56 protein-coding genes, 1 pseudogene and 2 riboswitches (1 of these 59 only partly in view) are annotated in these 55,422 nt (G+C 70.3%); of the genes and pseudogenes, 41 read left to right on the plus strand and 16 right to left on the minus strand.

Features of this window, described 5'->3' with window-relative positions:
• From ACI3ET_RS13230 to ACI3ET_RS13255, 6 genes and pseudogenes are all read left to right on the plus strand, one after another.
• A pseudogene (locus ACI3ET_RS13230) lies at window positions 1–209 on the plus strand (nucleotide sugar dehydrogenase); the annotation flags it as partial.
• Between the two features lie 545 nt (window positions 210–754).
• A complete protein-coding gene (wzy, locus tag ACI3ET_RS13235; RefSeq protein WP_405033530.1) occupies window positions 755–1,639 on the plus strand; it encodes an O-antigen polysaccharide polymerase Wzy in 885 nt (294 codons plus the stop codon).
• A gap of 129 nt (window positions 1,640–1,768) precedes the next feature.
• A complete protein-coding gene (locus ACI3ET_RS13240) occupies window positions 1,769–3,022 on the plus strand; it encodes a lipopolysaccharide biosynthesis protein (RefSeq protein ID WP_405033531.1) in 1,254 nt (417 codons plus the stop codon).
• A gap of 685 nt (window positions 3,023–3,707) precedes the next feature.
• Window positions 3,708–4,298 (plus strand): glycosyltransferase family 4 protein, encoded by a 591-nt coding sequence (locus ACI3ET_RS13245; RefSeq protein ID WP_405033532.1) that lies wholly within the window; start codon window positions 3,708–3,710, stop codon window positions 4,296–4,298.
• A gap of 291 nt (window positions 4,299–4,589) precedes the next feature.
• On the plus strand, window positions 4,590–4,967 hold the full coding sequence (locus ACI3ET_RS13250) for an acyltransferase (protein WP_405033533.1): 378 nt from the start codon (window positions 4,590–4,592) through the stop codon (window positions 4,965–4,967).
• Between the two features lie 478 nt (window positions 4,968–5,445).
• The gene (locus ACI3ET_RS13255; protein WP_405033658.1) at window positions 5,446–6,300 is read left to right on the plus strand and encodes a glycosyltransferase family 4 protein; all 855 of its coding nucleotides are present in this window, start codon (window positions 5,446–5,448) and stop codon (window positions 6,298–6,300) included.
• 135 nt (window positions 6,301–6,435) lie between these two features.
• Here the strand turns inward: ACI3ET_RS13255 and ACI3ET_RS13260 are convergent, their stop codons facing one another.
• The 7 genes from ACI3ET_RS13260 to ACI3ET_RS13290 all read right to left on the minus strand — a co-directional run bounded on the left by ACI3ET_RS13260 (window position 6,436) and on the right by ACI3ET_RS13290 (window position 13,544).
• Window positions 6,436–7,776: a phenylacetate--CoA ligase family protein gene (locus tag ACI3ET_RS13260; protein ID WP_405033534.1), complete on the minus strand. Its 1,341-nt coding sequence runs from the start codon at window positions 7,774–7,776 to the stop codon at window positions 6,436–6,438.
• Window positions 7,773–8,981 carry a glycosyltransferase family 4 protein gene (locus ACI3ET_RS13265; RefSeq protein ID WP_405033535.1) on the minus strand — a complete coding sequence of 403 codons (1,209 nt, stop codon included), beginning with the start codon at window positions 8,979–8,981 and terminating at the stop codon, window positions 7,773–7,775. The genes ACI3ET_RS13260 and ACI3ET_RS13265 overlap by 4 nt, the downstream gene beginning before the upstream one ends.
• Window positions 8,978–9,604, minus strand: a complete 627-nt coding sequence (locus tag ACI3ET_RS13270; RefSeq protein WP_405033536.1) for an acetyltransferase — start codon at window positions 9,602–9,604, stop codon at window positions 8,978–8,980. The genes ACI3ET_RS13265 and ACI3ET_RS13270 overlap by 4 nt, the downstream gene beginning before the upstream one ends.
• Window positions 9,601–10,206: a sugar transferase gene (locus ACI3ET_RS13275; protein ID WP_405033659.1), complete on the minus strand. Its 606-nt coding sequence runs from the start codon at window positions 10,204–10,206 to the stop codon at window positions 9,601–9,603. The genes ACI3ET_RS13270 and ACI3ET_RS13275 overlap by 4 nt, the downstream gene beginning before the upstream one ends.
• The gene (locus tag ACI3ET_RS13280; RefSeq protein ID WP_405033537.1) at window positions 10,206–11,345 is read right to left on the minus strand and encodes a DegT/DnrJ/EryC1/StrS family aminotransferase; all 1,140 of its coding nucleotides are present in this window, start codon (window positions 11,343–11,345) and stop codon (window positions 10,206–10,208) included. Before ACI3ET_RS13280 ends, ACI3ET_RS13275 begins: the two co-directional genes overlap by 1 nt.
• 3 nt (window positions 11,346–11,348) lie before the next feature.
• Complete coding sequence (locus ACI3ET_RS13285) at window positions 11,349–13,154, minus strand: polysaccharide biosynthesis protein (RefSeq protein WP_405033538.1); 1,806 nt, start codon at window positions 13,152–13,154, stop codon at window positions 11,349–11,351.
• Between the two features lie 105 nt (window positions 13,155–13,259).
• On the minus strand, window positions 13,260–13,544 hold the full coding sequence (locus ACI3ET_RS13290; RefSeq protein WP_405033539.1) for a DUF4235 domain-containing protein: 285 nt from the start codon (window positions 13,542–13,544) through the stop codon (window positions 13,260–13,262).
• Between the two features lie 37 nt (window positions 13,545–13,581).
• Window positions 13,582–13,688: riboswitch (TPP riboswitch) on the plus strand.
• On the opposite strand from ACI3ET_RS13290, the gene ACI3ET_RS13295 reads away from it, so the two are divergent.
• Entirely contained in the window at window positions 13,689–14,840 is a 1,152-nt protein-coding gene (locus tag ACI3ET_RS13295; protein ID WP_405033540.1) for a thiamine ABC transporter substrate-binding protein, read from the plus strand. It begins immediately after the preceding riboswitch.
• A gap of 42 nt (window positions 14,841–14,882) precedes the next feature.
• Here the strand turns inward: ACI3ET_RS13295 and ACI3ET_RS13300 are convergent, their stop codons facing one another.
• Complete coding sequence (locus ACI3ET_RS13300) at window positions 14,883–15,104, minus strand: hypothetical protein (protein WP_405033541.1); 222 nt, start codon at window positions 15,102–15,104, stop codon at window positions 14,883–14,885.
• Window positions 15,105–15,294: 190 nt separating this feature from the next.
• Here ACI3ET_RS13300 and ACI3ET_RS13305 point away from each other — a divergent pair, with 190 nt between their 5' ends.
• Genes ACI3ET_RS13305 through ACI3ET_RS13325 form a run of 5 tightly spaced genes read left to right on the plus strand, consistent with a single transcriptional unit; the run spans window position 15,295 to window position 20,430 of the window.
• Window positions 15,295–15,528 (plus strand): hypothetical protein, encoded by a 234-nt coding sequence (locus ACI3ET_RS13305; protein WP_405033542.1) that lies wholly within the window; start codon window positions 15,295–15,297, stop codon window positions 15,526–15,528.
• A 31-nt stretch (window positions 15,529–15,559) separates the two neighbouring features.
• The gene (locus ACI3ET_RS13310; protein WP_405033543.1) at window positions 15,560–16,702 is read left to right on the plus strand and encodes a glycosyltransferase; all 1,143 of its coding nucleotides are present in this window, start codon (window positions 15,560–15,562) and stop codon (window positions 16,700–16,702) included.
• Between the two features lie 4 nt (window positions 16,703–16,706).
• Window positions 16,707–17,873: a glycosyltransferase gene (locus tag ACI3ET_RS13315; RefSeq protein ID WP_405033544.1), complete on the plus strand. Its 1,167-nt coding sequence runs from the start codon at window positions 16,707–16,709 to the stop codon at window positions 17,871–17,873.
• A gap of 2 nt (window positions 17,874–17,875) precedes the next feature.
• Window positions 17,876–19,309, plus strand: coding sequence for a lipopolysaccharide biosynthesis protein (locus ACI3ET_RS13320; RefSeq protein ID WP_405033545.1), 1,434 nt, complete (start codon window positions 17,876–17,878; stop codon window positions 19,307–19,309).
• Entirely contained in the window at window positions 19,306–20,430 is a 1,125-nt protein-coding gene (locus tag ACI3ET_RS13325) for a glycosyltransferase family protein (protein WP_405033546.1), read from the plus strand. Before ACI3ET_RS13320 ends, ACI3ET_RS13325 begins: the two co-directional genes overlap by 4 nt.
• Here the strand turns inward: ACI3ET_RS13325 and ACI3ET_RS13330 are convergent.
• Window positions 20,418–21,527 carry an EpsG family protein gene (locus ACI3ET_RS13330; protein ID WP_405033547.1) on the minus strand — a complete coding sequence of 370 codons (1,110 nt, stop codon included), beginning with the start codon at window positions 21,525–21,527 and terminating at the stop codon, window positions 20,418–20,420. The two genes, ACI3ET_RS13325 and ACI3ET_RS13330, sit on opposite strands and share 13 nt — an antisense overlap.
• Window positions 21,528–21,585: 58 nt before the next feature.
• Between ACI3ET_RS13330 and ACI3ET_RS13335 the strand changes: the two genes are divergently transcribed.
• On the plus strand, window positions 21,586–22,422 hold the full coding sequence (locus ACI3ET_RS13335; RefSeq protein WP_405033549.1) for a glycosyltransferase: 837 nt from the start codon (window positions 21,586–21,588) through the stop codon (window positions 22,420–22,422).
• Here the strand turns inward: ACI3ET_RS13335 and ACI3ET_RS13340 are convergent.
• Complete coding sequence (locus ACI3ET_RS13340) at window positions 22,380–23,846, minus strand: tyrosine-protein kinase domain-containing protein (protein WP_405033550.1); 1,467 nt, start codon at window positions 23,844–23,846, stop codon at window positions 22,380–22,382. The two genes, ACI3ET_RS13335 and ACI3ET_RS13340, sit on opposite strands and share 43 nt — an antisense overlap.
• A gap of 82 nt (window positions 23,847–23,928) precedes the next feature.
• Complete coding sequence (locus ACI3ET_RS13345; RefSeq protein ID WP_405033551.1) at window positions 23,929–24,582, minus strand: sugar transferase; 654 nt, start codon at window positions 24,580–24,582, stop codon at window positions 23,929–23,931.
• A 583-nt stretch (window positions 24,583–25,165) separates the two neighbouring features.
• On the opposite strand from ACI3ET_RS13345, the gene ACI3ET_RS13350 reads away from it, so the two are divergent.
• The 7 genes from ACI3ET_RS13350 (at window position 25,166) to ACI3ET_RS13380 (ending at window position 31,495) form a co-directional block, all read left to right on the plus strand.
• Window positions 25,166–26,140 carry a type IV toxin-antitoxin system AbiEi family antitoxin gene (locus tag ACI3ET_RS13350; RefSeq protein ID WP_405033552.1) on the plus strand — a complete coding sequence of 325 codons (975 nt, stop codon included), beginning with the start codon at window positions 25,166–25,168 and terminating at the stop codon, window positions 26,138–26,140.
• Between the two features lie 10 nt (window positions 26,141–26,150).
• Window positions 26,151–26,705, plus strand: a complete 555-nt coding sequence (locus ACI3ET_RS13355; protein WP_405033553.1) for a hypothetical protein — start codon at window positions 26,151–26,153, stop codon at window positions 26,703–26,705.
• 380 nt (window positions 26,706–27,085) lie between these two features.
• Complete coding sequence (locus tag ACI3ET_RS13360; protein ID WP_405033554.1) at window positions 27,086–27,544, plus strand: type II toxin-antitoxin system Phd/YefM family antitoxin; 459 nt, start codon at window positions 27,086–27,088, stop codon at window positions 27,542–27,544.
• A complete protein-coding gene (locus tag ACI3ET_RS13365; protein WP_405033555.1) occupies window positions 27,541–27,780 on the plus strand; it encodes a protein kinase family protein in 240 nt (79 codons plus the stop codon). Before ACI3ET_RS13360 ends, ACI3ET_RS13365 begins: the two co-directional genes overlap by 4 nt.
• A 152-nt stretch (window positions 27,781–27,932) precedes the next feature.
• A riboswitch (TPP riboswitch) is annotated at window positions 27,933–28,037 on the plus strand.
• Window positions 28,027–29,685 carry an ABC transporter permease gene (locus ACI3ET_RS13370; protein ID WP_405033556.1) on the plus strand — a complete coding sequence of 553 codons (1,659 nt, stop codon included), beginning with the start codon at window positions 28,027–28,029 and terminating at the stop codon, window positions 29,683–29,685. (Overlaps the previous riboswitch by 11 nt.)
• Before the next feature lie 11 nt (window positions 29,686–29,696).
• Window positions 29,697–30,785, plus strand: coding sequence for an ABC transporter ATP-binding protein (locus ACI3ET_RS13375; protein ID WP_405033557.1), 1,089 nt, complete (start codon window positions 29,697–29,699; stop codon window positions 30,783–30,785).
• 83 nt (window positions 30,786–30,868) lie between these two features.
• Complete coding sequence (locus ACI3ET_RS13380) at window positions 30,869–31,495, plus strand: hypothetical protein (protein WP_405033558.1); 627 nt, start codon at window positions 30,869–30,871, stop codon at window positions 31,493–31,495.
• A 160-nt stretch (window positions 31,496–31,655) separates the two neighbouring features.
• Here the strand turns inward: ACI3ET_RS13380 and ACI3ET_RS13385 are convergent, their stop codons facing one another.
• The 3 genes from ACI3ET_RS13385 to ACI3ET_RS13395 form a co-directional block, all read right to left on the minus strand.
• Entirely contained in the window at window positions 31,656–32,189 is a 534-nt protein-coding gene (locus ACI3ET_RS13385; RefSeq protein WP_405033559.1) for a hypothetical protein, read from the minus strand.
• A 283-nt stretch (window positions 32,190–32,472) separates the two neighbouring features.
• On the minus strand, window positions 32,473–33,255 hold the full coding sequence (locus ACI3ET_RS13390) for a thioesterase family protein (protein WP_405033560.1): 783 nt from the start codon (window positions 33,253–33,255) through the stop codon (window positions 32,473–32,475).
• 49 nt (window positions 33,256–33,304) lie between these two features.
• A complete protein-coding gene (locus ACI3ET_RS13395; protein WP_405033561.1) occupies window positions 33,305–33,811 on the minus strand; it encodes a hypothetical protein in 507 nt (168 codons plus the stop codon).
• Window positions 33,812–33,946: 135 nt separating this feature from the next.
• Here ACI3ET_RS13395 and ACI3ET_RS13400 point away from each other — a divergent pair, with 135 nt between their 5' ends.
• Window positions 33,947–35,005 (plus strand): DUF2891 family protein, encoded by a 1,059-nt coding sequence (locus tag ACI3ET_RS13400; RefSeq protein ID WP_405033562.1) that lies wholly within the window; start codon window positions 33,947–33,949, stop codon window positions 35,003–35,005.
• Window positions 35,002–36,480, plus strand: a complete 1,479-nt coding sequence (locus tag ACI3ET_RS13405; protein WP_405033563.1) for a sensor histidine kinase — start codon at window positions 35,002–35,004, stop codon at window positions 36,478–36,480. Before ACI3ET_RS13400 ends, ACI3ET_RS13405 begins: the two co-directional genes overlap by 4 nt.
• Before the next feature lie 15 nt (window positions 36,481–36,495).
• Here the strand turns inward: ACI3ET_RS13405 and ACI3ET_RS13410 are convergent, their stop codons facing one another.
• Window positions 36,496–36,717, minus strand: coding sequence for a hypothetical protein (locus ACI3ET_RS13410; RefSeq protein ID WP_405033564.1), 222 nt, complete (start codon window positions 36,715–36,717; stop codon window positions 36,496–36,498).
• Window positions 36,718–36,815: 98 nt separating this feature from the next.
• Between ACI3ET_RS13410 and ACI3ET_RS13415 the strand changes: the two genes are divergently transcribed.
• The 15 genes from ACI3ET_RS13415 to ACI3ET_RS13485 all read left to right on the plus strand — a co-directional run bounded on the left by ACI3ET_RS13415 (window position 36,816) and on the right by ACI3ET_RS13485 (window position 51,186).
• Entirely contained in the window at window positions 36,816–37,433 is a 618-nt protein-coding gene (locus ACI3ET_RS13415) for a class I SAM-dependent methyltransferase (RefSeq protein ID WP_405033565.1), read from the plus strand.
• Between the two features lie 78 nt (window positions 37,434–37,511).
• Window positions 37,512–38,183, plus strand: coding sequence for a response regulator transcription factor (locus tag ACI3ET_RS13420; RefSeq protein ID WP_405033566.1), 672 nt, complete (start codon window positions 37,512–37,514; stop codon window positions 38,181–38,183).
• A gap of 129 nt (window positions 38,184–38,312) precedes the next feature.
• Window positions 38,313–39,554: a glycosyltransferase family protein gene (locus tag ACI3ET_RS13425; protein ID WP_405033567.1), complete on the plus strand. Its 1,242-nt coding sequence runs from the start codon at window positions 38,313–38,315 to the stop codon at window positions 39,552–39,554.
• Window positions 39,544–40,845, plus strand: a complete 1,302-nt coding sequence (locus ACI3ET_RS13430) for a glycosyltransferase family 4 protein (RefSeq protein WP_405033568.1) — start codon at window positions 39,544–39,546, stop codon at window positions 40,843–40,845. Before ACI3ET_RS13425 ends, ACI3ET_RS13430 begins: the two co-directional genes overlap by 11 nt.
• Entirely contained in the window at window positions 40,842–42,032 is a 1,191-nt protein-coding gene (locus ACI3ET_RS13435) for a glycosyltransferase family 4 protein (RefSeq protein WP_405033569.1), read from the plus strand. Before ACI3ET_RS13430 ends, ACI3ET_RS13435 begins: the two co-directional genes overlap by 4 nt.
• 102 nt (window positions 42,033–42,134) lie before the next feature.
• Complete coding sequence (locus tag ACI3ET_RS13440) at window positions 42,135–43,949, plus strand: ABC transporter ATP-binding protein (RefSeq protein WP_405033570.1); 1,815 nt, start codon at window positions 42,135–42,137, stop codon at window positions 43,947–43,949.
• On the plus strand, window positions 43,946–45,145 hold the full coding sequence (locus tag ACI3ET_RS13445) for an aminoglycoside phosphotransferase/kinase family protein (protein WP_405033571.1): 1,200 nt from the start codon (window positions 43,946–43,948) through the stop codon (window positions 45,143–45,145). Before ACI3ET_RS13440 ends, ACI3ET_RS13445 begins: the two co-directional genes overlap by 4 nt.
• Window positions 45,142–46,170 (plus strand): aminoglycoside phosphotransferase family protein, encoded by a 1,029-nt coding sequence (locus ACI3ET_RS13450; RefSeq protein WP_405033572.1) that lies wholly within the window; start codon window positions 45,142–45,144, stop codon window positions 46,168–46,170. Before ACI3ET_RS13445 ends, ACI3ET_RS13450 begins: the two co-directional genes overlap by 4 nt.
• Window positions 46,171–46,213: 43 nt before the next feature.
• Window positions 46,214–46,813: a hypothetical protein gene (locus ACI3ET_RS13455; protein WP_405033573.1), complete on the plus strand. Its 600-nt coding sequence runs from the start codon at window positions 46,214–46,216 to the stop codon at window positions 46,811–46,813.
• Window positions 46,814–46,851: 38 nt separating this feature from the next.
• Window positions 46,852–47,646, plus strand: a complete 795-nt coding sequence (locus ACI3ET_RS13460) for a CPBP family intramembrane glutamic endopeptidase (protein WP_405033574.1) — start codon at window positions 46,852–46,854, stop codon at window positions 47,644–47,646.
• A gap of 55 nt (window positions 47,647–47,701) precedes the next feature.
• The gene (locus tag ACI3ET_RS13465; RefSeq protein ID WP_405033575.1) at window positions 47,702–48,010 is read left to right on the plus strand and encodes a GNAT family N-acetyltransferase; all 309 of its coding nucleotides are present in this window, start codon (window positions 47,702–47,704) and stop codon (window positions 48,008–48,010) included.
• A gap of 17 nt (window positions 48,011–48,027) precedes the next feature.
• Entirely contained in the window at window positions 48,028–48,234 is a 207-nt protein-coding gene (locus ACI3ET_RS13470) for an RNA-binding S4 domain-containing protein (protein ID WP_405033576.1), read from the plus strand.
• A 43-nt stretch (window positions 48,235–48,277) separates the two neighbouring features.
• The gene (locus tag ACI3ET_RS13475; protein ID WP_405033577.1) at window positions 48,278–49,087 is read left to right on the plus strand and encodes a bifunctional hydroxymethylpyrimidine kinase/phosphomethylpyrimidine kinase; all 810 of its coding nucleotides are present in this window, start codon (window positions 48,278–48,280) and stop codon (window positions 49,085–49,087) included.
• 40 nt (window positions 49,088–49,127) lie between these two features.
• On the plus strand, window positions 49,128–50,711 hold the full coding sequence (locus ACI3ET_RS13480) for an aspartate:alanine exchanger family transporter (protein ID WP_405033578.1): 1,584 nt from the start codon (window positions 49,128–49,130) through the stop codon (window positions 50,709–50,711).
• Between the two features lie 79 nt (window positions 50,712–50,790).
• Window positions 50,791–51,186 (plus strand): hypothetical protein, encoded by a 396-nt coding sequence (locus ACI3ET_RS13485; protein WP_405033579.1) that lies wholly within the window; start codon window positions 50,791–50,793, stop codon window positions 51,184–51,186.
• Here ACI3ET_RS13485 and ACI3ET_RS13490 read toward each other — a convergent pair.
• Window positions 51,167–52,264, minus strand: a complete 1,098-nt coding sequence (locus ACI3ET_RS13490) for a pyridoxal phosphate-dependent aminotransferase (protein WP_405033581.1) — start codon at window positions 52,262–52,264, stop codon at window positions 51,167–51,169. The two genes, ACI3ET_RS13485 and ACI3ET_RS13490, sit on opposite strands and share 20 nt — an antisense overlap.
• Before the next feature lie 44 nt (window positions 52,265–52,308).
• On the opposite strand from ACI3ET_RS13490, the gene ACI3ET_RS13495 reads away from it, so the two are divergent.
• The 4 genes in view from ACI3ET_RS13495 to ACI3ET_RS13510 are tightly spaced (at most 58 nt apart) and all read left to right on the plus strand, a layout consistent with a single transcriptional unit that may run on beyond the window.
• Complete coding sequence (locus ACI3ET_RS13495) at window positions 52,309–52,695, plus strand: phage holin family protein (RefSeq protein ID WP_405033582.1); 387 nt, start codon at window positions 52,309–52,311, stop codon at window positions 52,693–52,695.
• Window positions 52,692–53,453, plus strand: coding sequence for a dienelactone hydrolase family protein (locus tag ACI3ET_RS13500; protein WP_405033583.1), 762 nt, complete (start codon window positions 52,692–52,694; stop codon window positions 53,451–53,453). The genes ACI3ET_RS13495 and ACI3ET_RS13500 overlap by 4 nt, the downstream gene beginning before the upstream one ends.
• Window positions 53,454–53,511: 58 nt before the next feature.
• Window positions 53,512–54,723, plus strand: a complete 1,212-nt coding sequence (pdhA, locus tag ACI3ET_RS13505) for a pyruvate dehydrogenase (acetyl-transferring) E1 component subunit alpha (protein WP_405033584.1) — start codon at window positions 53,512–53,514, stop codon at window positions 54,721–54,723.
• A 10-nt stretch (window positions 54,724–54,733) separates the two neighbouring features.
• Window positions 54,734–55,422, plus strand: the 5' portion of a protein-coding gene (locus tag ACI3ET_RS13510) for an alpha-ketoacid dehydrogenase subunit beta (RefSeq protein WP_405033585.1). It continues 361 nt past the right edge of the window; only the first 689 of its 1,050 coding nucleotides appear in the window; the start codon lies at window positions 54,734–54,736; the stop codon falls past the right edge of the window.

Here is a 55,422-nt window from a genome sequence, read left to right on the forward strand (position 1 = left end):
AGTTCCACGACCCGCACGTGCAGGACTGGCGCTCCGTGCCGGAGGCGACCAAGGTGGCGGACGCCGCCGCCGCGGTCGGCGAGGCGGACCTGACGATCCTGGTGCAGAACCACCGCGAGTACGACGTGCAGGCCCTCGCCTCCGCGTCCCAGGTGTTCTTCGACACCCGCGGCAAGGCCACCGACGGGGAGAAGGTCTACCGCCTGTGACCCGGAGGGTCTCCGCAGGTACGGGCCACGGCGCGAACGGTATGGGCGGCAGCGTGAATCAGGTGGACAGGCTACGCCGCACGAACCGACATGCCGCGTCACCATTGGCGGCTGGGGGCTTCTTGGCAATCCTGCTCTTAACTGGCCCGGACTCATGGAGTCACGCTGGCCTCGCCCTGGGCGCCATCGGTCTATTTGCGCTTGGCCTCTTAGCCCTTGCGCATCGAGCAGGAGCAGGACCGTGGTCCCTACGCTTCCTATTCTTCGTAGTGTATGGACTGTTCCATTTCGGACTCACACCCTACTGGTCTGTAAACGCTCTCCCGGACCTAGCCAGAAATTCGGATTACGAGTGGTTCGCGGGGCCGGTGGGTAAGTACGCCCTTTGGGTCGCCATGATGGGTGCCGCAAGTTACCTGGTGGGGGCGACTCTAATAGGGCCAGGCAGGCACTCCGATCGCATTGATTCACCCTACTCCGGATTTGCTCGGGCATCGTCATTTGTGGGATCACTGGTACTTACATTCGCGGTCGGCTCCTGGTCTATGGCCGTCACGGCAGCAGGGGGCGCAAGCGTCTTGTGGGGAACCTATGGAGAGTTTCTAAATAGCACGCAAGGTCTAGGTCTCGGCACTCAATACACATTGATGGCAATCGGGTTGAGCCTAACGCTGAATGGTTCTGCCGGCGCGTTCCGCCGTGCTTCACTGGCGCTGTTCGCCTTGTGGGCATTAATAGCCCTGAGCCTTGGACTTCGTGGGGAAGTGTTGTTTGCTGGCGCGGTGGGACTTGCGACACTGGCGCGACACGTTCGCTTGCCTAGAGGCCCCAAATTACTTGCCTTGTATGCTGGCGCGCTTGCCGTGGTCGCACTCATCAAGCAGTACCGTAGCGTGGGGGCGACTGGGGTAGATGCCTTAAGAGACATGAATCCGTTTGACGCCCTTACTGAACTAGGAAGCACTCTGCGCGTGTTAGCTACCGTTGTCGTTTGGCAACACAATGGTGAGCCCCCGCGGAACGGCGAAACGTATTTTGTTGCGCTCTCCCGCCTAAAGGAGGGGTTGCTTGCGCCTGGTCTGCGCCCGCCAGCGCAAGCTGACTACCGACTCTTCAACGTTGAGATTGGCGACAGGGCTGGTCAGATTGGTGGATCCATTGCAGCCGAGGCGTATCATAACTTCGGCCTCGGCGGTGTTGTCATTGTCATGTTGTTATGCGGCATGCTGATGGGCCAACTAGACGCGTTTGGGGTCAACAGGGCACGTATTGCACTGGCTGCTGTCATCGCCGCACCACTATTCGTTCATATTAGGAATTCGTTCGTGCCAGTCATTCCCGCAATCGCCCTGGGGGTTGCCTTGCTTATTGCTTGCTACTTCCTTGGTCAGGTAATCGAGCGAAGGCAAGGGATACATTCGCATGAGTGAGACGCACGCAGCCCGCAGAGTGAAAAATCGTAGGCTCTACGCTCCGCGGGACACTTGGTCGGCATGTGTCCCCTCGGGAGAAAAGATCACCATTCTGGAGCATGCCTCGAAAACATTCTCGATGCGCCGATGAATCGCGTGCGCAATCTTCTCATCAGGGTAACTGGAGGACGGGTGGGTCGTGCTACCGCGTGGAGCTACGCTTCAGTGGGACTATCGACCTTCGTTGGAGTTTTCAGTGCCCGCATCTTGTTGCCGGAAGGTAGGGGCCACCTGGCGTTGATACTGACGATGGCGGGAATGGCCGCGCTGATTAGTGCGCTAGGAACGAATATTTCGATTAGACGTCTTCTTCCTCAAGACCCGGACGTCAGCATCGCTGGCTACTGGCGAACGTCTCGATACCTCCTCCTCGTCCTGCTTCCCTTACTGTGTGGGTCTTTCATCGTCTTAGCCGCGTTAACCGAGGTCCCATCGCGGCCGGTGATATTCGCGATGTTTCTGAGCTACGGAATCATGATCTACTGGTCGAACCAATCGCTCGACCTAATGTACGCTTTGGGCCTTCCCGTCCAGGCCACCCGCACAAACGCTATTGGCACTGCGGTCACCCTCTGCTCGATCGTGACGTGTGCACTGATCGATGCGGGCCTGATGGGGGTCGGGCTCGCGTATGCGCTGGGGGCCGCAACTAACGTGTGCGTGAGCCGAATGACGGTGGGCCGTGCCGCAGTATCGGACTCCCGCCCAGCGCAAGGAGAGCGTCGCCTAGTTGCACAGGGAAGCCGCCTCATGGGAATGACCCTCGGACAAGTACTAGCCACTCGAGCGGATACCGTGATCCTTGGAGCTATGGCTCCGCCAGCACAGGTGGGGTACTATGCGGTTTCGGTATCTCCAGCTGGATTGCTACGGCTCCCTGCCGCAGCGCTAGGGCAAGTCATTATGCACGACGCCGCAAGTGGGCAAGTGAGTCGCAAGGTTGCCTTCAAGCGCACGGGGGTCATCTGGGTCGCGTCCGTGGTTCCAGCAGCGGTCGGCGTCGCCGGCGCTCCATGGATTCTTCCGTTCATATATGGCCCTTCGTTCGCCGGTGCCGTGCCGGCGTTTCAAGTCTTGCTTATAGCAGAGATGTGCTTCATCCCCTTCTTGGTGTTGTCACGTGTGGTGGCGGCCAGAGGAGACTCACTTGGTGCAAGTGCGGCCGGCTTGATCGGAGTGGTAGTCCTTGTGGTAGCAGCCATCGCACTCATCCCCGGCCGGGGGGCGCTCGGTGCCGCCTGGGCCAGCGCTCTCGCGTATTTTTCCATGTCATTGACCGCCTGCTACTTCGCCGCTCGAAACCCAGGATCTGAGAATCGCGGGATTGGGCCGCCAAAGTGATCCGTTCGTGCGCCAGCTGGGTGGTGTTCCGGGGGCCTCATCCCCGAAGCGGCGTTTGCGCCGGCCGTGCCGCAGGCCGCATACTGGTCTCTGCTCCAAGCCCTTCCCCGGCCCCCCTGCGTAGCCGGGATGCTTCCGTAAGTCTAGCCGACAACTGGGGAAATTGCATTGTTCGACAACCGAGCCGAGGAAAGTCATGCGCCCTAAAATCTGCTTCCTCATGACTAGTATGGCCGTCGGCGGGGCGGAAATTCGCACGCTCGAGCTGGCGAAGAGCTTTCCGGATATCAGTTTTACGTTCGCGACACTGAGTCGCGCCCCCGCGACCCTTGACTCCTCCGTACGCGATGCCGGCCACGGTCTGGAGTCCCTTGGGCACACACTCCTTGGTTTAGTCCGGTTCGCCCGCCTCATACGACGGGAGCAGTTTGACGTTGTGCACTCGAACTTGGGCTTGGCGTCTGGTCCATACCTCGGTATCGCCGCATTTATGAGGGTGCCAGTGAGAATTGCCCATTTTCGTAGCGACGGCATCGGAGGCCAGGCGAGTCTCAAGCGCAGCATCGCACTCTTGATTTCGCGCCGGTTGATCGACTTATGTGGGACGTTGATCGCAGGGGTATCCCCCGGCAGTTTGCAGGCGGGATGGAGCGAGCGATGGGAACAGGACCGCAGGTGTGCAATCATGGTCAACCGGATTGACGTCGCGCAGTTGGAAGGACCCCCAGGTCTCCAATCGGATGTATCCCCCAAACAACGGGCGGTCCTGCGGCTCTGTAACATTGGCCGCGGTGAGCCATCCAAGCGTCAAGACTTGGCGATTCGGGTGTGGCACGCTCTTCACGATCTGACCCCCTCGCAGTTACTCCTGATCGGATCCCTTTCCGATGCTGCCACCGAGGCGCTCGACTCTTTACCGGCGTCCGTGCGCGAGGACGTCATCGTGCGCGGGTACATACCGCAAGCGGGGCGGCTTCTTTCGGATGTATCGGTTACCCTGGCTACGTCGAGCCGTGAGGGGCTGCCCGGTGTCGTGCTGGAGTCACTGGCGCTAGGTACGCCCGTAGTGTGCAGTGATATACCCGGGAATGCGTGGATTGCGTCGCAGGTCTCGGGAGTTATACTAGTACCAGTGAACGCCAGTGTCAATGTGTGGGTCGCGGCGATAATGGCGGGGATTGCAGAGGACCGCGGATCCATCAGAAGGTCGTTCGCGCAAAGCGTTTTTGCCAGCGACAACGTCTTAGAGTCGTATAGGGTTGCGTGGACTGCCTAGCGGTCGTGCCCTGCGCGATTCGGTTATACGTGGAGTGTCCGTCCGACAGGGGGAAGCCGAAGTCGGTCGAAGCTCTTCGGCGTGTGCGTGCAGATAAGAAGATCGGCGAGCCATGACAAAAGGCGAAAGGATGTGCGTGTGAGCGTTGGTCCAGTGAGGCAGGCGGTAAGGCGGCTGCTGCAGCCATCGGCAGTCGAGCGCGTCAGGCGGTGGGGTGTCGTATGTGGTGATGATTGCCGCTTTATCGCGCCTACGAGGGCTACGTTTGGCTCGGAGCCGTACCTCGTGAGGATGGGGAACCACGTAACGGTAAGTTCTGAGGTCCAGTTTATCACCCACGATGGCGGAGTGTGGGTGTTCCGTGCCGGAGAGCCAGACCTGGACGTCGTGGCGCCTATCGTGGTGCACGACAATGTCTTCATTGGCTCGCGGGTTACTATTCTGCCGGGCGTGACCATAGGTGCACATAGCGTCATCGGAGCGGGCAGCGTTGTAACGAAGGACGTACCGACCGGCGTGGTTGTAGCGGGGTGCCCCGCGAGGGTGCGCTCCACAATTGATGCCTACAAGGCACGGTGCATTGCGAACGGTGTACGGACGAAGGGTCTAGCGCCAGAGGCGAAACGTGAGGTGCTGCTGGCGATGTTCGCTTCGCAGTTGGAGCAGTGAGGGTGCAAGTGAGCGACACAGGCGGGGGTGACGCCGCGGCGTCCGACTCAAAGGCCCGTTTATGGCTCTCGTTCAGTAGTGACCGCAACTGGCGGCTCGCGGAGCGCGCCGTCGACTACAAATCCAAGGAATGTGGAGAGTTGGCGAAGTGAACTTGCTGCTGGCGGTGGAAGCGCGCTTCGTGAAGGATGAGGCGGGAAGGTTCTGGGTAAAGAGTCCGACGAATTATGAGTTTTTTCGCCGGTACCTATCCGCTTTTGATTGCGTGTCTGTTGTTGCGCGAACGTCCACCATGGAGGGAGACACTGTTGGATATGTCCGGGTGGACGGACCAGGAGTCCAGGTGATTGAAATTCCGGATTTTCGAGGTCTCGTAGGGTCAGTTAGGTCGGGATACAAAGTTCTGCGTCGAGTTCGTAGGGCCGGACGCCGCTCCGACGCAATGTTGCTGCGAGTCCCCGGTGTGCTTGCGAACGTCATGTGGGTAGCCGCTCCTCGAAGGTTGAGGGAAAACTATGGCGTTGAGGTGGTGGGTGATCCTTGGGACGTATTCGCGAAGGGTGTTGTTGGCCACCCCCTGCGACCGCTGTTGCGATTTTGGTTTGCCTCCTCTCAATGGGCGATTGTTAGAGGGGCGTGCTGCGTGGCATATGTAACGGACGAGTATCTTCAGAAGCGGTATCCACCTGAGCGGGGCGCCTATTCGACTACGTATTCCAGCGTCTCATTGCCAAAGGATCTTTTCAAGGGTCCGAGCGGGGGAGTCCGGAGCAGCGAGACCTTGTCTATTATTGTGGTTGGGTCCATTGCGCAGCACTACAAGGGAGTGGAAACGGTTCTAGAAGCTGTTGCAAGACTACGTCGTGCCGGCCATAAGGCAACCTTGACCGTTGTGGGCGGTGGGCCGTTGCAGGGGCATTATTCTGCGCTTGCCGAGAGCTTGGGCATTGCTGATTTGGTTTCGTTTGTGGGCCAAGTGCCCCCGGCTGATGTCCGAAACTATTTGGACCGTTCGGATGTTTTCGTTTCCGCGTCCCGAACGGAGGGCGTGGCCCGTGCCGCAGTTGAGGCGATGGCTCGGTCAAAACCCGTGATCTCAACACCAGTTGGGGGTATGCGGGAGATTGTGGCGCCCGACGGTAAGTTCGCAGTCGACGATGTGGATGCTCTTATTCGTTGCTTACAGCGCCTGGCCCGGGATCCGGAGTACTATGCGGCCCTAGTCGACCACAGCACGCGAACGGCTGAACGCTTCAGGGAGGAGATTTTAGCGCCCAGGCGCGCTCGTCTATACGCCGAGTTGGCGGACAGAGCGCTGATGGGGGCAACTTGAAAGGCCCGTGCTGGGGGTCGATGGCGTGCTGCGTTGCGCTCGGCGCCCCCAGCACTTACTGACCAGCTGCGACCTGCTCTCGTGGGATCGGACTGACTATAACCGCATCTGGAAGATGCCTCAAGCACGGGAGGATCAAGGCTCCTCAACACTAAAATCCACCACGACCGCCTTTAATTTGCCGCCTTTTGTTCTCTCGACGGGTTGATCCAGGTACTCGAACGTTACGTGTGCAGAGTATGCCAATCTACGCTCCAGTTGCTCCCTCACGTGCCGTTCAATATTAGGAATATCAGCACCGGGCTCACAGCGTATCCTGTAAACGAACTGATCATATCCTCTCTGCACAATTTGCGACTCCGCCACGCCGCTGACATCTTTGAGTGTCGAGTGCGCAAGCAGGCCTATTCTCCGGCCATCTTTGGTCCGTACGAGATCCTCGGTGCGACCGTGCACGGTGCCGACGGTGGGCCAGCCTAGCCCGCAAGGGCAATCCGAGGCGTAGCCCGTGGAGACAGCGGTATCGCCAATGTCATACCGAAAGAGGGGAAATTCGCGAGCCAACAACCCGGTAACCACCACGCGCCCCAGTGTGCCAACCGTCGCTGGCTCGTCGTTGTGCAAGTTCAGTATTTCGACGATTCCGCGTGCGGGGTGAATGTGCATGCAGCGTTGCGCACATTCAAGAATCAGGTGTTGTCCCTCCTGCGAACCATACTCATTGTAGACTCGAATACCCAAAGAATCTTCTATCTGGTCTCGATCGCTCGGAGATAATGTTTCAGAGGTGGAAATCGCCGCCACGGCACCCAAGTCTACCGGTTTGGGGCCCATGAGTCGAGCGAGTTGTGTGAGCGCCGAAGCGTAACCGTGGAATAGTCGTGGTCTGAAGTCCTGGAGGAATCGGGTAACCTGTTCCCGATGCATTTCTGATAGGGAGTAGATCGAAAGGTACGCAATATTCGTACCGGGCAGAGTTTCGCTTACGGCGCCGGTGGGTGCAGCCAGAAAACCGGAGAGGCGAACCGTGCGAGGGTTTCGCACCCCGGCAACCACCACATTGCGTTGCTCCAAAATGGCGTTAGTCCAGCCACGTTCGAAGAGTCCCGCCCGAACGATCAATGGAGTCCCGGTTGTCCCGCCAGTAGAATGAGTGGCCGACAGAGGATTTTGTGGCGCTCGAACGAATTCATTCGTATTCTGCTTGACCGTCTCCTTCGACAGCAAAGGAAGGTGACGAACCGCCTCTATCACGCCGCCTTCCCATGGTAGGGATTGAGGGTAAAGGCCAGACGTCTGGTAGTAAGGCACGTGATTCAGTGCGTCGACGTATCGGCGGCGAAACGCGACGCGCTGGTAGTCCCAGAAAGTGCTCTCGGTGAAACTCGACATTTCTGCTGCCGCCCGGCGCCACGGCAGGCCACCCGTGTACTTCACGCCTTCGATAGCGGTCTTCTTCAGTGAACTCGACTTCACGGCGCTGCTCCTTGGGTCTCACTACAGTTCCAAAGGGATCGGTTTCTCCTTCTAGAGTCTTGGCCCAGCACGACTTCGCGACGGTAGAACTCCTCCGTCAAACGCCAAATATGCTCACGAGAGAACTCTTGGACTGCACGCTCTCGTGCGTTTCGGCCCATGCGACGTTGGAGACTCTGCTCATGAATAAACGTCCCGAGGGCATGGGCTAGGTCTTTGGTGTCGTCCACGGAAAAGAGAAGTCCTGTGGTATGTTCCACGACTGCATCGACGCAACCGGTCACTCGCGACGCTACAGTCGGTACGCCGTGTGCGGCCGCCTCAAGAATGACATTAGGAAAACCCTCACGTCTCGATGGAAGACACAGCACCTCCATTGCCCGATAATACGGTGCGGGCTCCGAGACTGAACCTACCCACGTCACGTCTTCAGGGTGGAGACCTTCCTGCACGATGAGAGTTTTCAAGTATCCGGGCACCTCTTCGGGGCCGATAATCAGCAGGTGAACTGTGGCACCCGTGCGTTTCAGCATAGAATAAGCTCTGACAAGGGTTTCGATGCCTTTATCGGCAGTGATGCGGCCCACGAACCCTATAGTGGGCCGCTCTACTAATCCCAGTTGCGCCCGGCGCTCGCCGGGTGGAATTTCTGCCTCAGCCAATGGCGGGATGGCAACGCCGTTCGAGGATCCTGGGCCAACCACCACGATACTCTCAAGGTCACTGATCTTCATGGCGACCGCCTCGCGTGCGAGACTATGGCTGACGATCTGAGTCTTGGTGGCCATGCGCACGGCGGTCTTCTCTAGAACGCGCAGTAGGCGTCGGCGTGACCCTGACTCTGTTGTCAAGCGGAGGCCGCGAAGTAGGTAGATTCGGGTTGGGCGGGCCGTTACGAACGAGGCCACCATGCCAAGTAGCCCCGCCTTGGGGGTCCCTGCCACGACGACACTCGGCCGAAGCCGTGCCATGAGAACGACCCAACGCAGGAGAGCGAAAGCGTCCTGGAAGATAGAGGGCTGGCGGTGCATGGGCAGGGAGTGAAGGGTGTAGGAGCCCTCGGCGCTCCCAGGAGCGTCGGCGCACACGACGTGGACATCCCAACCTCTGGCTGCAAGGTACTCTGGAAAGCCTCTCAGGAGCCGCAGCGACTGGCTGGAAGTGACAGCTAGGATGATCCGGTCGCCGCCTGGAGGGGCCGTCATTTGGCCGGTACTCCCTTGACTGTCGTCGTTGGTGGGACGTCTCGCGTCACACAAGCGCCCGCACCAATGATGCTATGCCGGCCTATCCTCAGGTCCTGCAAGATCACACTAGCGGCACCGACGAGGGTGTTTTCTTGAATGCGAACCCCCCCCGAGACGGTCGCGTTCGGATTAATGCTTACAAAGTCGTTGAGTTCTGCGTCATGCCCTATGACGGAGTGAGCGTTGAGGTGGACATGATCGCCGACCGTGACGTTAGTCCCGACGGACACGCCCGCCAGGGTGATGAGCCCGTTGCCGTGGACGAACGAGCTGCCGATCGTGGTCGACGGGTGGATGAGCGTCGGGAAGTCGAGACCCTGATCCGACATGGCATTGGCGAGACGTTCCCTTGCGGTGGGGTCACCGACGCAGAGGGCCACAGAGGTACGGGCCGGAATAGCGTCCATGCCCCCGAGGTGTCTGAGGTCGAGAGCCCTGAGCCGGGCGAGGTTGCCGGTGGAGGGGGCGTCATCGACCACCCCCACGACGCGCCATGTGCGTCTCTGCCCATTGATGGCTCTGACGGTGTCGACCGTCTCGCGCCCGAAGCCTCCGGCCCCGATGATCACAAGGTCCTTCACGCGGTGCCTCCAATGAACTCCGGCATGGTGACGGAGTCTTCCGCCGAGATCCCGTCGCGTCGCAGGACCTGTCGCGCCGTCAACGCAACAATCTTCAGGTCGCCAACGAGCGAGTGGTTGTCCACGTACTCGATGTCGCGCGCAAACTTCTCTTCCCAGGTGATGGAGTTGCGCCCGTTGACTTGCGCCAGTCCCGTGAGTCCCGGTCGCACCTCGTGACGGCGAGCCTGTGCGGGTGTGTAGCGGTCGAGGTAGGACATGAGCAACGGGCGCGGGCCTACGAGGCTCATGGTGCCGCCTACGACGTTCCAGAGGGTCGGCAACTCGTCCAGGCTCGTGCTTCGCAGGAAGGACCCAAGGGGAGTGAGCCGATCCGCATCGTGGATGAGACCGCGCTCGGGGCTGGGCGCCTTCATGGTGCGGAACTTGACCATCTCGAAGGGTTCACCGTGGAGCCCGGGTCGTTGCTGCCGGAAGAGGACCGGTCGACCCATCCGCGCCCAGACGACCAGCGCGGTGATGGCTTGGAGCGGCGCGCTGAGTGCAACCGCAGGGACAGCGATCGAAAGGTCAAGTGCGCGCTTGCCGCGGTATGCCACCATCACGCTCGCTCGAGGGTGTCTCGCAGCGACGCCGTCACACGGTGGATATCATCATCGGTAAGGCCCGCGCCGCTGGGCAGGGTCACGCCGGTGTGGAACAGGCGCTCAGAGGCACCCGTCGTGAAGGCGCGATGACCGGCATACATGGGCTGCAGGTGCATGGGCTTCCAGACGTGCCGCGCCTCGATGTTCCCCGACCCGAGCGCATCGACCAGAGCGTCCACGTCAGTGCCCGCCTGCTCGTTCAGCGTGAGGACTGTCAGCCAACTGTTGTCCTCGCTGTCGTCGCGCTCATGGTCGTCACCGAGGAAGCTCAGCCCTGGCACGTCAGAGAGACCGTCTCGATACAACAGCCGGATCTGTTTCCGGCGGGCGATCATCTCGTCGAGGCGCGACAACTGACCGCGGCCGAGCGCGGCCAATAGGTTCGACATCCGGTAGTTGTAGCCAACCTCCGTGTGCTCGTACCAAGGCGCCGGCTGACGTGCCTGGGTCGCGAGGTATCGAGCGCGGTCGATGACAGCCGCATCGTCGCTGAGGAGCATTCCCCCGCCGGATGTCGTCATGATCTTGTTGCCGTTGAAGGAGAGCGCGGCGGCGACCCCGAAGGAGCCGGCCGGTCGCCCCCGGTATGCCGCGCCGAGGGCCTCGGCCGCATCTTCCACGAGGGGCACGTCCCGCTCGACCAGTTCCCGAACGAACCGGTCGTAGTCGACGCACCGGCCGAAGAGGTCCACTGCCATCACTGCCGCGACTTCTGTGCCCTCGGCGCGGAGCGTGTCGACGGCGTCAAGGAGCAGATCTGGATCGACGTTGCCGTCAGAGAGTTGTGAGTCGACGAAGACCGGTTCCGCGCCTGTGTACACGACGGCGTTCGCGGACGCGGCGAACGTCATGGTCGGCAACACCACGACGGTCCCCGGGCGGGCCCCAGCATGCAGCAGGGCTAGGTGCAGGGCGGCGGTGCCTGAGGACAGCGCCAGGGCGTGGTTCACACCGACCCGATCAGCGACCTCACGCTCGAAGGCATCGACGTCCGGTCCAAGGGGGGCTACCCAGCCTGAACGCATCGCGCTCAGCACGTACTCCTCTTCGACCTCGGTCACATCCGCCTTGGAGAGGTAGATCCAATCGCTCACCTGCTACGCCCTCGCCATGCCTGCGGCCCCGTGACCGTGCTGATCGAGAAGGCCACGGACCGCCTCGATGACTGACGAGCCGGCCTGGGGGAGGGTGGCGGGCAACAGTGGGGGTACATCCACCGCGGTCATGAGAGCGTGATCCGTCGGCTGGTGCTCCTCGCCATCGGTGAAGAGCACCTCCGAGAGCTTTTCGCCCGGACGCAGTCCCGTGAACTGGATGTCGATCTCTTTCCCAGACAGTGCGATGAGCTCATTGGCCACGTCGACGATCTTGACGGGTGTTCCCATGTCCAGCACCATCGCTTGACCGTCCCGACCGATCGCGCCAGCCTGCATGACCAACTGACATGCCTCGGGGATCAGCATGAAGTAGCGCTCAACGTCGACATGGGTCACGGTCACTGGTCCGCCCCGACGGATCTGTTCGGTGAAGGCCGGAATGACGGATCCGCGAGAGCCGAGCACGTTTCCGAAACGCACGGAGACGTAGCGTCCAGGCTGGTGCTGCGCGAAGTGGGCCGTCAAACGCTCAGCGATGCGCTTCGAGCAGCCCAGCACCGACGTGGGACTGGCGGCCTTGTCCGTCGAGATGTTGACGAAGGTGCCAACGCCAGCCGCAGCCGCTGCCTCGAGCACGTTGAGGGTGCCCAACACGTTGGTCTTCCATGCCTCGACGGGGTAGCGCTCTAGGAGACTGAGGTGCTTCAAAGCAGCGGCGTGAAAGACGATGTCGGGTTTGGACTGTGCAAACGCACTTTGCAGCGTGTCCTCGTCCCGGATGTCGGCCAGCAAGAGGTCATCCCCGTGCAGCAAGGCCCTGCCAGAGATGCTGAGCTGCGTCGAATGCAGGGCCGACTCGTCGCGGTCGAGCATGATCAGGCGAGCGGGCTGGAAGGCCGCGATCTGGCGACACAGTTCGGCGCCGATCGACCCACCAGCGCCGGTGACCAGGACCACCTTGCCGGTGAGGTGTTCGGAGATAGCGTCCTGGTCGAGCTCGACCGCGCGCCGACCTAAGAGATCCTCCAGATTGAGGTCTCTCAGATCGGCGGACTGCGGGCTGGACTGCCGCATCCACTCCTGGATCGGCGGGAGCACCTTGACCTTGAGACCGGCGGTGCGCGCAACCTCCTGGACATCACGCATCAGATCTGAGTCGGCACGCGGGATGGCGACCGCGAGGTAGGAAGCCTGCGTGCGCTCGGCGACCGCGATGAGGTCGCGGCGGCTGCCCATCACGCGCACACCCTCGATCCTGAGCCGGCGCTTGTTGCGGTCGTCGTCGAGCAGGGCGACCGGGGTGAACTCTGAGCGGTCGTCGTGCAGCATGTTGCTCACGAGGCGTCGGCCGGCAAGACCTGCACCGAACACGATGACCCGCTCACCATCGGGATTCTGAGCGACCTGCCGGGAGCGGTAGCTGCGTACGATGAAGCGGGTTGCGAGCATCATCACGATCGCCAGGGCCGGCGCAAGCACCGCGGTCGAGCGCGGAAGGAAGAAGTCGGGGGCGAGCCAGAGAAGGGCGACGAGGAGGAGCCCGGCGACCATAGCGGTCTTCACCACGGCGGCGACCTCGTCGAAACTGCCGCGCATGTGCCGAACCATGTAGGGACCAGACGTCAGCCCGACGGCGGCGTGGAGGGCGGCGGCCAGGCCAGCGGTCAGCCAGGGCCCCGGGGAGGCAAGCACGGCAGGGTCGAAGGTGAGGCGGGTCCACAGCACGAGGAGGACCGCCACGACCCAGGATGCGCCGTCGCTCAGGATCCAGAACGTGCGGATCGCGATTTCGCGCGTCGCTGGCATCAATTCAGATTCGTTTTGTGGCATGCCAATTCCCCTGAACGTATGGCACATGAAAGTCGGGACGACGCAACTATGCCGTAAACAGCCCCGTCGTGGCAAACGGGCTCAGCCGTTGATGGAGTCCGCCAGCTGCTTCGAGCTCTTGCCCTGGCCCTTGGCCATGACCTTGGTCGCCTGCCGGTTGGCCAGCATCCGAGCGAGGCCCATGACCACGCCGGAGAGGACCGCGAAGGCGATGGCCTCCTTGATGTCGATGTCCGGGTCCTCGGGGTTGCTGGGGGAGTCCTTGCCGGTCACGAGCTTCCACGTGCCGTCGGTCATCTTGCGGGCGAGGGCCGCTGCACCGATCGCGGCGACGGTGGTCAGGAGCTTGGCGGCGAGGTTACCCATGGGCGGCATCCTGCCACACGGGTGCTACTGTCGAAGGCGTACACGACAGGGGAGCGCCCTCGCGCGCTGAGAGTGCGGCACCGCCCGCAGACCCTCGAACCTGCTCCGGCTAGCACCGGCGAAGGAAGTCGATTGGAGACGACGATGACCCACTTCCGCACCCTGGGACTCGCGGCCACCCTGACGCTCGGACTGACGTCCTGCAGCCTGCTCAGCGGTGACGAGACGGCCGACGCGCCCACGGTGCCCGCGCAGACCGACATCGACACGGACGCCGCCATCACGAGCGACGACACCGCGCAGACCAGTGCCATGGCGGCGCCGGCGCCGACCACCCCGGACGAGGTCGTGCTTTTCGCCCACGACTCGTTCGCCGTGCCCGAGGAGCTCGTCGCGCAGTTCGAGGCGGACACCGGCTTCCAGCTGGAGATCCAGCTCGCCGGTGACGCGGGCCAGCTCGCCAACCAGATCTCGCTCACCGCCGGCAGCCCGGTCGCCGACGTCGCCTTCGGAGTCGACAACACCTATGCGGGACGTGCCGTCGAGGCCGGCGCGTTCACGGCATACACCCCCTCTGACCTCCCCGGTTCCGCTGAGGCGCACGCGCTGCCCGACGGCGGTGCGGCCCTGACCCCCGTCGACTTCGGCGACGTGTGCGTCAACGTCGACAACGTCTGGTTCGCCAACAACGGTCTCGTCCCGCCGCAGACCCTGCGCGACCTCACCAAGCCGGAGTACGAGGACCTGTTCGTCACCCCCGGCGCGAGCACCTCCAGCCCCGGCATGGCGTTCCTGCTCGCCTCGGTCGGGGAGTTCGGGCTGACGGAGTGGCAGGGCTACTGGGAGGATCTGATGGCCAACGGCGCCAAGGTCACCAGCGGTTGGACCGACGCCTACACCGCCGAGTTCACCGCCGGCGGTGGTGGGGGTGACCGTCCGATCGTGCTGTCCTACGCCTCCAGCCCGCCGTCCACCATCCCCGAGGGGTTCTGGGAGCCGACGACGAGCGCGCTGCTGGACACCTGCTTCCGCCAGGTGGAGTACGCCGGAGTGCTCGACGGTGCCGCCAACCCCGCGGGGGCGCAGGCCGTCGTCGACTGGCTGGTCAGCCCCGAGGTGCAGGCGAGCATCCCCGACAGCATGTACATGTACCCCGTCGACGACGAGGTCGCGCTGCCCGAGCTGTGGGCGCAGTTCGCGCCGCTGGCCGAGGAGCCGATCGTCGTGCACCCCGGCCAGATCGAGGAGCAGCGCGAGACCTGGCTGCGGGAGTGGGCGGACATCGCCACCGGCTGAGGGCGGGTGGTGCCCCGGTCGGCCTGCCAGGTCAGACGACTTCTAGCGGCGCCGGCGTCGCTGGACCTGACCGCGCGGTGGTTGGCCGCTCCACGGCTTGACCGCGTACTGGGCGAGCTGCTCGCCCATACGACCGATCACGGTGATCGTCCCGCCCTCGCGCGCGAACCTGCGGCGGGCAAAGCCTTCAGCGCGCAGCCGGTCGCTGTAGAAGAGGCTGTGGCCGGTGTCGTCGAACACCTCCCAGCCAGCCCTGTCATCCATCTGCACCACAAGACGTGTCACGGTCGCCTCCTGCGTCTACCTGCGTCTCCCCCAGGGCGCATCCTGTCATTCCCGCAGTCCCGCGGCAAGGTTGACCTGCTCGGCGCGGGCCTGGCTGGCAATAGGCCTCGGTGACGTCTAGCCTCCTCTGGTCCCTCGTTCAAGAGCCGTCACAGGAGGCTTCGGTCGCGTGCCGACCCACATCATCATCGCGCTCTCCGTCTCCGGCGCCGGCCTCGTCCTGGCCGTCGTCGGACTGGCCGTCCAGCACGCGAGGGGCGTGATCTGCGGGGCCGACTGGTGCCTGCGGCGGGGGTCCGACGGCGAGGCCGAGGAGCGCCCGTCCCTGCGTGCTGTCGAGATCGCTGACGACGTGGAGAGCGACGACGAGGAAGACGGGGAGGGCCGCTGCGCCTCGGCGTGACGCCGCCGCTGGCTGGGTGTCAGGATGGCGCATGGGGAAACCTCGACTGCGGGTCCTGACGGTCGCCACCGTCTCCAGGAGCCTGGCGCTGCAGAGCCCGGAGGCCTGGCGCGTGCTCCACGACCGGGGCTACGCGATCACGTTCGCGGCCGCCCGCGACGCGTGGACGGAGCGGCTCCTGGCGCGTCATCCCGGGAGCACCTTCCACGAGATCAGGGCCGAGCGGAGCCTGCGGTCCCGGACGCTGCTCGACCTGGCCGGACACCTCCGCGGCCTGAGCCGGCAGGACTGGGACCTGGTGCAGGTGCAGTCGCCGATCATCTCCGTGCTCTGGCGGCTGGTCGCGACCGGTCGTGCCCGCCGGCGCACGGTCTACGTCGTCCACGGGTTCCACTTCCAGCCCGGTGACCGAAGTCTGCGTTCTCACGCCGCGCGCCTCGTCGAGGGGGCCCTGGCGCACCGCACGCTGGCGCTGGCCACGGTGAGCGAGGCGGACCACCGGTTCGTCCGGCGCCTGCCGCGCCTCCTGCGGCCGCGGGTCCTGACGGCCCTCCCGGGTGCGGGCGTGCCGGTGGAGGAGTACCGCGTCCCCGGCCTGCCCCGTGAGCGCCCCGCTGATGCGCCCTACGCCCTCTTCGTCGGCGACCTCAACGCCAACAAGGACCCGCTGTGCGCCGTCGACGCCGTCGCCGAGCTCCGCCGCCGGGGGATGGAGCTCGATCTCGTGGTGATCGGCGAGGGCACCCTGGCCGGTGCGGTCGCGGACGCGGCCCGTACCCGCCCGTGGCTGCACCTCGTCGACCGGTCCGACGTCGTCCCGCGGTGGATGGCGCACGCTCAGGTGCTGCTGGCCCCCAGCCACCGGGAGGGCCTGCCCCGGGTGATCATCGAGGCGCTGGCGTCCGGGACGCCCGTCGTCGCGCGGCGCAACCGAGGGTCCGCAGAGCTGCTCGACAACGGGGTCGGCGCGACCCTGACCACGGGCGACGCCGGTGCCTGGGCCGACGCCGTGCAACGCCTCCTCGCCTCACCGCCCGACACCGAGGCCATGTGGACCCGCGCGCGGAGGTACGGCGTCGACCGCTTCCGGGAGGCGTACGGGACCCTGGTGTCCGAGGTGGAGGCCCGGCACGCCGGGGTCGAGGGCCCTGGCGTCCGTTCTGCCCTAGGCTGACGCGGTGCGGGTCCTTCTGCTCTCCAACCTCTACCCCACGGCGAGCAGTCCCTACGCCGGGGTGTTCGTCACCCAGCGCATCCGGGCCCTGGAGGCTCGGGGCCACGAGGTCTGGCCGGTCGGGGTCCGCACCGTGAGCCGAGGAGCGCTGGCGACGGTCGCCCGACGTCGAGGGAGGTCGCCGAAGACAGCGGCTCCCGCGAGCCCCTACGGCGACTACCTTCTCCCGGTCGACCTCCGTCGGCGGCTGCGACGACGGCTGGACGCCTCGCGCGTCCCGGCCACCCGGGCGCTGGTGGACCTGGTCGTGAGAGAGCGCATCGACCTGGTGCACGGTCACGGCATGTATCTCTTCCCGGCCGGCTCGATCGCGCGGGACGTGGCACGCGCCTCCGGAGTCCCCTACGTGGTGACGGTCCACGGGCAGGACGTGAACACGTTCATGCGGGGGCGGGTCGCGGCCTACCGCGAGGTCCTCGACGGCGCGGGCGCCGTCCTCTGCGTGAGCGAGGACCTCGCGTCCAGGGTCCGGGGCGTGATGACCGTCGGTGCGCACGCGCACGTCGTGCCGAACGGGTATGACCCGGACACCTTCTTCGTCGGTGTGGAGGAGCCCCCGCACGGGTCGAACGTCCTGTTCGTGGGGAACCTGGAGAAGGTCAAGGGCGCCGACCGGCTCCCCGCGCTCCTCAGCCGCCTGCGGGACCTGAGACCCGACGTCGGCCTCGACGTGGTGGGCGTGGGGAGCCTGGGTCCACGTCTGAGGACCCAGCTCCCGGACGCGAGGTTCCACGGCCAGGTCAGCCCGGCGGAGGTGGCGTCGCACATGAGGAGGGCGGACGTGCTGGTCGTGCCGAGCCGGAGCGAGGGGTGGGGCACCGTGATCACGGAGGCGCACGCGTGCGGTCTCCCGGCGGTGGGCTTCGACGTCGGGGGGGTCCCGGAGGCGATCCAGCTGCCGCAGCACGTGGTGCCGGCCCGGGCTGGGGTGCCGGGGCTGGCGCGCACGGTGGTCCGTGTGCTGGGCGAGGGCGGGTCCCGGCGTGAGCTTTCCCTGACGGCCCGCGGTCGGACCTGGGACGACGTGGCAGGCGAGGAGGAGCGCGTCTACCGCGCCGCCGTGGGTGTGCCGGCGACGTCGACGAGCGACCCCGACGGCCAAGGACCGTGACGGTGGTCGAGGAGCCGTCCCGGCCGGGGACCTCGGCGACGAGCCAGCTGGCAGGTCGCATGCTGTGGAACCTGACGGGGATCGTGACGTCGAACGTCGCCCGGCTGGTGGCCCTCGCCCTCGTCGGCCAGGTCGGCGGCGCCGCCACCCTGGGCAACGTCCAGACGGCTGTCAGCACCGCCAACCTCGCGGCCATGGCGGGGCCGACCTCGGTCGGGAGCGCCGCGGGACGCTACCTGCCGATCTCGGGACCTCGGGCCGGGCCCGTCGCGAGGCGTCTGCTGTGGCACGGCAACGCCCTGGGCCTGCTGTTCGCGCTGGTCTGCGGAGCCGTGTTCGTGCCCTTCTTCGGGCCGCAGGTCGCGCTGGCGACCGCCGTGCTCGCCTTCGTCCTGTGCCAGTGGGCGGTGGCCCGGGGGATCGCGATCGCCGACGGGACAGCCCTGCGCTCGATGATCCTCGTCGAGGCGGTCGGCGCGCTGGCCCTGGTCGTCGCGATGGCCGGCGCGGTCCTCCTGGGTGCACCGTGGCCCTTCTACCTGCTGGCCCTCACCGTCCTGCACGTCCCCCTCACCCTGTCCGTGCTCGTGCGGCACCGGCGCGACCCCCGGGCGACCTCGATCGGTGTCGGCTACCGACGCTACGTGTGGTGGGGTGTCGTCGGCACCGTGGCCAGCGGTGGCCTCGTGCACCTCATGAACGTGGTGACGAACGGGCTGGGCGGGGCCGTGGAGGCCGGCTACCTCGCCGCTGGACTGCTGCTGGTGTCTCCCCTGGGGATGCTGTCCTCGGCCCTGGCCCAGGTGAGTCTGCCGTGGTTCTCCCGCCTCCTCGACGACGGGCGCGAGGGAGACGCCAGGGACAAGGGGCGACAGCTCTCGGCCAGCATGCAGTGGGTGGTGGGTACGGTGGTGCTCGTGCTCGTGCCGTTCGGACCCCGCCTGGCCAGGCTGGTCTTCGGGACCGACATGCGGCTGGACCACGCCACCTTCATCGTCCTGGGGGCCGCGACGGTCGCGATGGCCAGCAGGATCGGCGCCGTCGTCCTGCTCTCCGCCCGGGGGTACGAGCAGGTCCGACGGATGGCCGTGCTGTCGTACGTGGGCCTGGGCGCCGCCGTCCTCGTGTGGGGGATCACCTACGCCGTCCAGGGACGGGTGTCGGCGCTGTCCGCCGGGCTGGGCTACGGGCTCGGGGCCGCCCTCGTGACCGTCCTCATCACTGCCGTCGCGCACGGGGCGGGGGCCGCCGGGTGGTCGGTGGTCGGGCTGGTCAGCTGGCTGGGTGCGGCCTACGGCGTCACCTATGCCGGGGCCCAGCTCGGACTGCCCGCAGTCCTCGCCGTCGCGCTGGCCTCGGCCCTGTGGATCGTCTCGAACCGGGACGGGATCCGGTTCCTCCTGGGCTGGGGCAAGGTCTGGGTGGGGGACCGGTGAGCGGCACCGACCCGGCGGGGCCCCGGGTTCTTCATACCGCCCTGATGTCGGTCTTCGAGCCGGGCATCTACCAGCAGATGGCCTGGGAGGCGGAAGCTGCGGCTGCCGAGGGGCTGCCGTGGGACTCCCGGATCTTCACCTCGCTGCAGCGACCAGATCCCGCACAGATCATGGTGCCCTGGCGCCCGTCCCGGGAGCGGGCGCAGCGGAAGTCCCTGCAGTGGATCGGCCTGCGGCGAGCCTATTACGCCTGGCTCAGGCGGCAGGCCGTCGACTACGACGTCCTGCTCCTGCGGCACCACGCCTACGACCCCTTCGCCGCGGCGAACATGCGCAGGGTCGCCTGCACGGTCGGGTCCGTCCACCACACCCTCGACGTGCCGGAGCTGCGGACCCAACGCAACGCCGTGAAGGGCCTGGCGCTGGCCGGGGCCGAGGCCCACCTCGGCAGGAGAAACATCCAGGCCGCCGACCTTCTCGTCGCCGTCGCGCCGGAGATCGCCGCCTACGAGAACGCGCGCCTCCGCACCCCCAAGCCCACCTTTCTCTACCCCAACGGCGCGCTCGTCGACACCGAGCCCGTCGACCGCAGGGGAGGGGTGCCGGAGCTGCTGTTCGCCTCCGGGTCCTTCCGTCCGTGGCACGGCCTCGACCTCCTCCTGGAGAGCCTCGCGAGCAGCGACGCCGACTTCACGCTCCACGTGGCCGGGCAGGTCGATCCCGCGATGTCGTCGGGATGGTCCGACCCCAGAGTGGTCTTCCACGGACCCCTGAGCGAGGGTGCCCTCCAGGAGCTGTCTGCCCGGGCGTGGATCGGCATCTCCTCGCTCGCGCTCCACCGCTACGGGATGGCGGGAAGCCCGCTGAAGGTCCGTGGGTACCTGGCCCAGGGGCTTCCGGTCTACGGCGGGCACCCCGACGTGTTCCCGGCGACCAGCCAGGTCTACCGGGTCGGGGAGCCGGACGTCTCTCAGATGCTCGAGTTCGCGCACCAGATGCGGGCGGTGGCCAGGGAGACGGTCCGGGGCGAGGCCGCGAGGTACATCGACAAGCGCATCCTCGTCCGGGACCTCTACACCTCGCTCTCGACGTTCGCCCGGGAGACGGCTCAGCTGAAGTAGGTCTGGTAGGGGATGAGACCACCATAGAACGCCAGGTGGAAGGCGTAGAACGCCGCACCGCCCGTCGCTAGGGCGACGTCGTGGGCGACGGGGTTCCGCGAGGCCGCCACCCTATCCGGCAGCAGCAGCACGAGGTAGATCGTGAAGTACGGCGCGAGCCGGCCGAAGGGGATCGCCTGCGTGCTCACGATCATGAAGGCCACCCCGATGAGCACGAACGTCGTCATCCAGGCTGTCCGTGCGGTGACCCCGTGGCTCTGGTGGCGGCCCAGCACGGACGCGTAGACCAGCAGGGCCAGGAACAGCACGATCTGGAGGTAGGTGCCGACCCCCGCTCCGGACGCAGAGAGGTATGACTCGTACCGCGGGTTGAGGCGAGCGACGAGGTCGCCGAGGGCGGAGAACCGGTCGAGGCCGACGAGTCCGACCACTGCTCCCGCGAGGATGAGACCGACGGTCCAGGGGGTGGGGCGCCATCGGTGGCTCACCCACATCACGGCCAGGGCGATGACCGCCGAGCTGTGGATGGAGGCGGCCACGACGGCGACGACGACGAAGAGCACCGGCCGACGGCGCAGGCAGGTCGTCGCCCAGAACAGCAGCGAGACCGCGATGCCCTGCCGCACCAGGTTGAACGGCGTGAGGTAGAACGCGAAGAGGACGTAGAGGAGGACCCCGAGGACGGGGCGGGCGCTCACCTGCCGGATGGCGACGAAGGCCGGGACGACCGTGAGGATGCTCGTGACCCAGAAGAAGGTCGTGGGGGTGGGGTCGACCGTCTTGACGATGAGCAGCAGCAGGGTGAAGCCCAGCTCCTGCGGCGCCGTGGCGATCTCCCGCGCCCAGTCCTCGGTGTCGACCCGGCCGTAGATGAGTGCGTAGGTGTCGTAGTCGGTCCCGATGCCAAACCGCAGGGCGGAGAACACCACCAGGGTCGCCAGGGCCACGAGGTCGAAGTACGTCCACGGCGACGTGCCCTCCGCCGGGACCGGGTCCTGCGGGTCCCGACGACGCTCCAGGGCGAACAGTCGGCGTACTGCCTCACCGATCCCCATGACGGCCGGCACGACCGCAGCCAGGACGAGGTAGGGCAGCACGGCCCGATCCTACGGCTCGGGCGGACCCGACGGACGGTGCGTGTGGGACCATGACGCGGTGACCGCTGATGGGGTGGCGACCCCGACCGTGAGCGTCCTCCTGGCGACCAACGTCCTCAACGACTGGCTCGATCAGGCCGTGCGGTCGGTCCTGGACCAGGGTGGGGTCGACCTCGAGCTCGTCGTGGTCCACGACCAGATCGACGTGGACCACGACCGGCCGTGGACCGCCGATCCGCGCGTCAGGTGCGTCACGACAGGGACCAGCCGTGGTCTGAGCCACGCGCTGACCGTGGGTGCGCGAGTCGCTCAGGGCCGGTACCTGGCGCGGCTCGACGGGGACGACCTCGCCCTGCCCGGTCGCCTGCAGGCTCAGGCCCTCCACCTCCAGGCTCACCCGGAGGTGGTGCTCCTCGGCACGGTGGCCCGCACCATCGACGAGCGCGGTGCGGTCACCGGCCGGTTCGGCATGACCCCGGCCGGGGACGTGCGTGCGGTGCTGCTCACCCGCAACGTCGTCATCCACTCGTCGGTGATGATGCGGCGGGACGCGTACGAGGCCTCGGGCGGGTACGACCCGTCACTTCGCCAGATGGAGGACTACGACCTGTGGCTCCGTCTGGCGCTGCAGGGTGAGGTGCACGTCCTGCAGCGCGAGCTCACCGAGTACCGCGTCCACGGGGGGCAGATGAGTCGACGAGCTGCCAGCTCGGGGACGTACATCGACGTGGTGATCCGTGGCCGGCTCGACCTTGCCCGCCACCTCGGCCGGTCACGGCTGCTCCAGCACCTGCGCAACACCGCCTGGAGGGCGGTTCAGGTCGCACGCGGACGGGGATGGCGTCGACCTGGCTACGAGCGTCCCGCAGCTTCCGGGCCGGTCTCGAGCTCCTGAAGGGAGACGCCGGACAGGTTGCGTCTGGCGCGGCTCCGTGCCTCCTTGGCCCGTGAGCGCGCCCCCTGCCCCCGGTGGGCCGCATACTCGTCGTTGGAGTAGTAGTACGCCGCCTGCCCCTTCGCCGGCAGCCGGTTGAGGACGATGCCCAGGACCGTGGCGTCGATGCGGTCCAGCGACTGCAGCGCCGTGTCCAGCTGGTCGCGCCTGACGATGCCGGCACCCACGACGACCAGCACCCCGTCGGTGATGGTCGACAGCAGCGCAGCGTCCGTCACGGGCACCAGCGGGGGGGTGTCGATCACCACGTAGTCGAACTGCGACTCCAGCTCGTCCAGGAGGGTGCGCATCGCGTCCGAGCCGAGCATCTCGGCCGGGTTCGGGGGTGGCGGACCGCATCCCAGCGCCGACAGGCCCGGCATGACCGGCTGCAGGACGTCCTCGAGAGCGGCCCGCTTCACCAGCACGTCCGTCAGCCCTGCCGCGTTCTCGAGCCCCAGGTAGTCGAGCAGCTTCGGCCGACGCAGGTCGCCCTCGACCAGACAGACCGACGAGCCGCTCGCGGCGAGGATGAGCGCGAGGTTGGCCGTGGTCGTGGTCTTGCCCTCCCCGGGCACGGTCGAGGTCACCAGCAGGGACTTGGGCTGGTGGTCCGGGTTGACGTAGAGCAGGTTCGTGCGCAGCGCCCTGAACGACTCCGCCCGTGGACTGAAGGCTTCGATCTCCGGCAGCAGCGGGTGGGTCGAGGCGTCCTTGTCGAAGGGGATCGCACCGATCGTGGGCCGGCTCGTGACGCGCCGGACGTCTGCCTCGACCCGGACACGGGTGTCCAGGATGTCCCGCAGCAGGGCCACGCCCAGCCCGACCAGCGGTCCGAGGAGCGTGGCCAGGGCCAGGTTGAAGAGCGGGTCCGGACTGTCCGGTCGTGTCGGGAGAGCCGCCGGTCGGACCACCGTGGCCTTGACCGGGCTCTGGGAGGTCGCATCCACCCGCTCCAGCTCCTGGACGGCCTCGGTGACGTTCAGGCCCACCGCGTCCGCGATGTCCCTCGCCTGCGCGGGGACGCGGTCCAGCACCGCGATCTCGATCAGGACGGAGTCCGGCACCACGCGGGCGCTGACCCGAGAGGCCAGCTCACCCGGTGTCTCGTCGAGCCCGAGGTCCTCCAGGACCGGGGCGAGGACCACCGGCTCGGTCACCAGCAGCGCATAGGTGGTCACCTGGCGCTGCGCGAAGGATCCCCCCTGCGCCAGCTCCGAGAGGCTGTTCGTCCCGGACGTCGAGATGAAGAGCTGGGTCTCGGAGCGGTACTCCCGCGGCGCCAGCACGGTGAGAAGGACCGTGACCGCATAGGCGAACAGGGTGACGGCCACGATGAGCCGCCACCTCCGGCGGAGGGTGCGGACGTAGTCGGAGAGTTCCACAGGATCCTCGGCTGACAGTGGAAGGGACGCAGCGGAGTTGATCCTAGTGGGACCGTCCCCCGACCGGAGGGACCTTGCCGACTCACATCCCCCGAAAGCGGACGACCTCGATGACGGTGTCGAGCATGATCCGGAGGTCGGTGACGATCGAGGCCCTGCGGACGTAGTCCAGGTCGTAGGACAGCTTCTGGTGCCAGTCGGCCACCGAGGAGGTGTAGCAGTGTCGGACCTGGGCCAGGCCCGTCAGGCCGGGTTTGACGCTGTGCCGCAGGTGGAAGTGGGTGAACTGCTCGTTGAGCACGTGGACCAGCTCCGGACGCTCCGGGCGGGGCCCGACGATGGACATGTCGCCGCGCAGGATGTTGATCGCCTGCGGCATCTCGTCCAGGTGACTGGCCCGGAGGAGGCGGCCGAGCCTGGTGACCCGCGGGTCGCCGCAGTAGGTCCAGCGGGGGACGCCGTCAGACTCCGCGCACACGACCATCGAGCGCAGCTTGTACATGCGGAAGGCGTTGCCGTTCAGTCCCACCCGCACCTGCGTGTGGAACACCGGTCCCCGGCTGTCCAGCTTCAGCGCCAGCGCCACGAGCGGGAAGGTCACCACCAGCACCACCAGGAGGATGAGACCGCCGGACACGTCCATGAGCCGCTTGGCCCTGGAGGCCACCATGGGGTGGGCGGCGCTGGCGGGAGCCACCGCGACGGCGGCGACGTCGGCGTTGGTCGTGGCGGTCATGGTGGGCGGCAGAACCCCCGCCAGAGCCGGTCCGGGCAGCAGGGACGCTGCGCGTCCAGCGTGCTGGCCCTCGGATCGAGATCTCGTCCACATCGTCATGATCGGCCCCCCAGCGGCCGGTCAGGTCGGCAGGAGCGGGCGGGCGTGACGCGGCCACGCCGCAGACGGCGGATCATCGTCGTTGTCGTGCAGGCTCGCTCCTGCTCGGCGTGGACACCCCAACACGCACAACCCCATGAGTGCACTTCCTCTGTCGCCACAGGACCCTTGACCCTCAGCGAGCGTAGCGGAGACCACGGACCTTGAGAAGAGTTTCTTGCCAGTCCCTTGGGGTTGGCTTTACCTGACGTATACCCTCCTTTTCCGGTCGACAGCCGCCGGCGCGGGCGGGCCCCGGCCGAGGCCGCCGCAGGTGCGGGTGTGATGCCGTTCGTGCTGCCGACCGTCGTGGTGGCCCGCGACGGTCCGGTGGCTGTGGGGACCGAGCGGGGTTCGAGCGCCGTCATGTGGAGCGTGCGGGCGATGTGAACGGACCACCTCTGACCGTGTTCCACTGTGTCTCTTGTTCCACTATCCTGAACAGATGAATGAGTTGGAACATGCACTCACGTCATCGGTCGTGAAGGCGTTGCTCGGCGAAGGTCTGCAGGCGTCGTGGCACGGGGCCCAGCAGGCCCAGCCCCCGATCGACGGCAAGCTTGACGTCAGATGGTCCGGCGGCGGACACACCTTCCCGGCTGTGGTCAAGCATGGTCTGGTGCCCGCAGCGGTGGGAATGCTTCCCGTCGTCGACGATGGCGTGGTCGTGACGAACTACGTCTCATCGAAGCTTCGGCACGCCCTGACCGACGCCGGCTGGGGGTTCGTCGATGCGTGCGGGAACGCATCCCTGACGGCCCCAGGGCTGATCATCCGTCTAGAGGGAGGCCGACCGCAGAAGGACGTCGCGCCACCGATCGCCGCGCCCTTCAGCAGGACCGGACTTCCTGTCACCTTTGTCCTGCTCGTTCGCGGACGAACCGGCACCCAGCGGGAGCTTGCCGCGACCGCCAAGAGCTCACTGGGGACGACCAACCGCGTCCTGCAGGGACTGCGAATGCTCGGCTACCTCTCGGAGGACGCCGAGGTCCGGCGACCTGCTGCGCTGCGAGACCGGTGGACGGAGGCGTTCCTGGTGCACAGGGACGCCCTGGCGACGCCACAAAGGTTCACGTCCGACCGGTGGAAGCGGCCGCACGACGTCCTCCAAGCGAAGCTCCCGCACGGCGCCTACCTCGGCTCGGAGGTGGCAGCGGCAGCGCGGGGCCTGTCGATCCGACCCGAGACCGGGCTGATCTACTGCTCCTCGCCGGTTCGCAACGAGGTGATCGTGCAGGGACGCCTCAGGGCGGATCCTGTGGGCTGGCTGGAGATCCGCAGCACCTTCTGGAGCAAGAACCTCCTTGGCGTTGAGTCGCAGGTCGTGCCGGACCTGTTGATCCGTGCCGACCTGCTGTCAGAGGCTGACCCCCGACTGACCGCGCTGGCACGGGAGCTGGCTCGTGGTGTCGACTCTTGATCTCTCGGGAGTGCCGAACCTGCGGGTGCCTGTGGAGGTGCTGCGCGAGATCGACGAACGCGCTCGAGCACACGGTGTCCGCATGCTCGTCATCGGCGCCGCCGCACGCGACCTGGTCGTCCACGCACCCACTGCGGCCCGGTCGCGGCGGGCGACTCTCGACGTCGACGTGGCCATCGCGGTGGACCGTCCAGGCTTTGAAGCTTTCACGCATGGACTGGACCGGGTCAGGGGCAGCGAGCACAAGTTCCTTGTCCTGGGGACAGACGTCGACGTCGTCCCCTATGGAGACATCGAGACGGACAGGACGGTGCTCCTGAACGACGGACACCAGCTCGATGTCAACGGGCTGGGCGAGGCTGCCCAGACGTCGATCCACGTGCTGCTGGGCGGGGGACTGCGATTGGAGGTTGCCTCACTTCCTGCCCAGACGGCGCTGAAGGTCCTCGCGTGGCGCGATCGTCATCGCGACAATCCCAAGGACGGCCTTGGCGAAGCACATGGGTGGATCGGACAGCCAAGACCTGCTCGTCGCCTACGCCGACGGCTCTCGCCTCGGACTTGAGGAGTAGCGAAGCGATGTCGTCCCCGGGTCTCGAGCGCGTGGGCTCGTGCCCGTAACGACAGGGGAGCGCCTCGGCGCTGACAGTGCGGAGAGGCTCGCGCTCGGCCTGGTGGCCCTGGTCCCGCTGGCTCGTGCTGCCGGTCGTGCTGCCGCCCGTCGTGGTGGGGCGTCCCACTGCTACCACGCTGCGGCCACTCGAGTGGGGCCTGGGAGGCATTGCAGTGGCCCCGACGTGATAGGAGTGATGGCCCCGACGGTCCGGTCGCTGTGGTGACCGAGCGGGGTTCGAGCGCTGTCATGCGAGGCGTGCGGGGTGCTGTGCACGCGTGGATCGGCTTCTCCAAGTTGACAAATTCTGAATAAGTTCAGAACGTGGCTGCATGGTCACCATCACCCGCACCGTGCAGTCCTCCGAGCTGTCCCGGAACAGCCGCGAGGTCTTCGAGGCTGCCGATCAGGGGCCAGTGCTCATCACGCGGCGCGACGGCGACTCGTTGGTCCTGACCAAGGCCAGCCAGCTGGACGATGACCGCAAGGGTCTCGAGCTCGCGGCCGCACTGGTAGCGGCCTCCCTGGCTCCGGACGATCGCCCCTTTGTCGAGCGCCTGCGCCAACCGTTCCCCTGGCTGGTACTGCTTTCCCCCACGGATCAGGAGGCGTTCGCCGTCGAAGTCGTCGACGTCGCACGTGCTTGCGCTTCCGTCTCTCGCTTTGATCGGCTGCTTCTCACTTTGCACTCGTGGGAGGCCACCGCGGAGGCGGTCGCGGCTGGCTACACCCCCGATGACGAGCTGGAGTGGTTGGACTCGGCTGAGCCGGTTGACGACCCGCGCCGATGAGCAGAAGCGACAAGGCAGTCCCTCGCCCCCTCAAGAAGGCGGAGTACACGATCGTCTTCGCCACTCGCGAGGCCCAGGCCGGGTGGCGTGATGTGCTGGCCACCCAGCGCAGCTCGGTCGTGGACGCGTGGGACTTCCTCACTCGCCACCCACTCGATTCGACCCCGAGCAACCACCAGCTGAGGGGGGTCCACCTCATCGACGTGCACACCCGACACCCGAACGCGACCACGTAGCTGCAGGCCAGTGACGGATCGCAGGCGCTGCCGTCTGCGGGACCCGTACGCCAACGGGCTGAGCATCCCAGGCCGAGCGTCCACGAGCGTTGCCGACGCCCCCGCCAGCACGGCCGGCAAAGGCGTCTCGCCGTCCGGGCGTAGGCTCGTGCCCGTAACGACAGGGGAGCGCCTCGGCGCTGAGAGTGCGGATCGCCCGCAGACCCTCCGAACCTGCTCCGGCTCGCACCGGCGAAGGAAGTCGAGATGACACGCACGCCCACCCGCTCGCCGGGGTTCGCGCTGGGCGCGCTCGCCCTGGTCCCGCTGGCCTTCCTCGCGGTGTTCTTCGTGCTCCCGGTCGGCGGGATGCTGGCGCGCGGGTTCTGGCCCGACGGTGCCCTCGACCTCTCCGGCGTGCCCGAGGTGCTCGGGCGCTCGCGGACGCTGCGGGTGCTGTGGTTCACGCTGTGGAGCTCGGCTGCGGGGACGGTGCTGACGCTGGTGCTGGGGCTGCCGGTGGCGTTCGCGCTCTACCGGTTGCGCTTCCAAGGGCGCGGCGTGCTGCGGGCGCTGGTGGTGATGCCGTTCGTGCTGCCGACCGTCGTGGTGGGGGTGATGTTCCGGTCGCTGCTCTCCTCGGGCGGGCCGCTGGGCTTCCTGGGCCTGGGCGGCACGTGGGTGCCGATCCTGCTCGCGTTCGTCTTCTTCAACCTGGCGGTCGTCGTGCGCACCGTCGGCGGGATGTGGGAGGGGCTGGACCGGCGGGCCGAGGAGTCCGCCGCGACCCTGGGCGCCACCCCCTGGCAGGTATGGCGCACCGTCACCCTCCCCGCGCTCGCGCCTGCTGTCGTGTCCGCGGCGACGCTGGTGTTCCTCTTCTGCTCCACGGCGTTCGGGGTGGTGCTGACGCTGGGCGGGCTGCGCTACGGGACGGTCGAGACCGAGATCTACCTGCTGACCACCCAGTTCCTGGACCTGCAGGGCGCGGCGGTGCTCTCGGTGCTGCAGCTGGTGGCCGTGGTGGCGATGCTGACGGTGGCGGCGCGCACGCGCGCGGGCCGCGAGCAGTCCCTGACCCGGGTGGGGGCCCGGGCGGCGGCGCGGAGGCCCCGGCGCGGCGACATACCCGCGCTGGTCGTCGTGGGGGTGGTGGTGGGGCTGGTGCTGCTGCCCGTGGGGACGCTGGTCGTGCGGTCGCTGCGGCGGGGCGGGGCGTGGACGCTGGCGAACTACCGCGCGCTGGGCGACCCGGAGGCGACGCCGGCGCTTCGCGTGAGCGTGGGCGAGGCGGTCGAGAACTCGCTGCGCACCGCGGTCGACGCGACGGTCCTGGCGATGGTGCTGGGAGTGGTCGTGGCGCTGGTGGTGTCACGGCGGCCGCGCGGTGCGCGGTCGCGGCGGGCGGTGTCGGTCGTGGACGGGGCGTTCATGCTGCCGCTGGGGATCTCGGCGGTGACCGTGGGGTTCGGGTTCCTCATCACCCTGGACCGGCCGCCGCTGGACCTGCGGACCTCGCCGGTGCTCGTGCCGATCGCGCAGGCGATGGTGGCGCTGCCGCTGGTGGTGCGGACGCTGGCGCCGGTGCTGCGGTCGGTGGACCCGCGGCAGCGGGAGGCGGCTGCGGCGCTCGGGGCGGGGCCGTGGCGGGCGGCGTGGACGACCGAGGCGCCGGTGCTGGCGCGGCCGCTGCTGGCGGCGACGGGGTTCGCGTTCGCGGTGTCGCTGGGGGAGTTCGGGGCGACGTCGTTCCTGGCCCGGCCGGACCGGCCGACGGTGCCGGTGGTGATCTACCAGCTGATCTCGCGGCCGGGGGCCGAGCACCTGGGGATGGCGCTGGCGGCCTCGGTCGTGCTGGCTGTGCTGACGGTGGTGGTGATGGGCGTGGTCGAGCGGCTGCGCGTCGGGTCGGTCGGGACGTTCTGAGGAGATTCGTCGTGCTTGAGCTTGCTGAGGTGACGGTGCGGTTCGGTGCGGTGGCGGCGGTGCGGGGGGTGTCGCTGGAGGTGGAGGACGGGTCCGTGCTGGCGGTGCTCGGGCCGTCGGGGTGCGGGAAGTCGACGCTGCTGCGGGCGGTGGCCGGGCTCGAGCCGTTGGCCGGCGGGTCGGTGACGTGGCGGGGTCGCGATCTCGCGGGGGTGCCGACGCACGCACGCGGGTTCGCGCTGATGTTCCAGGACGGGCAGCTGTTCGCGCACGCTTCGGTGGGGGACAACATCGGCTACGCGCTGCGCCTGCGGGGGGTCGGGCGGGGGGCGCGGGCGGCGCGGGTGCGAGAGCTGCTGTCGTTGGTCGGGCTGCCGGGTTACGAGGCGAGGCGGCCTGCGACGCTGTCGGGCGGTGAGCAGCAGCGGGTGGCGCTGGCGCGGTCGCTGGCCGCGGACCCGGGGCTGCTGCTGCTGGACGAGCCGCTGTCGGCGCTGGACCGGTCGCTGCGGGACCGCCTGGCGGGGGACCTGCGGGAGATCCTGGTGTCGACGGGGACGACGGCGGTCCTGGTGACGCACGATCACGACGAGGCCTTCACGGTGGCGGACCGGATGGCGGTGATGCTCGACGGTCGCGTTGTCCAGGAGGGGACGACGTCGGAGGTCTGGCACTCGCCGGTCTCGCGGGAGGTGGCGGAGTTCATCGGCTACGAGACGTTCCTGGAGGGGGCGGCGGCCGAGCGGGTGCTGGAGGCCCTCCCCGGGCGACCCCTTCTGGGCGACGCCCCCCTTCCGGACCGGACGCGTGGTGGTGTCCATCCGGGCGCACGTGGGGCGCGCGTCGTGGCGATGCGCCCGAGCGCGCTCCAGGTCGCCGACGACGGTCCGCTCGCGGGAACGGTCACGAGAGCCGTGATCGTCTCGGACGCTGTCCACCTCACTGTCGCGGTCGAGGGGGTCGGCGACTGCGCGGCCCTCGCCGACGATTCCTCGGTCGACACCGGGCACCGCGTGCGTCTGTCGCCGGACGCCAGGGGGATGGCGCCGCTGCCGCTGCCTGTCTCGGGGGCGGCCGAAAACGGGAGAGCAGCCTGGTGATGGCGTGCTGCGCGCCTGCGTGGGACGATCGCTGACTACGCGGAGACTGCCGCTGCGCAGCCGCACCCAACGGAGGTGTGCTCATGGACCGTTTCGATCCCGACGTGGTCATCGCCGTCGTCGGCCCGCTGCTCACGGCCCTTCTCGCGGGGGTGGGGCTGCTCCTCAAGGAGTGGAGGACCCGCCGGCGGTGGGAGCACCGTCGTGACGAGATCATCGAGCAGGGCCGACGTCAGGTGGCCTTTATCTCCGACTGGGTGGTGGCCTACGACACACTGAAGGTCCCGGACCAGGACCGTGAACCGTTGCTGGACCGAGCGCGGCACGACCTCGACGAGATCTACGACTCCGTGGCAGCGCAGACGAGAGCGACGGCTGAGCAGCGACCGGCGCGGCGGTCGCGGGAGGCGTACGTCCGGTCGGTGCTCCTGCTCGGCGTCCGACGACCGTGGGCGAAGATCAGCCGCATCCTCTACCTCGCCGCCCTGGCGTATGCGCTGCTCAGCGGAGCTCTCCTGGCCGGTTTCACCTTGAGTGACGACGAAATGCCCTTCTACACGGAGATCGGGGTCGCCATCTTCGTCACGGGCTTCAGCCTGATCCCGGCGGCCCTGCTCCACGTGCTCACCCGCTACCTGGACCGTCCTTCTCATCGCACCCGGGCGTCCGTCGACGGCATCTTTGCGGAGGCACCCGAGTCCTCGACGTGACGGGCCGCGAAGCACTTCGCCCGCCCCTCCACGGACGTTGGCAGCCCCGCCTCAGGGGGGTGAGACGGGGCCGGTCTGACTCTAGGTCGGTGGGGCGTGGCGCACAATGGTCCAAAAGGGTGGGGTACTGCGGACGCGGTGGGCGGGCGTCGGGCGGCCGTCAGCTGGTCGCGGGCCCACTCTGTGACGGCGGCATCGGGCTCGCGCAGTAGCTGAACGGCTTGCCCGTTGCGGCGTGGTAGCTGAAGAGCTCGTCGTCGATGCCGAGGACGAGCTGCTCGCCGGGGACGAGGGCCTGGGTGTACATCATGCCGGGCTGCGGGCAGCCGAGGCTGCCGTCGCTCCACGTCACCTCGGCCCAGCCGGCGACCGTGACGTCCTCGACCTCCACGCTGCGGCGCTGCGCCAGGTCCGCGATGGCGGCCTGGACCTCAGGACGCTGCACGACCGACGCAGGCACGGGGCCGGTGGGCAGTGCGGAGTCGCCTCCGGGGACGGGGATCGCTCCGGGTCGGCTGGTCTGCATGTCGTCCTCCGGGGGGGCTGGCTCGGTGGTGGCGGCGGGGTCGGACGTCGCGGGGGAGGTGGCGGCGGGGGTGGTCGCTGTCGCGTCTGCGGGGCGCTCGACGTTGCCGCAGGCGCCGAGCGGCAGCACGAGCGCGGCAACGAGAACGGCATGCCTCGTGGGGGTCATCGTCTTCTCCTGTCGGTCCGACGAGTCTAGGCCGAGCCTTGTGGCAGGAGGTGGGGGGGCGGTCCCCCCCCCCCGCGCCCCCCCCCCCCTCTTTCCCCCCCCCCCCCCCCCCCGAAAAGGCCCTCCGCGACGCGTGTGCCGGGTGTCCCGTCCCAGCACTCTGTAGACGTCTGGGCCGGGCAGAACGTTGCAGGAATCTCATGTGATCTACATCACACTATGGGGTGAGGCGCGTGAGCCGGCCAGGGGGCGTCCACCGGAGGGGTGGGGATCGGTCGGTCCGTCAGCCTCGGGGACGCACCGTGAGCGACTGCTCGACCGTCCCGACCGGCCCGCGCACGTCGTGCACGGCGGACGACGACTGGCCGATGCCGCTCGGTCCCCACGACACCTGGGTGTCGAGGCCGACCCAGCCGCCCTCGGGCTGGCGGTGCAGGTGCAGGGTGAGGTCGACGTTGGGGAAGAGCCACTCGGTCGGGCTCTGCCGGTGGACGATCCCGTTGGCCACGTCGAGCATCCCGCACCAGCGGGCGAGGTGGGTGGTGTCCTCGCCGGCGACCAGCTGGTGCTCGGTGTGCACCCAGACCTTCCCGCGGCCGGGCCGAAGTCCCTCGACCGCCCGGAACTCGAGGGTCCGCAGGAAGTGCCCGTCCCAGTGGTCCATGCCGGTCCACGGGGGGACGGACTGCGGGTCCGGCAGCAGCGGCGCCTCGGCCCGGGCGACGACGCTGGTGTCGGTCCGCACGAGCCGCCAGGCGCTGGCCCGGACGACGTCACGCCCGCCCGCGCTCGCGACCGCCTCGACCAGCTCGATGGTCTTGCCGGGCCGCACCGTCCGGGTCCGGATCGTGGTCTCGGAGAAGTGGATCATGCCCAGGATGTCGAAGCTCATCCGCGCCCACTGCAGCTCGGGCCGCGGGTCGTGGCGCTCGAGGCCGTGCACCATGAGCCCGGTGACCACCGCCATGTGCTGCTCCTGCTCGGACCACGCACCCTGGGCGTGCAGCGTCGGCTCGTAGCGTCCGTCACCGAGCGCGATGTAGTAGTGGTCCTCGTCCCTGGCCATGGGTCCGGAGTGTAGTGACGTCGCCCGACCGGACGCGCGGCGTGGCGGGTCAGCCGTGGACCGGGGCCGTCCCGGCGGCCCTCAGCTGGGCCCAGACGGGCTCGGGCTCGGCGGGGAAGCGGCACACCTCGGCGAGGCTGGCGACGTCGACCTCGTCGAGCCAGTCCTCGTCGAGCCGGCCCTCCTCCACCCCCTCGTCGAACGCCGGGAGCCCCAGCGGCAGACCCTCGGGGCCGAGCAGGTCGCAGCGGCTGAGCGAGCCGGAACGGTGGCCCAGCGCCGCCTCGAGCCAGCGCAGCGCACCTTCGTCGCCGTCTACCCCCCGCACGTAGTCGTCGCCGAGCCGCCGCAGCCGTGCCAGGTGACCTGGTGGGCGCGACGGGGAGCTGAGACGCCAGAGCACCTGCTCGAGCGCCAGCGGGGGCGGTCCGCCGACGGTGCGCAGACGCTGCCGCTCCTCGTGGCTGAGGGTCGTGCCGTCGAGGAGGGCCAGGCCTTCGACCCAGGCGTGGACGTCGCCGTTCATGCCGGCCTCGAGCAGTGTTGTGGTGGGCATGGCCTATGGTCGCCGCCGCGACGCGGCTGTGAAACATCCCAAAGGATGAATGTGGGCCAACAGCGCGCGTCCGGTCGGCCAACAGTGCGCGTCCGGTGCGAGCACGCGACGCGCCCGGTCGGGGAGGATGGGGCCATGACGCCCGACGTCCGTCCCGACCCCCCGTCCGCGCCCGCCGACGCGCAGGCGTGGAGCCGGATCGCGCGTGAGGTGATCGGCACGGCATACCCGTGGGTGCCGGGGCACACCGTCACCGGGCCCGACGACGCGCACCTGGTGCCGGAGGTCCTGCACCCCGCCTTCCACGGGTCCCTCGACTGGCACTCCTGCGTGCACATGCAGTGGTCGCTCCTCACCCTCCTCTCCCGGTATGGCGACGCGCTGGGGAAGGAGGAGGCGCGCGCCGTGCGGGGGCTGCTGGGGGAGCGGCTGCGGCCGGAGCACGTGGCGGCCGAGGTGGACTACCTGCGGGAGCGGCCGGGGTTCGAGCGACCGTACGGCTGGGCGTGGGCCGCGCAGCTGTGCGCCGCGCTGGCCGAGGCCGGTGAGGACGACGCCGAGGTCGCAGGCTGGGCGGCGGCGACCGGGCCGCTGGCCGAGATCGTCGGCGACCTCGTGCTGGGGTGGCTGCCGCGCCAGCCCTACCCGGTGCGGCACGGCAAGCACCAGAACGACGCGTTCGCGCTGTGGCTGCTGCTCGACGCGTTCGAGCGGCTGGGTCGCGACGACGTCGTGGAGGCGTGCTGGGGGCGGTCGCTGGACTGGTTCGGTGACGACCGGGGAGCGCCGACCGGCTGGGAGCCGGGCGGCACCGACTTCCTGTCGCCCGCGCTGACGGAGGCCGGGCTGATGACCCGGGTGCTGCCGCAGGACCGGGTCCGGCCGTGGCTCGAGGCGTTCCTGCCGGGGCTGGGGCTCGCCGGCGACCACGACCCCCACCGCCACCTGCTCGAGGTGCCGGTCGTCCTCGACCCGACCGACGGCCAGTACGCCCACCTCCTTGGCCTCGCCCTCTCCCGCGCGTGGCAGCTCCGGGAGCTCACGCCACACCTGGACGAGGTCCGTGCGGAGCGCCTGCGCGCGGCGGCCGTCGAGCAGGAGGCGGCGGTGCTGCGGGAGATCACCGAGGGCGACTTCATGGCCACGCACTGGCTGGTGTCGTTCGCGCTGCTGGCGCACGGCGGGCTTGCGTGACGACCCCCGCGGAGGGCTCCGGCAGGCGCCCCTGGTCGGTGCGGCAGCGGCTGCTCCTGCTCATCGTGCTGGTGCTGACGATGGGGCTGACGGCGACGGGCGTGATCAGCTTCGGCCTCCAGATCCGGGCGCTGAACGAGCGGGTCGACGCCGAGCTGGAGCAGGAGGTGTCCGAGCTGCGGCTGCTCGCGCAGTCGGGCCCGGAGAACGACGGTCAGCCCTACCGGGACGTGCGCGACCTCTTCTTCGACTTCCTCAGCACGGCCGTGGCCAACGACGACGAGGCGCTGATGGCGGTCGTCGACGGGACGCCGGTGCTGTTCTCCGGAGGCGACCGGCCGTTCGACGTCACCAGCCCCGACTTCGTCGAGGCGGTGGCCGCGCTCGAGGTGCCCGAGGGGCGCGCGCGGGCCACGGAGGTCCGGACCGGGGGCACCGCGCTGCGCGTGCTCGTCGCCGACGTCCGGCTGCCGGGGGAGACCCGCGAGGCCCAGTTCGTCGTCGCCATCGACGTCGGCAGCCAGCGGACGGCGATCAGCAACCGGGCGCTGACGTATGTGGTGCTGTCCCTGCTGGTGCTGCTCGCCGTCGCGTCGTTGTCCCACGTGCTCCTCGGGCGGCTGCTGCGTCCGCTGACCGAGCTGCGGGCCGCCACGGCGGCGATCAGCAGCGACGAGCTGTCCCGCCGGGTCGACGTGGAGGGCGCGGACACCGACGTGGCCGAGCTCGCGGTGCGCTTCAACAGCATGCTGGACCGGATCGAGGCGGGCGTGCTCGAGCAGCGCCAGTTCCTCGACGACGCCGCGCACGAGCTGCGCACGCCCCTGACCATCGTCCGCGGCAACGCCGAGCTGGTGCGCGCCGACGACCCGGAGGACGTCGAGTCGACCCGCACGCTCATCCTCGACGAGGTGGACCGGATGCAGCGGCTCGTCGACGACCTGCTCATGCTGGCGCGCTCGCAGCGTCCGGACTTCCTGCGCCCGGCCCCGACCGACGTCGTCGAGCTGGCGATGGAGGCGATGGACCGCGTCACGGTGCTGGGCGACCGCGCGTGGCGGCTGCGGCCCGAGGCCGAGGGCGTGGCCGAGCTGGACCGCCAGCGCGTCCTGCAGGCGCTGGCCCAGCTCGCCGCCAACGCGGTGCGGTTCAGCGAGCCCGGCAGCGCGGTCGAGGTGAGCACCGCCTGGGCCGACCCCGACAGCGAGCCGGGGCGGCGCGCGGTGGCCGCGGGGGCGCGTGCGGCCCCGCGCTACCTGGCGCTCAGCGTGCGCGACGAGGGCATCGGCATCCCGGCCGACCAGCTGGACCGGGTCTTCGACCGGTTCGTGCGCGCCGACAACGCCGGTCAGGTCGAGGGGTCGGGCCTGGGGCTGCCGATCGTGCGGGTCATCGCCCAGAGCCACGGGGGTGCGGTGGGCGTCGACTCCGTCGAGGGGGAGGGGTCGACCTTCTGGCTGTTCCTGCCCGGGTGAGGTGGGGCGGCCCGGTCAGTCCTGGCGGACCGGCGCGGGCACGTCGATGCCGCGGAACGCCATACCGATCGTCAGGAGCCCCGCGCCGACCACGCCCAGCATGTAGGCCGCGGCGGTGAGGAACGGGTCCCAGAGGGTGGGCTCGGAGGTGGCGAGGAGGGTGGCGCTGAGGGCGAAACCGAGGATGCAGGCGACGAGACAGACGCCGCCCACGTGCATGAGGAGCTGCGGACGCATCGGGCGACCATAGCCCCTTTGGACGCGCGTGTGGAATCGGCCAGGCCGGGCCTGGACCGCACAGCTGGTCACCCGGCGCGCCCCCTACGCTGAGGCGCATGAGCCCCTCGCGCGCCCGGCTGGTCGAGCACTGGAACTCGGTGGCCCCCAGCTACGACCGCCACACCGCGTGGCTCGAGCGGCGCGGGCTGGCAGCGCACCGGGAGTGGCTGGGGCGGCTCGCCCACGGCGACACCCTCGAGGTCGCGATCGGGACGGGCGCGAACCTGCCCTACTACGGCCCCGACGTCCGGCTCACCGGTCTGGACTGGAGCCCGGCGATGGTCGAGGTCGCGGGGCAGCGGGCTGCCGACCTCGGGCGCGAGGTCCGGCTCATCACGGCCGACGCCGACGAGCTGCCGTTCGAGGACGAGTCGTTCGACACGGTGGTCAGCACGCTCGCCCTCTGCTGCGTGCCGGACGTCGAGGCCACCCTGCGCGAGGCGCTCCGCGTCCTGCGCCCCGACGGTCAGCTGCTGCTCGTCGACCACGTCGGGTCGACCGTCTGGCCGGTCCGCGCCCTGCAGCACGTCGTCGAGCTGGGGACGGTGCCCCTGCAGAACGAGCACTTCACCCGCCGGCCACTGCATACCCTCGAGGGGTTCGGGGTCACGGTCGAGGAGACCGAGCGCCGCACCCTCGGGATGCTCGAGCGGGTCCGGGCGCGCAAGGCGTGACCCGGCACGGCGCGTCCGGTCGGGCTCGGGACCGCCACCCCCCGCGTCCGTCCGGGGCGGACGGATAGCCTTGCGCGCATGCCCCACATCCTGATCGCGGAGGACGAGGAGGGGATCGCGCGGGTCATCCAGCGGGGTCTGCGCTCCGAGGGGTACCGCACGACCGTGGTCGGCGACGGGCTGGCCGCGCTCGCGGCCGTCACCGACGGCGACGTCGACCTCGTCGTGCTCGACGTCGGGCTCCCGCGGATGGACGGCTTCACCGTGCTGCGGATGCTGCGGACGATGAAGGACCCGGTGCCGATCATCATGTGCACCGCCCGCGACTCCGTCGAGGACACGGTGTCGGGGCTGGAGGAGGGGGCGGACGACTACCTGGCCAAGCCGTTCCGCGTCGAGGAGCTGCTCGCCCGGGTCCGCGCGCGGCTGCGCCAGCGCTCGACCGCCTCCCCCGCCCACGAGCTCACCAGCGTCACCGCCGGGGGCGTCACCCTCGACCTCGCCGCCCACAGCGCGACGGTCGACGGCACGCCGGTCGACCTGTCCGCGCGCGAGTTCATGCTGGCGCGCGAGCTGATGGGGCACGCCGGGCAGGTGCTCAGCCGCGACCAGCTGCTCGACCGCGTCTGGGGCTACGAGGTGACCGGCAGCTCCAACGTCGTGGACGTCTACGTCCGCTACCTGCGCGCCAAGCTGGGCGCGGAGCGGATCTCCACCGTCCGGGGCATCGGCTACCGCTTCGAGGCCTGACGCCACCACGCGTCCGGTCGGGAAAGCCGCAGATGAGAGCCATCTCATCCCGCCATCATCACCGGCTCATCCCCGTCATGTTCACTCGCAGTTCACGTCGCCACCCGGTGACGGACGAGGAGGACGGACATGGCACGCACACCGGTGCAGGAGTCGCTGCGGGTGGTCTTCTACTCGCACGACTCCCAGGGCCTCGGGCACTTCCGGCGCAACCGCGTCCTCGCCCACTCCCTCGCCCAGCGGCTCCCCGTCGTCACCGGCCAGGACGTCACCGGCCTCCTCGTCAACGGCGTCGGCGGCGCCCACACCGCCTCCGTCCCCCGCGGCTTCGACGTCGTCACCCTCCCCGCCGTCACCAAGACGGGCACGGCCTACGGCGCCGGCCGCCTCGACATCGGGCTGAGCGCCGTCACCGCCCTGCGCAGCGAGATCGTCCGCGCCACCCTCGGCGCGTTCGCCCCCGACCTCGTCGTCGTCGACCGGCACGCGCTGGGCGTCGACGGCGAGCTGGCCCCGGCGCTCGCCGACCTCCGCGCCACCCGTCCCGCCGCCCGCGTCGTCCTCGGCCTGCGCGACGTCCTCGACGCGCCGCACGCCGTCGCCCGCGAGTGGTCGCGCGCCCCCGTCTCCGTGGTCCGCGAGCTCTTCGACGAGATCTGGGTCTACGGCGACCCGCGCGTCCACGACCTCCGCGCCACCGGCGAGCTCCCGGCCGCCCTCCACGACATGGTCCGCTTCCAGGGCTACCTCGCGCACGGGCGCGTCGAGGAGCCCGCCGGCCTCGACCCCGACCGCCCCTACGTCCTCACCACCGCCGGCGGCGGCAGCGACGGTATGGCGCTCTGCCTCGCCGCCGCGCGCGCGCAGGTGCCCGCGGGCCACGGCCACGTCGTCGTCACCGGCCCGCAGATGAGCGACGCCGACCACCGGGCCGTCGAGCGCGCCGCCACCCCGCGCACCCGCGTCGTCCGCTCCGTCCCGGACGCCGCCGGCCTCATCCGTTCCGCGGCCGCCTCGATCTCGATGGCCGGCTACAACACCGCGACCGAGACGATCGCCACCTCCGTCCCGGCCCTCCTCGTCCCGCGCGAGTGGCCGCGCACCGAGCAGGTCATCCGCGCCGAGGGCCTGGCCGAGCAGGGCGCGGCCGACGTCCTGCGCCACGCCGACCTCTCGTCGGCCCGCATCGGCGAGTGGCTCACGACCCACGTCGGCCGCCGCACCGACCGCGCCCACCTGGACCTCGCCGGGCTGAGCTCGGTGGCCCGGGCCGCGGCGCACCTGATCGAGGCGGCACCGCATCCCGAGGTCCGCCCCCTGCACCCGACCCGCGACCGCTCCCCCCAGGAGGTGCTGGCCCATGCCGGCTGAGCCCCAGACCCCGACCGACCCGAGCACCGCCACGCCGACCGACGGGCGCCGGGTCGCCTACGTCGTCAAGGTCTACCCGCGCTTCTCCGAGACCTTCGTGGTGACCGAGATCCTGGCGCGCGAGGCGGCGGGGGAGGACCTCGCGGTCTACGCGCTGCGCCCGACCACCGACGCGCGCTTCCACCCCCAGCTCGCGCAGGTCCGCGCCCCCGTCACCCACCTGCCCCGCCACCACCGGCTCACCACCGAGTGGGAGCTGTTCGCCCGGGCCGAGCGGGAGCTGCCCGGCTTCGGCGCCCGCCTCGGTGCGCTGATGCCGGTCCTCGCGCGCCTCGACCCCGGTGACGTCGCCCAGGCCGTCGACCTCGCGCTGCGGCTGCGGCGGGACGGCATCACCCACGTGCACGTCCACTTCGCCAACCTCGCCGCCCGCTGCGCCGCCGTCGCCTCGGCCCTCACCGGCATCCCCTACACGGTGACGACCCACGCCAAGGACCTCTTCCACGAGGACGTCGACCCCGTGCTCCTGCGCGAGGTCCTCGGGCGCGCGCAGCACGTCGTCGCCATCAGCGACTTCAACCGCCGCTTCCTCCTCTCCGAGGTCGACCCCGGCCTCGACGGCTCCGTGCGCCTCGTCCGCAACGGCCTCGAGCTGGACCGCTTCCCCTACCGCGCCCCGGCCGCGCCGCGCACGCCGCTGCGGGTGCTCGCCGTCGGGCGCCTGGTCGAGAAGAAGGGTTTCGCGCACCTCGTCCGGGCCGCGGGTCTGCTGCACGAGCAGGGTATGGCGCTGCACGCCCGGATCGTGGGCGACGGCGACCTGGCCGACCCCCTGGCGGAGCAGGTGTCCCGGTTGGGGCTGTCCGGGTCGGTCGAGCTGCTCGGCCCGCGCAGCCAGGCCGAGCTCATCGAGGAGCTGGCGTGGGCGGACGTGCTGGTCGCGCCGTGCGTGGTCGGGGCCGACGGCAACGCCGACGGCCTGCCGACCGTGCTCCTGGAGGCGATGGCCAGCGGGGTGCCGTGCATCGCGACGGACGTGACCGGCATCCCGGAGGCGGTCCACCCGGGCACCGGGATCCTGCTGTCCCAGGACCCGACCGACCTGGCCGAGCGGCTCGCGGACGCGCTGCGCGAGGTGGCCGACCCGGCGTGGCCGCGGGTCGAGGTGGCGCGGGCGGCCCGGGCCGCGGTCGAGCGCGACTTCGACGCCGCGGTGCAGAGCCGGCGGCTGGCCGAGCTGGAGGGCGCGCCGGTGGTCGACCGGTCACCGGAGCTGGAGGCCGTGCGATGACCGGGGGAGCGACCCGCGTGGCGTACGTCTGCGCCGACCCCGGCATCCCGGTCTTCGGGACCAAGGGCGCCAGCGTGCACATCCAGGAGGTGGTCCGGGCCTGGCGGGCCCGCGGCGCCGACGTCGAGATCTTCGCCGTGCGCCACGGTGACGACGTCCCGCCCGACCTGGCCGACGTCCCCGTCCACGTCGTGACGGTCGGCGGGCGGGGCATGGACCCGGCCGTCCGCGAGGTGGCCCAGCAGCAGGCCGCCGCCGAGCTCGCCACCCTGGTGCTGGCGAGCGGGCCTGACGTCGTCCACGAGCGCTACTCCCTCTTCTCGGGCGTGCTCCAGCACGTCCGGTCGCGACTGGCGTGCGACACCGTCCTGGAGGTCAACGCCCCCCTCGTCGACGAGCAGCGCACGCACCGGGTGCTCGTCGACGAGGACGCCGCCCGGGCCGCGCTCGCCGACCAGCTCCGCGCGGCCGACGTCGTCGCCTGCGTCTCTGAGCCGGTCGCCGGCTGGGTGCGGGCCGCGGCGGCCGAGGCCGGTGTGCCGCACGGCTGCCCGACCGTCGTCGTCGTGCCCAACGGGGTCAACACCGACCGTGTCCGGCCCGTCGAGCCGGACCTGGACGGTCCTCCGGTCGTCGTCTTCGTCGGCACCCTCAAGCCCTGGCACGGCGTCGAGGACCTCGTCGAGGCAGCCGCCCTGGCGCAGGTGCCGTGGCGGCTGCGGCTGGTCGGCGACGGCCCGGTGCGCACCGACGTCGAGCAGCAGGCCGCCCGCCACGGCCTCGACGTCGAGATGGTCGGAGCCGTTGCGCCGCAGGACATCCCCGCCGCACTGCAGGGTGCGTCGATCGCCGTCGCCCCCTACCCCGCCAGCCAGGACCACTACTTCTCGCCCCTCAAGGTCTACGAGTACGGTGCCGCGGCCCTGCCCGTCGTCGCCTCCCGCATCGGCCAGCTGCCCCAGGTCGTCGAGGACGGCCGGACCGGGGTGCTCGTCCCGCCGTCGAACCCGGTCGCGCTCGCCCGCGCCATCGACGCCCTGGCCGCCGACCCGGAGCGGGCCCGGCGGCTCGGACGGGCCGCCCGCGAGCGGATGGAGGCGCACCACACCTGGGCCGCGGTCCTCGACGCCACGCTCGCGCCCCTGGACCGCGCCCGCGACCGCGCCCCGGTGACGGCACCCGCCTGACCCGGCCCCACCCCATACCGAGTCCCCGAGCCCCGAGCCGATCACGCCACCGCCCCACCACCACCACCCACCCACCCACCCACCCACCCGAGAGGACGCCCCGTGGCCGACAGCATCCCGCGCATCCGGCGGTCCGCGCTGCGGCGCACCCTGGGGCTGCTCGGCCCGCACCTGCCCGGGCAGCGGCTGCTCCTCGCCGGCGGCGGCGGGCTGCTGCTGCTCGAGGTCGCCTTCCGCGTGCTCGAGCCATGGCCCACCAAGCTCGTCGTCGACGCGGTCACCCGCAGCCTGGGCGCCGACCTCGGCACCCCCGGCCCCACCGCCAGCGTCCAGATCCTGCTGGCCTGCGCGCTGGCCACCGTCTCGATCGTCGGGCTGCGGGCCGTCTGCAACTTCGGCGCGACCGTCGCCCTCGCGCTCGGCGGCTCCCGCATCGCCACCGAGCTGCGCGCCCGGGTCTTCGACCACGTGCAGTCGCTCCCGCGCAGCTATCACGGCACGACCCGCTCCGGGGACCTCGTCCAGCGCCTCGTCTCCGACGTCGGCCGGCTGCAGGAGGTGGGCGTCACCGCCGGCATGCCGCTCGTCGCCAACGTGGTCACGCTCCTGGCGATGCTCGGCGTGATGACCTGGCTGGACCCCGTCATCGCCGGCGTCGTGCTGGCCGCGGTCGCCGCCTTCCTCCTCTTCTCCCGCAGCAGCACCGGCAGGATCACCACGGCCTCGCGCAGGACGCGCCGCAGCGAGGGCGACCTGGCCAGCATCGCGCAGGAGACGCTCACCGGGATGACGCACGTGCAGGCCTACGGGATGGAGGCCGACCGCGCCGAGCACTTCCGCGGCTCCAACGCGAGGTCGCTCAAGGACGGGGTCCGGGCCCGCCGCCTCGCCGCCGCGCTCGAGCGCCGCACCGACGTGCTCGTCGGGGTCGCCACCGCCGCCGTCCTCTTCATCGGCGGCCTGCGGGTGATGCAGGGCGCGATGACCCCCGGCGACCTCGTCATCGTCCTCACCTACCTCAAGACCGCGATGAAGCCGCTGCGCGACCTCGCCAAGTACACCGGCCGCATCGCCCGCGCCAGCGCCTCCGGCGAGCGCGTCGCCGACCTGCTCGACGTCGAGCCCGACATCGTCTCGCCGCCCGACCCCGTGCCGCTGGGCCGGGCGCGCGGCGTCGTCGAGCTCGACGGCGTCCACCTCGCCCACGAGCCCGGCCAGCCGGTGCTCCGCGGGCTGGACCTGCGCGTCGACCCGGGCGAGACCGTCGCGGTCGTCGGACCCTCCGGCTCGGGCAAGTCCACGATCGTCTCGCTCCTGCTGCGGCTGGTCGACCCCGACAGCGGCACCGTCCGGCTCGACGGCACCGACGTGCGCCGCGCCGACCTCGCCGAGCTGCGGTCGCAGGTGGCGCTGGTGCAGCAGGACGCGGTCGTCTTCGCCGGCACCGTGGAGGAGAACATCCGGCAGGGCCGCCCCGACGCCACCGACGAGGAGGTGCGCGAGGCCGCCCGCCTCGCCCGGGTCGAGGAGTTCACCGACGTCCTGCCCGACGGCCTGCGCACCCTGGTCGCCGAGCGCGGCGCCACCCTCAGCGGCGGTCAGCGGCAGCGCATCTCGCTGGCCCGGGCCTTCCTCCGCGACGCGCCCGTCCTGGTCCTCGACGAGCCGACGACCGGGCTCGACCCCGACAACGTCGCGCTCGTCACCGGCGCCATCACCGACCTCGCCCGCGGACGCACCTGCCTGATCGTCACCCACGACCCGCGCACCGCCCGCACCGCCGACCGCGTGGTCGTCGTCGACGCCGGGCGGGTGACCTGGGACGGTCCGGCCGCGCTCGCGCCGCTGGACGGGCTGCTCGACGGGGACAGCCCCAGCACCACGCCCTCCCCCACCCACGTCGTGGGCGCGTCGTGAGCCTCGGCGACCCGGGGCTCTCGCTCCTCCTCCACCCCGACCGCCTCGCGGACGCCGTGGGCCGCCCGGTCCGCGCCACCCACCTGCGCCCCAAGATCGGCGTCTCGACGGTCGCCTCCCTCGTCGACGAGCACGGGGCGCCGTGGGGCTGGGTCCGCACGCTGTCCGGCGACGCGCGCGCCAAGGCCGGCAAGGCCCGCGACCGCGCGGACGAGGTCGGTCTCGCGGACGCGCTCGGCGAGGTGGAGATCACCGGCCGCGAGACGCTCGTCCAGTGGGGCCCGGTGGCCACCGACCCGCGCCTCGCGACCGAGCTCGCCCGGCTCGGGACCGGCGACGGCGCCCTCCCGGCCGGCACCACCGTGCTGCGCCACAACCCGCTGCGCCGGGTCGTCCTGCGCCAGGGCGAGCTCGTCGTCCGCGTCACCGGGCACGACCACCGCTCCCGCCTGCGCCGCGTGGCCCGGGACGCCGCCGCCGCCGGCGCCCCGGTCGTCACCCCCGTGGCCCCCCGACCGGGTATGCCGTGCGCCCGCCGGACCTCCTGGTGGCCGTGGGTGCACGGAGAGGACGCGAGCGGCGTCACCGACCCGGGCACGCTGACCGACCTCGGTCGCGCGGTCGGCCGGCTGCACGCTGTCGACGCCGGTGCCGTGCGCGGTCTGGGGGAGCGTGGCTGGGCCGACCTGCGCGCCGCGGCCGAGCGCTCGGTCGCCCTCCTCGAGGCCGTCGCCCCGGGGGCTGCCACCGGTGCACGGCGGGTGCTGGACCAGCTGCCGGAGGAGGCCCCGGGCGGCCGCGCCGTCGGCGGGCGGCTCGTCGTCTGCCACGGCGACCTCTCGCGCGACCAGTGCCTGGTCCGGGAGGACGGCACCGTCGTCCTCACCGACCTCGACCGCGCGGCCGTCGCGCCGGCCGTGCTGGACCTCGCGGGCCTCGTCGCGGCTGACCTGGTCGGCGGCCGGGGAGGTGGTGCGCGGGTGGCGGACGGCTACGCGCGGACCGCGCGACGCGTCCCGCCCGTGCCCGGCGCCTGGGTCGCCGCCTGCCTCCTGGCCCGCGTCGCCGAGCCGTGGCGTGCTCAGGTCCCGGGCTGGCACGGTGAGACGGTGCGGCGCGCCCTGCTGGCGAGCACCGCGCTGTCGGTCGACGACGCCTGGGGACGACCGGCGGAGCAGCTGGGGCACCCCGCATGAGCACCGTGGCCGCCGCCCCCCTCGGCGCGGACGACATCACCGTCGACCGCGCCTGGCCGGGCCGGGGCGGTGACGGGACGGTCCGCACGGTCGAGGGCCGGGACGCGCTGGGTCGGCTGCGGGCGGGGACGACGGGGGCCGACGGTCGGGTGACCCTGCTGCCCTACGGCGTCGACCCGCGGCTGCCGGCGCTCCAGGGTCTCGCCGCCAGGCCGGACGCCGACCTGGTCGTGCACCGGGCCGGACGACGGGCGGTGCTGCGGTGCGGCGAGAGCTACGTCAAGGTGGTGCGCCCCGGCCGCGCGGCCGGGGCGGCGCGGGCGGCCGGGGTGGGTGCTCGGGTCGCGGGGGCGGAGGGGCTGGCCGCCCCACGGGTGTCTGAGGTTACGGAAGACACCGTCACGCTCTCCTCCCTCCCGGGACGCCCCGCGCACGAGCTGTCCGACGACGGGTCGTGGGACGACCTCTGGGACGGCTGGGCCACCGCCTGGACCCGGTTGCAGGAGCAGCCGACGGACCCCCTGCCGGCCCTGCCACGGCATACCTGGGAGGACGAGGCGACGGTGCTGCGCGACTGGGCAGGCAGGGCCGCCGCGGCGGGGCTCCTCCCGACGACGTGGACCGGCACGGCGAGGGACGTCGCCCAGCAGGTCTCGGCCCGGCGCCAGGGGCGGCTCGTGGTCACCCACCGCGACCTGCACGACAAGCAGCTGCTGTGGGACGGCCGGCGGCTCGGCGTGCTCGACCTCGACACCCTCTGCCTGGCCGACCCGGTGCTCGACCCGGCGAACCTGGCCGTGCACGCCGACCTGCGGCGTGCGCAGGGACTGTGGGGCGAGCAGCCCGCCGCGACGGTCGCCGCCGTCGCGCACCGGGTCGCCGCTGCTGGCGGGGCGGACGACGACGCCCTGCGCACGGCCGAGCTGGCGACGGTGGCGCGGCTGGTCTGCGTCTACGCTTTCCGGCCGCGCTGGCGGGAGGTCGTGCTCGAGTGGGCGGGGCGCCGGATGAGAGACCTCTCATGAACCTCTCACGCACGTCTCCTCCTGCTGGTGCACCCTGGGTGCCATGAAGATGCTCGCGTCCGCCCTCGCACTGGTCCTCGTCGGCCTGCTGGGCGGGTGGCTGTGGTACGACGCGACGTCGGTGGCGCGCGCCGACACGGACGGCGTCGTCATCACCGGAACCATCACCCCGGCCGAGGCGCAGTCCCTGGTCGAGGGTGGGACGGCCCCGCCCACGGTGGACCTGGTCCCCGCGGGCCCCCAGACCGGCACCGCCGACCCCGGCGCAGCAGGTGACGCGAACGAGCGGAGCTCAGGCCCGAGCACTGCCGCCCTTCCGTCCCGCGGCGCCGGGGTCGGTGGTGACGTCGTCCTGGTCGACCGCTTCTTCGAGGCGCTCGGCCTCTCGGCCCGCGAGCTCTCCGGTCGCGCCGGGGACCTGCGCGCCGAGCGCGTCGCCGCCGAGGAGGCCGAGTCCCAGGCGGAGGCCGAGCGGCTGGAGGCCGAGCGGCTGGAGGCCGAGCGGCTTGCCGCGGAGCCCGTGGCCCCCCAGCCGGTCCAGCCCGCCCCCGTCGCCCCCGGCGACAGCTGCGAGTGGGACGACGACGAGTGGGAGTGCGACGGCGGCGACGACGGCGACGACGACGACGGCGACGACGGCTGACCGGTCCGGCGACGGACCCCACTGACTACGGTAGGCGCGTGCATACCTCCTGGGTGTCCGCCCTCGCGCCCACCCGGCTCGGGCGCCGCACCCTGGTCACCGAGACCGTCCTGGTGCTCGGCGTCAGCCTCGGGGCGTCGGCCGTGTGGTCGCTGCTGTCCATCGTCCGCAAGGTCACCGCGGAGACCCCGCTGTCGGCGCAGACCACGAGCATGAACACCAGCGCCGCGCCCGACCGGCCGTGGCTCGACCTGGCCTACCAGCTCACCGGCATCGTGCTCGCCCTCGTCCCGGTGCTCCTCGCGCTGCACCTGCTCGGCCGCGAGCGCACCGGCCGGTGGGACGCCTGGCGGGGGATGGGCCTGGACCTGCGACGCCCGGTGCCGGACGCGCTGCTCGGCCTCGGCCTCGCGGCCCTGGTCGGGATCCCCGGGCTCGGGCTCTACCTGGCGGCGCGCGGCCTGGGGCTCAACACGACCGTCGCCCCCGCGAACCTCGAGGCCGTCTGGTGGGCGGTGCCGGTCCTCGTGCTCGCCGCGGTGCAGAACGCCGTCCTCGAGGAGGCGGTCATGGTCGGCTACCTCTTCACCCGCTGGGGCCAGGCGGGCTGGTCGACCCTGACGATCGTCGTCACGTCGGCGCTGCTGCGCGGCAGCTACCACCTCTACCAGGGGTTCGGGGGGTTCGTCGGCAACGTCGCGATGGGGCTGCTGCTCGGCTGGGTCTACACGCGGACGCGTCGGGTGATGCCGCTGGTGGTGGCGCACACGCTGCTCGACGTCGTGGCCTTCGTCGGGTATGCCGTGCTCGCGGACCGGGTGGCGTGGCTCTGAGCCGGGCGGACCTGGGAGCGGGTGCGCCGTCAGGGGTGGCCGCTAGGGTGGCGCCATGACCAACGTCGCTGTCGTGCACCGACCCGCGCAGTCCCGCTTCGAGGCGATGAGCGGTGAGGAGGTGGTCGGCTACCTGTCCTACGAGATTGTCGGCAGCACCGTCGACATCCAGCACACCGTCGTCGAGCCCGCGCACCGGAAGAAGGGCGTCGGGGCCGCGCTGGTGGAGGAGGCGCTGCGCGAGATCCGCGCCGAGAAGCTGCGCGTGCGCGCGACCTGCCCGTTCGTCGCCGAGTTCATCCAGGAGCACCCGGAGCACCAGAGCCTGCTCGAGCCCAGCCTCGCCGCCGAGGACCTGTCCTGAGCCCCGACCCCCAGCCCGTGCCGATCCGTGACGAGTCGATCCGTCTCGGGCAGCTGCTCAAGCTCGCCTCGCTCGTCCAGGACGGGTCGATGGCGCGGATGGTGATCGAGAACGGCGAGGTGACCGTCGACGGCGAGACCGTTCTGCGGCGCGGCGTCCAGATCCGGCCCGGCCAGGTCGTGCGCTACGACGGCCAGCTGGTCACGCCCAGCCGGGTCGACTGAGGACGCCCGAGGGCACCCGGGGGGCGACTGCGACACTGGGCGGATGCACACTCCCCCGCTCGTCCTGACCATCGCCGGGTCCGAGGCCACCGGCGGCGCCGGTGCGCAGGTCGACCTCAAGACCTTCCAGCAGCACGGTGTCTTCGGCTGCATGGCGCTGACCTGCATCGTCTCCTTCGACCCGCAGGACCACTGGGCCCACCGCTTCGTGCCGGTGGACCCCCAGGTCATCGCCGACCAGCTCGAGGTCATCACCACGACCTACCCCCCCGAGCAGCTCGACGTCGTCAAGATCGGCATGCTGGGCACCCCGGCCACGATCGAGACGGTCGCCGGCGTCCTGCGCGAGCGCCGCTTCGGCCACGTCGTGCTCGACCCCGTGCTCATCTGCAAGGGCCAGGAGCCGGGGGCGGCCCTCGACACGGACGAGGCGCTCAAGGCCCTGGTGCTGCCGCTGGCCACCTTCGTCACGCCCAACCACTTCGAGACGATGTCGCTGTCCGGGATGGAGACCATCGAGACGGTGGAGCAGCTGACGGAGGCCGCGCGACTCATCCACGAGCGCTCCGGCGCGGCCGTGCTGGCCAAGGGCGGGGTCCACCTGCCCGGGCCGGACGCCGTCGACGTCTACGTGGACGCCGACCGCACCGAGGTCCTCAGCTCGCCCAAGCTCGGCGACGGCGTCCAGGTCGCCGGTGCCGGGTGCACGCTCGCCGCGGCCGTCGCCGCCGAGCTGGCCCTGGGCGCGACGAACTACGAGGCCGCGGTCGCCGCCAAGGCGTTCGTCACCCGGGGCATCGAGGCCCGGATGGGCAGCAGCGCACCCTTCGACGTGGTGTGGCAGGGCGCCTGACGCACGACCGGCGGTCACCCCAGGAGTAGCCTTCGGACACGTGGCCGACCTGCTGCTCGAGCGCCCCGTCCTGCTCCTCTTCGCCGTCCTCGCGGTCGGCACCGCGCTGGGCGCCGTGCGGCTGCGGAAGGTCTCGCTCGGGCCGGCGGCGGTCCTCTTCACGGCCCTGGCGCTGTCCGCCTACGACGAACGGCTCGCGCTGCCCGAGGTGCTCGGCACCTTCGGCCTCGCGGTCTTCGCCTACGCCGTCGGCGTCACCGCCGGGCCCTCGTTCTTCGCCTCGCTGCGCACCGGTCTGCGCCCGGTGACGCTGGTCGCCACCACCCTGGTCGGGCTCGGCGTCCTCACCTGGGGCATCGGCCGCCTCCTCGGCCTGAGCACCGGCACGGTCGCCGGGCTCTACGCCGGCGCCACCACCAACACGCCCGCGCTCGCGGCGGCCGTCCTGCGCCTCGACGGCTCCGCGGAACCGACGGTCGCCTACGGCATCACCTACGTCGGCGGCGTGCTCGTCATGCTGCTCGCCGCCGCCTCCGCCCTGAGCAGCGGCCACCGGCACCCGACCGACGACGACCGCGCCACGCCGCCGCAGGTCGGCAACACGACCATCGAGGTCACCCACGACAACGTCATGCAGGTCGGCGAGCTCACGCTCACGCCGCACGGCCGGGTCATCTTCAGCCGCTACCAGGAGCCGGGGGGCGAGGTGCGGATCGCGGCCGGCGGGACCGTCCTGCGCCCCGGCGACCTCGCGCTCGCCATCGGCCCGCCCCAGGCCCTGGCGCACGTCACCAAGCTCCTCGGGCGCACCAGCGACCAGCACCTCGAGCTCGACCGCACCGAGCTCGACTTCCGCCGCATCGTGCTGTCCAGGAGGCGGCTCTTCGGCCGCACCGTCGGCGAGCTCACCCTCTTCGAGCGCTTCGGCGCCCGCGCGACCCGCGTGCGCCGCGCCGACCAGGACCTGCTGGCCACCGACGACCTCGTCCTCCAGGCGGGCGACCGGATCCGCGTCGCCGCCCCGCGCGGGCAGATGGGGCGCGTGGCCGCCTACCTCGGCGACAGCGAGCACGGGACCGCGGACATCAACCCCCTCGGGCTCGCCCTGGGTATGGCGCTGGGCCTGCTCCTCGGCGCCGTCCCGCTCCCCGTCCCCGGGCTGGGGACGATGGAGCTGGGCCAGGCGGCGGGACCGCTGCTCGTCGGGCTGGTGCTCGGCCGCGTCTCGCGCACCGGGCCGGTGGTGTGGACGCTGCCGCACCAGGCCGCCGAGACGCTCACCCAGGTCGGGCTCCTGCTCTTCCTCACCTACGCCGGCGGCCGGGCCGGCGCGGCGTTCGTGGACGCGCTCGCCAGCCCGCTCGGCGTCGAGCTCCTCGTGGCCGGCCTCGTCATCACCGCCGTCCACGCCGCCGCGCTGCTGATCGTCGGCCGGCGGGTCCTGCAGCAGGCGGGACCGCGGCTGGCCGGGATCATGGCCGGCTCGCAGACCCAGCCCGCGGTGCTCGCGCACGCCAACGAGAGCACCGGTCACGACGCGCGGGTCGCGCTGGGCTACGCCCTGGTCTACCCCGTGGCGATGGTGGTCAAGATCCTCGTCGTCCAGGTCCTGACCCTGCTCTGAGCGGCGGCGGCCGCCGGTCCCGGAGCTCACGGGGTCCTGTGGCACTATCGTGGGTCAGTCGCCGACCAGGAGGAGCGTCATGTCCCTGTCCCCGCGGGGATCGACCGCGGTCGTCACCGGCGACCCGGCCAAGGGCTGGTGGATCATGCTCATCGGCGGCGTCCTCGGCTGGGTGACCGGGCAGTCGTGGGGCGGTGACCGAGGCTTCGGCGACGTCTTCCAGCTGATGATGGCCTTCCTCACCGTGGCCGCGATGGCCGTGCCCTCCCAGCTGATCGCGGGGCGCGGCGGCAAGGCGTGGCTGCTCGCCACCGCCGGCGCGGTCGGCATCTCCGTGCCGTGGTTCTTCGCCGTGGCGGTCCGGACCCAGGGTCAGGACGTGTGGGCGCCGTCGCTGACGGTCTTCGCGGTGAGCTGGGTCATCACCTGGGGGGTCGCCGCCCTCACCCGCCGTGTCATCCACCGCTGGTACTGAGCCACTCCGCCGCGATCTCCACGAGCCGGTCGTTGGCCCCCGTCTCGGCCACCGTGCACCGCACCCCCTCGCCGGCGAACGGGCGGACCGTCAGCGCCCGCGCCTGGCAGAACTGCGCGAACGGCACCGCGTCCTCGCCCAGCGGGAGCCAGACGAAGTTGCCCTGCGCCTCGGGGACGCTCCAGCCCTGCCCCCGCAGCGCGGCGACCACCCGCTCCCGCTCGGCCACCAGCTCCTTGACCCGCACCTCCAGCTCGTCGTAGGCCTCCAGGCTCGCGACCGCGGCCACCTGCGCGAGGTCGGTGACGCCGAACGGGGTGGCGGCCTTGCGCAGGGCGGTGGCGACGGGCTCGTGCGCCACGGCATACCCGATCCGGAGCCCGGCCAGCCCGTAGGCCTTGGAGAAGGTGCGCAGCACCGCGACGTTGGGGTGGTCGCGGTAGACGGCCAGCGCGTCGGGCACGTCGGGGTCGGTGGTGAACTCCAGGTAGGCCTCGTCGAGGACGACAAGCACGTCCGGGGGCACCATGGCCAGGAACGCGCGCAGCTCCGCCTCGCGCACGGCCGGCCCGGTCGGGTTGTTGGGGGAGCAGACCACCACCAGGCGCGTCCGGTCGGTGATCGCGGCGGCCATCGCGTCCAGGTCGTGCCGCGCGTCGGCGTCGAGCGGCACCCGCACCGACACCGCGCCGCTCAGCCCCACCACGATCGGGTAGGCCTCGAACGAGCGCCACGCGTAGACGACCTCGTCGCCCGGGTCGCAGGTGATCGCGACGAGCTGGGCCAGCACCGCGACGCTGCCGGTGCCGGTGGCGACGTGGCTCACCGGGACGCCGAGCCGCTCCGCGAGCGCCTCGGTGAGCGCGACGACGCCCATGTCGGGGTAGCGGTTCATCGACCCCGCCGCCCGCGTCACGGCCGCGAGCACGGACGGCAGCGGCGGGAACGGGTTCTCGTTGGAGGAGATCTTGTAGGGCGTCAGCCCCTCCACCGGCGCCGCCGGCCTACCCGGCGCGTAGGCCGGCAGCGCGTCGAGCGTCGAGCGCAGGCGGACGGAGGGGGTCGGCTGCTCGGTCATGCCGGACAGACTAGTGAGAGGCCCGGACGTGCCACCATGGGCCCATGAGAATGCTGCTTTCGATCGTCGCCAACGGACTCGCGCTCTGGGCCGCCGCCTGGCTCCTGGACGGCATCACCTTCGGGGGGGAGGGCACCTCGCTGATCCTCACCGTGCTCGGCGTCGCCGTGATCTTCGGCGTGCTCAACGCCATCGTGCGACCGGTGCTCCTCGTCCTGTCGCTGCCTCTGGTGCTGCTGACCCTGGGGCTGTTCCTCTTCGTCCTCAACGCGCTCATGCTCTCGCTGACGTCCTGGCTGGCCGGGGTCCTGGGGCTGGAGTTCCACGTCGACACCTTCTTCTGGGACGCCGTCCTCGGCGCGATGATCATCTCGGTCGTCGGCCTCGTCCTCGACATGGTGACCCCCCACCGGGCCGAGCGCCTGCGATGACCGGACCCGTCGAGCACGAGATCGCCGCCGCGGACGGCCCGCTCCCCGGGCTGCTGTGGCTGCCGGAGGGCGCGTCCGCCGACCGTCCCGTCCCCGGCCTCGTGGTCCTGCAGGAGATCTTCGGGCTCAGCGACTACGTCCGGCGCCGGTGCGCCGACCTGGCCGGGCTCGGGTATGCCGTGCTCGCCCCGCAGCTCTACGCGCGGCTGCCGCAGCCGGTCGTGGCGGTGCGGGAGGACGCGGAGGACCTGCTCGAGCAGGGGATGGCGCTGGTGCAGCAGGTCGACTGGGCCCTCGCGGTCCGCGACGGGCTCGCGGCCCGCGACACGCTCGCGGCGCTGCCCGAGGTCGACGACGCCCGGGTGGGGCTGGTCGGCTTCTGCTTCGGCGGGGGCCTGGCGTTCAACGTCGCGGCCGCCGCGAGCACGGCCGAGGTCCCGCCCGCGGTGCTGGTCAGCTTCTACGGCTCGGCGCTGCCGGGTCTGCTGGACCTCGCCGAGGACGTCACCTGCCCGAGCCTGCACGTCTTCGGCACGGCCGACGCCTACATCCCCCCGGAGACCGTCGACAGGGTCCGGGACGCGGTCACCGCCGGAGGCACGCGGCCCCAGGTGCGCTTCGAGCTGCACGAGGGCGCGGGCCACGCCTTCGACAACCCGCACCCGCTGTTCCACCACGCGCAGGCCAGCGCCACCGCCTGGGAGCAGACCGAGGCCTTCCTGGCCGAGGTGCTGCCCACCGGGCGTGCGTCAGCCTGACGAGCACGTAAACTCACCGACACGCTGCGGCAGCCGCCGCCGGACGAAGGAGCCAGCGTTGAGCGACGACGGAGTCGCGCGGACCGCCGCGCCGACGAGCACGAGCGGACCCGCCGCCCCCGGGTGGGCCACCCACGAGCCGCCGGAGCGGGACATCACCGACGGCGGGCCGGACATGGTCCAGTTCCTCGCGGCCGACGGGACCCGGGTCCCGGTGACGGACACGAACAGCCCCTACACGGCCTACCTCGACGAGCTCGACGCCGACGCGATGCGGGGGATGCTGCGCGACCTCATCCTCGTGCGCCGCGTCGACTCCGAGGGCTTCGCGCTGCAGCGCCAGGGCGAGCTGGGCCTGTGGCCGAGCCTGCTCGGGCAGGAGGCGGCGCAGGTGGGGCCCGGGCGCGCGATGCGGCCGCAGGACTACGCCTTCCCGGGCTACCGCGAGCACGGCGTCGCGTGGTGCAAGGGCGTCGACCCGGTCAACCTGCTCGGGATGTTCCGCGGCGTCAACCACGGCGGCTGGGACTCCAACGAGAACAACTTCCACCTCTACACGATCGTCATCGGCAACCAGATGCTGCACGCGGTCGGCTACGCGATGGGCGTGCAGCGCGACGGCGACGTCGCCACCGGCGACCCCGAGCGCGACACCGCGGTGATGGCCTTCACCGGCGACGGCGGCACCTCGCAGGGCGACTACAACGAGGCGCTGGTCTTCGCGGCCGTGGCCAACGCGCCGGTCGTCTTCTACGTGCAGAACAACCACTGGGCGATCTCCGAGCCCAACGACCGCCAGTTCCGCGTCCCGCCCTACCGCCGCGCCGACGGCTTCGGCTTCCCGGGCGTGCGCGTGGACGGCAACGACGTGCTCGCCTGCTACGCCGTCACCCGCGCCGCGCTCGAGCGCGCCCGGTCCGGCCAGGGGCCGACGCTCGTCGAGGCCTTCACCTACCGGATGGGCGCCCACACCACCTCCGACGACCCGACGAAGTACCGCATCTCCGCCGAGGTCGACATCTGGAAGGCCAAGGACCCCATCGACCGGATGAGGAACTTCCTCCTCGCCGAGGGGGTCGTCGACGACGCCTGGCTCGCGGAGCTGCAGACGGAGGCCGACGAGCTGGCCCGGCACATCCGGACCGCCTGCCAGACGATGCCGGACCCGCCGCACGAGGAGATGTTCCACCACGTGTATGCCGACCCGCACCCGCTGGTGGAGCGCGAGGCCACGGAGTTCGCGGCCTACCAGGCCGGGTTCGAGGAGTGAGGACGGGACGATGAGCACCACCACGAGCACCACGCCCAGCAGCAGCCCCCGCGCGTCGACGGCGCAGCGCACCACGATCGCCAAGGCCCTCAACGCCGGCATGCGCGCGGCCATGGAGCGCGACCCCAAGGTCGTCCTCATGGGCGAGGACATCGGCAAGCTCGGGGGCGTCTTCCGCATCACCGAGGGCCTGCAGAAGGACTTCGGCGAGGACCGCGTCATCGACGCCCCGCTCGCGGAGGCCGGCATCGTCGGCACCGCGGTCGGTCTGGCGCTGCGCGGCTACCGCCCCGTCGTCGAGATCCAGTTCGACGGCTTCGTCTACCCGGCCTTCGACCACATCGTCAGCCAGGTCGCGAAGATGCACTACCGCTCCCTGGGCAGGCTCAAGCTGCCGATGGTCATCCGCATCCCCTACGGCGGCGGCATCGGCGCGGTCGAGCACCACAGCGAGTCCAACGAGTCCTACTTCGCGCACACCGCCGGCCTGCGGGTCGTCACGGCCGCGACGACCGAGGACGCCTACTGGATGATGCAGCAGGCCATCGCCACCGACGACCCGGTGATCTTCTACGAGCCCAAGCGCCGCTACCACGAGCGCGGCGTGCTCGACCTGGGCGCCGGACCGGCGGACCTCGGCGACGCGCCGCACGCCCTCAACGACGCCGTCGTGCGCGTCGAGGGCGCGGACGTGACCGT

The organism is Ornithinimicrobium jinqii, assembly GCF_045032595.1.
Classification (GTDB): domain Bacteria; phylum Actinomycetota; class Actinomycetes; order Actinomycetales; family Dermatophilaceae; genus Ornithinicoccus.

Bases quoted from the DNA above. Each gene is read 5' to 3' on its own strand.
- wzy (WP_405033530.1), top strand. From the start codon at position 755: ATGGCCGTCACGGCAGCAGGGGGCGCAAGCGTCTTGTGGGGAACCTAT.
- ACI3ET_RS13240 (WP_405033531.1), top strand. From the start codon at position 1,769: ATGAATCGCGTGCGCAATCTTCTCATCAGGGTAACTGGAGGACGGGTG.
- ACI3ET_RS13245 (WP_405033532.1), top strand. From the start codon at position 3,708: ATGGTCAACCGGATTGACGTCGCGCAGTTGGAAGGACCCCCAGGTCTC.
- ACI3ET_RS13250 (WP_405033533.1), top strand. From the start codon at position 4,590: ATGGGGAACCACGTAACGGTAAGTTCTGAGGTCCAGTTTATCACCCAC.
- ACI3ET_RS13255 (WP_405033658.1), top strand. From the start codon at position 5,446: ATGTGGGTAGCCGCTCCTCGAAGGTTGAGGGAAAACTATGGCGTTGAG.
- ACI3ET_RS13265 (WP_405033535.1), bottom strand. From the start codon at position 8,981: ATGACGGCCCCTCCAGGCGGCGACCGGATCATCCTAGCTGTCACTTCC.
- ACI3ET_RS13275 (WP_405033659.1), bottom strand. From the start codon at position 10,206: ATGGTGGCATACCGCGGCAAGCGCGCACTTGACCTTTCGATCGCTGTC.
- ACI3ET_RS13285 (WP_405033538.1), bottom strand. From the start codon at position 13,154: ATGCCAGCGACGCGCGAAATCGCGATCCGCACGTTCTGGATCCTGAGC.
- ACI3ET_RS13290 (WP_405033539.1), bottom strand. From the start codon at position 13,544: ATGGGTAACCTCGCCGCCAAGCTCCTGACCACCGTCGCCGCGATCGGT.
- ACI3ET_RS13295 (WP_405033540.1), top strand. From the start codon at position 13,689: ATGACCCACTTCCGCACCCTGGGACTCGCGGCCACCCTGACGCTCGGA.
- ACI3ET_RS13300 (WP_405033541.1), bottom strand. From the start codon at position 15,104: ATGGATGACAGGGCTGGCTGGGAGGTGTTCGACGACACCGGCCACAGC.
- ACI3ET_RS13310 (WP_405033543.1), top strand. From the start codon at position 15,560: ATGGGGAAACCTCGACTGCGGGTCCTGACGGTCGCCACCGTCTCCAGG.
- ACI3ET_RS13345 (WP_405033551.1), bottom strand. From the start codon at position 24,582: ATGACCGCCACGACCAACGCCGACGTCGCCGCCGTCGCGGTGGCTCCC.
- ACI3ET_RS13350 (WP_405033552.1), top strand. From the start codon at position 25,166: ATGAATGAGTTGGAACATGCACTCACGTCATCGGTCGTGAAGGCGTTG.
- ACI3ET_RS13360 (WP_405033554.1), top strand. From the start codon at position 27,086: ATGGTCACCATCACCCGCACCGTGCAGTCCTCCGAGCTGTCCCGGAAC.
- ACI3ET_RS13365 (WP_405033555.1), top strand. From the start codon at position 27,541: ATGAGCAGAAGCGACAAGGCAGTCCCTCGCCCCCTCAAGAAGGCGGAG.
- ACI3ET_RS13370 (WP_405033556.1), top strand. From the start codon at position 28,027: ATGACACGCACGCCCACCCGCTCGCCGGGGTTCGCGCTGGGCGCGCTC.
- ACI3ET_RS13380 (WP_405033558.1), top strand. From the start codon at position 30,869: ATGGACCGTTTCGATCCCGACGTGGTCATCGCCGTCGTCGGCCCGCTG.
- ACI3ET_RS13385 (WP_405033559.1), bottom strand. From the start codon at position 32,189: ATGACCCCCACGAGGCATGCCGTTCTCGTTGCCGCGCTCGTGCTGCCG.
- ACI3ET_RS13390 (WP_405033560.1), bottom strand. From the start codon at position 33,255: ATGGCCAGGGACGAGGACCACTACTACATCGCGCTCGGTGACGGACGC.
- ACI3ET_RS13395 (WP_405033561.1), bottom strand. From the start codon at position 33,811: ATGCCCACCACAACACTGCTCGAGGCCGGCATGAACGGCGACGTCCAC.
- ACI3ET_RS13400 (WP_405033562.1), top strand. From the start codon at position 33,947: ATGACGCCCGACGTCCGTCCCGACCCCCCGTCCGCGCCCGCCGACGCG.
- ACI3ET_RS13410 (WP_405033564.1), bottom strand. From the start codon at position 36,717: ATGCGTCCGCAGCTCCTCATGCACGTGGGCGGCGTCTGTCTCGTCGCC.
- ACI3ET_RS13415 (WP_405033565.1), top strand. From the start codon at position 36,816: ATGAGCCCCTCGCGCGCCCGGCTGGTCGAGCACTGGAACTCGGTGGCC.
- ACI3ET_RS13420 (WP_405033566.1), top strand. From the start codon at position 37,512: ATGCCCCACATCCTGATCGCGGAGGACGAGGAGGGGATCGCGCGGGTC.
- ACI3ET_RS13425 (WP_405033567.1), top strand. From the start codon at position 38,313: ATGGCACGCACACCGGTGCAGGAGTCGCTGCGGGTGGTCTTCTACTCG.
- ACI3ET_RS13430 (WP_405033568.1), top strand. From the start codon at position 39,544: ATGCCGGCTGAGCCCCAGACCCCGACCGACCCGAGCACCGCCACGCCG.
- ACI3ET_RS13435 (WP_405033569.1), top strand. From the start codon at position 40,842: ATGACCGGGGGAGCGACCCGCGTGGCGTACGTCTGCGCCGACCCCGGC.
- ACI3ET_RS13450 (WP_405033572.1), top strand. From the start codon at position 45,142: ATGAGCACCGTGGCCGCCGCCCCCCTCGGCGCGGACGACATCACCGTC.
- ACI3ET_RS13455 (WP_405033573.1), top strand. From the start codon at position 46,214: ATGAAGATGCTCGCGTCCGCCCTCGCACTGGTCCTCGTCGGCCTGCTG.
- ACI3ET_RS13465 (WP_405033575.1), top strand. From the start codon at position 47,702: ATGACCAACGTCGCTGTCGTGCACCGACCCGCGCAGTCCCGCTTCGAG.
- ACI3ET_RS13475 (WP_405033577.1), top strand. From the start codon at position 48,278: ATGCACACTCCCCCGCTCGTCCTGACCATCGCCGGGTCCGAGGCCACC.
- ACI3ET_RS13485 (WP_405033579.1), top strand. From the start codon at position 50,791: ATGTCCCTGTCCCCGCGGGGATCGACCGCGGTCGTCACCGGCGACCCG.
- ACI3ET_RS13490 (WP_405033581.1), bottom strand. From the start codon at position 52,264: ATGACCGAGCAGCCGACCCCCTCCGTCCGCCTGCGCTCGACGCTCGAC.
- ACI3ET_RS13495 (WP_405033582.1), top strand. From the start codon at position 52,309: ATGAGAATGCTGCTTTCGATCGTCGCCAACGGACTCGCGCTCTGGGCC.
- ACI3ET_RS13500 (WP_405033583.1), top strand. From the start codon at position 52,692: ATGACCGGACCCGTCGAGCACGAGATCGCCGCCGCGGACGGCCCGCTC.